This window comes from Sporosarcina sp. G11-34 (genome assembly GCF_026931025.1).
Genome location: NZ_JAHNZW010000006.1, coordinates 173,015 through 230,685 on the forward strand (window position 1 = coordinate 173,015; position 57,671 = coordinate 230,685).

Here is a 57,671-nt window from a genome sequence, read left to right on the forward strand (position 1 = left end):
CAACTGCTCGTTAGCTTGATTATATTAGCTGTTACATTTGTCGGCCTAATGCTCATCGCACCAAAGTATGCAGTCATCATGTCACTTATTATTTGGATTATCGATATAGTCCCGATATTGGGTTCAATTATCATTTTGGCTCCTTGGGCACTGTACCACTTCATAAGTGGCGATATAGCCACTGGAACACAGTTATCGATACTAGCTATTGTACTACTTGTCATACGAAGAACTGTTGAACCAAAAGTGATGGGTTCCCAAATTGGGTTGTCCCCTCTTCCGACACTTATTGCGATGTTCATAGGACTAAAACTAATCGGCTTTCTCGGATTTTTTGTCGGGCCACTCGTTGTCATTCTATTCACAACGGCCCGTGAAGCCGGAATCATAAAATTAAATTTCAAAATATAAAAAGTGCTTCCACAAGTAAAATTGCGGAAGCACTTTTTTAAAATATATAAGTCGAATTAAAGATTCTAACCTGGGAAAGTTCATTGATGACACTTTACCGAGCCGTTGATTTCCGTTCCGAGCGGACGCTTTCCGCGGGCGGTCCGTGAGCCTCCTCGTCGCAAGCTCCTGCGGGGTCTCACCTGGACGCGCTTTTCCCGCTGGAGTCGTCGCTCTCCACTATAATCAACTAAGTGTCACATGCTTTATTTCAGCCTATATATAGGTTGAAATAAAGAATCCACTAAATCTGGTGTATTGAAATAAGGTATGCCTATTTAGACACCTATCCAGCGAAGGCGACTACTGGGGTAGCCGAAGCGATGAGACTAAAGAGGGATGCAGTTCAATTCCTCCCTAGCGCCGAGCGAGAGAGAGAAGGATTCTTTAGTTTAGTTTATATAGAATAAGTTTTCATAAAACAAAATAAAAAAGATGATTAAAATTGAGCCTAAACTCATTCTAATCATCTTTTCTATTTACTTATCCGTGCATCGTTAACTTTTGGCGTTTCAGTAAATCATTTTTTGTAATCTCATCTGCATTTTCTTGTTCGTGTCGGAACCAAGTCATGAAGATTTTGCCGAGTACGACTACGTAAATAATTTCTTGTATTGTTTTCATCAAAATTCCACCAAGTTGCTGATCATAGACAGGTGGCATATTCGTAAACAGCTCTGGACCAGAAATACCTAGCCCGGCAAGACCTGAAAGCGTACTCGCAGGCACACAAAGCGCCATCGCTTTCAGCCATGCTTCCCCGCTTGTGTATGTATCATACACGGGTACGTCCGCAAAAATAATAAGTGTACACGCTGGCGTGATCAAAATCGCACTTAAAATTATATAACCGATTTTTTTCAAACCGTGAAGCTGTGGTTGTCCTTCAAGCGTATTCACAATTGGCCACCAAAGACATAACGCAGCAAGGAATAACGTCACAGTAAACACAAAGTGAAGTACGATACTCAATTTCACCGCATCCAAAATCATAGGGTAGTGATAAAGTGAAAACATGACACTAAAGACAAGTAGACTAATTACGGGTTTTGTAAATAAACCAATAATCATATTTAACGCTTTTATATCAAAAACTTTTTTCCACATCCAATTAGGAATACCCATAATAAGAAAGGGTGCCACCACTAGAAGCAGTATAGCCATTTGCACCATATGAACGGAAAATAAAATGTGACCTAGCAAATCCACAGGCGAGCCTTTTATAATATATAAAAGAATCATTCCGCTTAAAAATAGGATGATTTGATTTTTAGTTACGGGTACCGAGCCTTCGAATCGATCACGCCAAACAACGGTTAAAAGAAAATACAATAAAACGAGACCAAGTACTATCAAGAAAAACCATGGACTCCATAAGGCACGAAATCCGAATATACTTAAAGGCATCATTGCCCTCACTCCTTCAATTATGTCTAATACTATTATAAAACGTACTTTAGTTTAACTCAATGGACGATGTATGACAATTGAAAAGAATAGGAAAAAGCCTGTGGAAAATGAAACATCCACAGGCTTTTCATATTGGTGATTACCACCATACAATAGTTACAAACGTCAGGACAACAAGAAAAGCAAGTAGCACACCAGTGTACATAAACATTGCCGGTGTATCATGTCCTTTTTCTTGCATATGCATGAAGTAGTACAATTGTAATCCAACTTGAACTCCAGCAAACAACAGAAGCGCAGGGATTACAAAAAATTTAGAGAACCCTATTACATCGGCATTATATGCCATAACCATTGTAAAAGAGACTAGCGTTAGGAAAATCATTAAAGAAAACATGACTATCTGACTACGCATCGACTTTTTTGCGCGTCTTCGACCAAGTTCAAACTCAGCAGGTGACTTTTTGTAAACTTCAACGTTCGCCATATTAACCAATCACTCCCATCAAGTAGACTACAGTGAAGATGAATACCCAAACGACATCAATAAAGTGCCAGTATAGTGAGAACGTGTAAAATTTCGGTGCGTTATACAAGTTCAATCCACGCTTTGAATTACGTAAAACTAGAAGTGTAATCCAAACAAGCCCAATTGCAACGTGGAAACCGTGAGCCCCTACAAGTGTAAAGAACGCAGAGCTGAATGCACTGTTATTAAATGTGAATCCAAGCTGAGCATAGTGAGAGAACTCATACACTTCGAGCATAAGAAAACCAAGACCAAGGAATGCAGTAATTACAAGCCAAAGTTGCATTTTCTTAAAGTTATAGTTTTTCATATGATACATCGCGAATACACTCGTTAATGAAGATGTTAAAAGCAGCATCGTCATAGCAAATACAAGCGGAAGTTCATATAGTTCTTGTGTAGAAAAACCAAAACCACTTGGACCTTTGTTTTTCAAAGCAAGATATGTCGCAAAAAGTGTTGCGAATAGAATCGTCTCTCCACCAAGGAAGAGCCAGAAACCAATAAATTTGTTTTTCGCTTCAAGCGTTGCTCTTTCAGGATTATCCGGCCACGTCTCAGGGGTGAATTTTTTATTCAAATCCATTAGTTATTTCCCCCTTTACGTTTCATATCTCTTAAAATTTCTTCTTTTGGTACATAATATCCTAAATCATCTTTCAATGAACGAACAGCCATTGCTACAAATACCCAAAGGATACCGAATATTAGTAATGGAAGACCCCATGCAGTTTCTGTGCGGAACATTGCACCAAAGCCTGCAATGAACATTCCGAAACTCATTAAGATCGGTATGATTGAACCATGTGGCATATGAATAGGTTGCACCGGTTCTGCTGGTGTCAAGCCTGATTTATTACCTTCCATTTTTTCAATCCACACCGTGTCAAGTCCGCGGACAAGTGGTGTTTGTGCAAAGTTGTAATAAACTGGTGGTGATTCAATCGCCCATTCGAGCGTACGTCCGTCACCCCAAGGATCATTAGCTACGCGTACATTTTTAACTGAAGTGATAACAATATTGTAAAGCAATACAATTACACCAATCGCCATTAGAAGCGCTCCCGCACTACTAATTACGTTCCCCAGGTGCCAACCTTGCCCGTCCATGTATGTAAAGACGCGACGTGGCATTCCCCAGAAACCTAACCAGTGTTGGATCAAGAACGTCATATGGAATCCAATTAAGAAGAACCAAAACGTTACTTTACCAAGTGTTTCATTCAACATTGTACCGAACATTTTCGGCCAATATAAATGTGTTCCTGCAAAAATACCTAACACAGTACCACCAACAATTACGTAGTGGAAGTGAGCAACAACAAAGTACGAGTCATGTAATTGGTAGTCAAGGGGTGCAGTACCTAACATAACACCCGTAACTCCACCCATAACAAACGTCGGGATGAAACCTAATGCATAAAGCATCGGTGTCGTTACTTTTATACTTCCGCCCCACATTGTAAGGAGCCAGTTAAATATCTTAACTCCAGTAGGAACGGCAATAGCCATTGTTGCTACTGAGAAGATTGCGTTTGCAGTTGGTCCAAGACCTACAGTAAACATATGGTGAGCCCAAACCATGAATCCTAGGAATCCAATAAGGACCGTAGCGAAAACCATCGCCGAGTACCCATATAAACGTTTACGTGAGAAAATCGAAAAGATTTCCGAGAAAATACCAAACGCTGGTAATATCAAAATATAAACTTCCGGGTGACCAAATATCCAGAAAATATGTTCCCAGATAATCGTGTTTCCACCCATCGTATGGTCGAAGAAGTTACCTCCGAACAACCGATCGAATGTTAAGAAGAATAATCCAACCGTAAGTGGCGGGAATGCGAAAAGAATCATCGCTGACGCAACAAATGTAGTCCACGTAAAGAGTGGCATACGCATATACGTCATTCCTGGTGCACGCATCGTAATTATCGTTACAAGGAAGTTAATCCCCCCGATTAGCGTACCCCCACCGGCAATTTGTAACCCTATTGCATAAAAATCGACACCGTGTCCTTCAGATGCAAGGGAAAGAGAAGCATATGAAGTCCATCCCGCATCAGGAACTTGACCAACTAGCCATGAAACGTTTAGGAATAGTCCCCCGAAGAAGAACATCCAAAAACCTAGTGAGTTTAGAAACGGAAACGCAACGTCACGAGCCCCGATTTGTAGGGGCATGACGACGTTCATAAACCCAATTAATATAGGCATAGCTGCAAGGAATATCATTGTTGTTCCGTGCATTGTAATTAGTTCGTTAAAAGTTCCGGCACTAACAAAATCACTATTCGGCTCTAAAAGCTGTATACGAATAAGAAGTGCCTCTATTCCACCTACGAGGAAGAAGAATCCCCCACCAAGGAGATAAAGGATTCCAATCTTCTTATGATCGACTGTTGTTAGCCAATCCCAGAGTGCCGAGCCAAAACTTCTTTTTTGAGCAACTGAACTCACTTTGTTACCTCCTTTTCAAATTCACGTTAACTTACTTTTCAACTGTTAGTCCCATTAAATAAGCAGCAATTGCATCCAATTCACCATCAGATAATTGCTCAAATGGTGGCATTTTGTTACCTGGTTTGTAATCCTGTGGACTTTTTATCCACTTTTTCAAATCTTCTTCTGTGTGATCCATGAAACCTGCAACTCGGTTACGGTCACCGAAAGCCGCCAAGTTCGGACCTTGTGCACCTGTTTCACCAACACCCGAAACTGCGTGACACCCGATACAACTTTGAGCAAACAATTGCTCACCTTGATCTGTAGATGCTGCATCTGCTATAACACCCTCGGTTGCTTGCATTGCAACAACCCAATCGTCAAACTCTGCACGTGGCATCGTTTTCACTTTGAAGTCCATAAGTGCATGTGACGGGCCACAAAGCTCAGCACATTTACCGTAAAACACGCCGTCCTTCAAGTCTTTTGAATCTTGTTCGAAGACTAAGTAGAACTTATTGACGTTCTCAACGTTATTATCTAGCTTACCTCCAACTGCTGGTATCCAAAATGAGTGCTTTACATCCGCAGCCATAAGGTTGAAGTATACTTTTTCATCCATTGGAACGACTAGTTCTTGTGCCGTAACAATACCAAGTTCTGGATATTCAAATTCCCACCAGTAAAGTTTTGCTGTTACGTCAACAACTAAGTTTTCTTTATTTCCATCTTCATCGACATGCTCCATTGCTGTCACGTCACCAAGTTTATATGTGAAGTAAACCGTTGGTACTGCAAGCAAAAGAACGAGCATAATTGGAATGACTGTCCAAACCAATTCCAATGTCTTACTTCCCTCAACTTGTTCAGGAATATGATCCTCACCCAATTTTGAACGTCGGAAACGAATGATGGCAGTTATGTAAATTATCATAACCGCTATAATTACGAATAACATAATTCCCGTAGTTAACATGAGCAATGTAAATTGGTCCTGACCTACTTGACCCGCCGGGAGAAGTGTAGATAACTCTTGTTGACCACATCCCGCAAGGAATACAGTTAGAACTGCTAGTAGAGAAAAGAGACGCCATTTCTTGAGTCCTTTCATCATCGCTTAATCATACCTCTCTTTCTGTAAATATTATTTTCTAGTCCCTAAGGACTGATGACCCCTCTATGTGAATTCCTATTCAAAGAAAGAATTCCGATTGTTAAACAAAAAGCGAGAAAATAATAATAGAGACAAATAGTATCGTCATATAATTGAGTGAATAGACAAACATAGATGTCGCCCATTTGATATCATCTTTCGCCTTGAAGCCCCTAAGCGCTAAATAAAGCCATCCAACATTTAGAATCGTAGCTAGCACAAGAAACCCTATACCAAGTTCTGTAAGAAGTAAAGGAAGTGGGAATAAAAAAATCACCCATGCCAACATCGACTTCTTTGTCCTTTCAAAACCCTTCACAACGGGCAACATTGGAATATTCGCGGCACGATATTCTTCTGTTCTACGCATTGCTAGTGCATAAAAATGTGGTGGTTGCCAGATGAACATAATAAGAAATAATGCCCATGCGCCTGCTCCAAGCATTGGTTCGAAAGCAGCCCAGCCTATTAAAGGTGGAATGGCTCCAGAAATACTTCCTACAATTGTATTTTCAACATGCCTGCGTTTAGACCACATAGAATAGAGTACTACATAGCTAAATATACCCGCAAGTCCCCATAGTGCTGCAGCAATCGATGCAGAAAGCAACAAGAGCTCACCTATAACGATAAAAGCGAGTGCGAGTGCCAACACAGCCGGTGCTGAAAATCGACCCGTTACTGTCGGTCTAGACTTTGTTCTCGTCATGACAGGATCAATATCACGATCAATTAAATTGTTAAGCGCCGCCGAGCCTGCGATGATTAACCCCGTTCCTCCTAGTACAAAAAATAGAAGATCAAGGTTTTGTAGAAATCCTTCGTTACTTAATTGTATTGCTAAAAATAGACCAGTGAATGCCGTAATCAGATTGGAATTGACAATCCCGATTTTAATAAGTGCTAAAAAATCTTTCAATAGCGACTTTGTTACGACGTTTGATTCAGCAGACGTTGATATTACGCGACCGTTTGACATATTACCCTCCCTTCAAAGTGATAAGTGAAGACCGCTCTACCTCACTATATCGAAATTCGAGCATAATTTCTATACATAAACAAAATTTACTCCGAATCCCCTCGTTTTTCGACACAGTTACAATAGCATCCTCTCTATAGTAAATCATTTAGAGATGTCATTTGTGAAGTATAAGGGTCTTTTTTATGAACAATTTGTGAAATACATGCTTCTTTACGTATTTCAAGCTGTTTGTCATTGTTTTTTCGCCTTTTATTCGTTATCATCAAAAAAGCAGGGACCTTTAATTGGTGGTCATCATTTAAAAAGTAGGTGTCTTTTTTGAAATACAATAAATACTTGAAATGGTTCGCCGTAGCGTCGACAATCGGCATGCTTCTCATTCTCCTTGGTGGAGCACTTGTCACAAAAACAGACAGTGGTATGGGGTGCGGTCGTCACTGGCCAGGTTGTAACGGCAAACTTATCCCAGACGAAATAACTGCTGAAGTACTTATTGAGTTTTCACATAGACTCGTAACGGGTTCAGTCGGTATACTTATTGTCATTTTAGCAGTTTGGTCATGGAAATCAATCGGACATATAAGAGAAACCAAATTCCTTTCCTTTATGGCAGTCTTCTTCCTTATACTACAGGCGTTAATTGGGGCAGCTCAAGTAATGTGGGGACAAGGCGACTTCATACTCGCCCTACATTTTGGTATCTCTCTCTTATCGTTTGCATCCGTCTTCCTTTTGACCTTGCTCATCTTTGAAATAGACAAAAAGTTCGATGCCGAAAAGGTACGCGTTGGCAAACGGTTAAGATGGCATACAATCGGTGTGACGGTTTACTCTTATGTCGTAGTCTATACGGGTGCTCTTGTGCGCCATACGGACTCAGGTCTTGTCTGTGCTGATTGGCCATTATGTCGCAATGGTAAATTCGAATTACCCCAAAACTTATACGAATGGGTTCAAATGGGTCATCGAACAGCGGCAGCAATCATTTTCATTTGGATTATTATCATTGCGGTCCACGCTATAAAACACTATAAAGATCAGCCGATTTTTTATTGGGGCTGGATTACCGCACTCATCCTTGTAACGGGCCAGGTACTTTCAGGTATGACAGTCGTTCTTACAAGCTTGAATCTTTATATCGCTTTGCTTCATTCATTGCTTATTTCATTACTTTTCGGTTTATTGACGTATATGGTCTTACTTGTTTCACGAAGTCAAAATTCAAAGAAATAGTAATTGGGCTGCCTTTATCTAGGCAGCTTTTTTAGTACTATTTTCTACGGTTCCCTTTTTTAAAAGCACCCAAACACGCATATTTAACGTGTTTGGGTGCTTTTTAGGTTTATCACTCTAATTCAATTAGTAAGTCGCCTGTTGAAATGGATTCCCCTTCAGATACGTATATCTCTTTTACGATACCGTCGAAAGGTGCTTGAATTGTTGTCTCCATCTTCATTGCTTCCGTAATAAGAAGGTGTTCGCCCCTTTTAACTTTCTTGCCTTTTGCAACGGCAACTTGTAAAATAGTTCCCGGCATTGTAGCTGGAATATGTGCTGGATTTGATGTATCTGCCTTTAGATTCCGCACTGTGTCCGATTCCACATTGATATCATCGATAACTACTTCCCGTGGCTGACCGTTCATTTCAAAATAAAGCACGCGAGTTGCATCGGATTGGGGTTCACCAATTGAAACAAGCTTTACAATTAGTGTTTTCCCTTTTTCAATTTCAACTTCAATTTCCTCTCCGAGACGCATTCCATATAAGAATTCAGGTGTCTTAATAACAGACACATCACCAAATTCTTTGTTTATGACTGCATATTCTTCAAACACTTTCGGATAAAGTGCATAAGATAGTACTTCCAAATCAGTACTTGGACGCCCCAACTTAGCGCTTAATTCCTTACCTAGTTTATCAAAATCTACATCTTCAAGAAGTTCACCTGGACGTACTGTAATTGCTTCTTTTCCTTTTAAGATTACTTCTTGAAGTTCCTTAGGGAATCCTCCGTAAGGTTGTCCAATATATCCTTCGAAAAATTCAATTACAGACTCTGGGAAATCAATAGACGTTCCACGAGTTAAAACTGATTTTTCATCCAGATCATTTTGAACCATAAACAATGCCATATCTCCTACTATTTTAGATGACGGTGTTACTTTTACTACGTCACCGAATAATAAGTTCACACGAGAGTACATATTTTTTACTTCTTCCCAACGGCCCCCGAGTCCAACGGCTTTCGCTTGTTGCTGTAAGTTTGAATATTGTCCGCCTGGCATTTCATGTACGTATACTTCAGAATGCGGACTGTTCATGCCACTTTCAAAGTTCTGGTAGTATTTCCGTACATCCTCCCAGTAATAGGACAAACTTTCAAGCGCTTCTACATTCGCTTGAACTTCCCTCTTGCCGCCCTTTAGCGCATAGTGGAGCGAGCTTGCTGACGGTTGTGATGTTAACCCCGCCATTGAGCTTAGCGCAGTGTCAACGATGTCCACGCCAGCTTCAATCGCTTTTGCATATGTGTATATGCCATTGCCGCTTGTATCGTGGGAATGAAGGTGAATTGGTAAATCAGTCGTATCTTTCAACTCAGATATTAGACGGTAAGCTGCTTCTGGTTTGAGTAAACCGGCCATATCTTTAATCGCAAGAATATGAGCGCCCGCAGATTCAAGCTCTTTTGCCATTTTTTTATAATACCCAATCGTATACTTATCTCTTGAATCATTCAAAATATCCCCTGTATAACAAATAGCAGCTTCTGCCACTTTTCCTGCCTCACGCGTTGCGTCAATTGCTACTTCCATTCCTTTAATCCAGTTTAAGCTATCGAAAATTCGGAAAACGTCGATTCCTGTATCTGCCGATTTTTTGATAAATTCACGGATAACATTGTCTGGATAGTTTGTATACCCGACCGCATTTGCCCCTCGGAAAAGCATTTGGAATAGAACGTTAGGAATTTGTTCGCGCAGTTTAACGAGTCGGTCCCATGGATCTTCTTTCAAGAACCTATATGACACGTCAAATGTTGCCCCGCCCCACATTTCGAAAGAGAAAAGATCTGGCATAAGCCTTGCAGATTCAGACGCAATTTCAGTAATATCAGCTGTCCGTAAACGCGTGGCAAGAAGCGATTGGTGTGCATCACGGAATGTTGTATCCGTCAGCAATACGTTGTCTTGTTCTTTAATCCACTTTACAAGACCTTCTGGGCCTTGTTCATCAAGAATTTGTTTCGTTCCTAGTGACGGTGGTGTCAACAAGTCAATCGATGGCTTCCTAACCGGATGAAACACAGGTTTTGACTTTGTTTCAATACCCGGAAATCCGTTAACTGTTACATTCCCAATATATTTCAGGATTTTCGTTCCTCTGTCCAAGCGCGCTGGAAATTGGAATAGATCCGGTGTGGAATCGATAAATCCAGTGTTATATTCACCCGTTAAAAAGTTTTCGTGTTTTACAACATTTTCAAGGAAAGGGATGTTCGTTTTAATGCCCCGGATTCTAAATTCTTGCAAGTTCCGGCTCATTTTTGAAGCTGCTTCACGGAATGTCATTCCCCACGTTGATACTTTTACAAGGAGCGAGTCATAGTGCGGGGTAATTACCGCACCCTGGAAACCGTTCCCTGCATCGAGACGGACTCCGAATCCACCACCCGAGCGATAAACCATTAACTTACCTGTATCAGGCATGAAATCATTTAGAGGATCCTCTGTTGTTACTCGTGACTGTATCGCATAACCAAACAATGGAATCTCCTCTTGCACGGGTAAACCAGCGTCTCCATCGTGAAGGTTTTTTCCATCCGCAATATGTATTTGCGAGTGTACAATATCGATACCCGTTATCATTTCAGTAATTGTATGCTCAACTTGAATACGTGGATTTACTTCTATGAAGTAAAATTGTCCGTCCGCAACAAGAAATTCAACCGTTCCCGCATTAATATAATTAATATTTTTCATTAACTTGACGGCTGCATCGCATATTTCTGTACTCAATTCTTTACCTAAAGAAATAGATGGTGCAATTTCTACGACTTTCTGATGTCTACGTTGAATTGAGCAGTCCCTTTCATATAGATGGACTACGTTCCCATGCATATCCCCTAGAATTTGCACCTCGATATGTTTCGGTTGATTGATGTATTTTTCAACATACATTTCATCCGATCCAAACGCAGATTTCGCTTCCGACTTGGCGCGCTCAAATGCTTGGGCGACTTCCTCTTCCGACTCAATAATTCGCATTCCGCGTCCACCGCCACCAAGAGATGCTTTTACAATGATGGGATATCCATTCGACTTGCCGAACATTGCGACTTCTTCGACCGAAGAAACTGGACCATCGCTTCCTGGAATAACTGGTAGTCCGGCTGCAATGGCTTGTTCACGAGCTTTTACTTTGTCACCAAACATATCCAGTTGTGTAGATGTTGGTCCTATAAAAATGATTCCTTCTTCTTCGAGACGGCGTGCAAATTCCGAGTTTTCAGCAAGGAAGCCATAACCTGGATGAATCGCATTTGCTCCTGAATCTTTCGCAATTGCGATAATCCCTTCGATATCCAAGTAGGCATCGATTGGTTTTTTTCCTTCTCCCACAAGATAAGATTCATCCGCTTTATAGCGATGGAATGATCCACTGTCCTCTGTTGAATAAATTCCGACTGTAGCAATATTTAATTCGGTACATGCACGAAAAATGCGGATAGCAATTTCCCCGCGGTTTGCAACAAGTATTTTATTGATTTTCTCCAACAAAAAACACTTCCTTCTCTACTTTTTACTTTCATATTTTACGAACATCGAGACGTTCATTAATATGCCTAAAGCTAACGATAGCAGAATTAGCGAAGTTCCGCCATAGCTAATAAAGGGCAAAGTCACACCTGTAAGAGGGATTAAGCCCGTCAGACCTCCAAGATTCACAAACGTCTGAATACCTATGACACTACCGATTCCCGCGGCTAGCATCCTTGCATGAGGATCTTTTGCTTTCAGGGCAATCGCTAGTGCACGCAAAACAATAAATCCAAGACCACCAATAACAACTAAAGCACCTAATAGTCCCAATTCCTCGGAGATAACGGCCATTATAACATCTGTATGTGGTTCAGGTAGATAACCCATTTTCTGAATTGAGTTCCCAAGTCCGCGACCGGATATCCCGCCAGAACCTATCGCTATATACCCATTGGCTATTTGATAACCCGAACCTGTTATGTAATCGAATGGATTTAAAAACGCTTCAAGTCTTCCTTTTCTACTTGCAGTCATAATTGTATTCCAATTAAAGTAGAAAAAAGTGGCCACTAAGAACAAGCCCAACGATATATAAGCACTCAACTTAAAAAACGTTTCTTTTTTAATGCCACTTGCGGCCAAAACTGAAAATGCGGCCATAATAATAATCAAAGAAGTACCAATATCCGTTTCCATCATGATAGAAAAAACAGCAAGGGTCAGTATTAAGATTGGCGGACCGATTGACTTATTCAAACTATCAATCGTTCCCGCGTTATATTTATTGGCAAAGACACCCGCAAAATAAATAACAATTACAATCTTCGCTATTTCGGATGGTTGTATACTTCCAAAACCGAGATCCATCCAACTCCGTGCACCGACCGCTTCACCGTAGCCAATTATATGAACAAGTCCCAAAAGAACAAGCGTGGAAACAACAGCAAACGCCATTAAACCTTTCCGCTTGTAATGTTTATAAGGAAAAAAGGCAGCGAATAGAAATAGCGGATAAGCAACTTTAAGATTTAAAATTTGTTCTTTATAAAAATAATCGGGTGCCCGCTTATACTCATTGACAGCCCACATCATACTTGCGCTATAAATCATAACAAGGCCAAATAAAGTTAACATTAGATACGCGAAAAAAAGTGGATAGTCAAAGTTTCGTAAAAATCGTTTACAATACGTCTTCATAGGTGAGAACCTCTTCTTCATTAAACAAAAAACTCAAACCATAAAATGAGTTTGAGTTTTCGGCTTATTTTTTCATATATATATCGTGCAAAACAGTCATTTCTTTCTCCAGTGAAGAAAGAATTTCGTTCCCTTTCACACGTTCGATTAAACCAAGCTTTACCGCAAAATCAATTTCACGAGCAAGACCAAACATCTGGGTGTCTAGCACTTCTTCATATAGCGGACACTGCGGCATCGTCAAATGATCCATCTGTACTTTAATCAATTGTGCAATCTTATCCGCATCAATTTGAAGTTGCTTCATCGCTTTTTCTTGATATGTTTCTTGTAGCCCTGTCTCCATGAGGACGCCCCCATCAATCATTTATTTCTTCTCATCGATTATTTATAAATTGTATCTTTTGAACCTAGAAATTGCAAGTCTTTCCCCTTTGAAAACAACTATCTATCTCGAAAGCTTTTCCCCATTGCTACAAAGCGTTATACTATAATCAAACGGTTTATTTATCTGAATTCAGATAAAGCCTCCGGCGGATGTCACAGATTTTGAATTGTGCCTGCACAATTCAAAATCCAGACACAATTACGCCGGGGCGTAATTGATAATTAGGAGGAAATGCAATTGCAAACAGTTATTCCGATTAAAGGTAATGTACGACATAGTATAACAATGGATCCCGGGATTTGGATTTTTGATGATCGCCGAATCGATTTAGAAACATTTTTCACGGGCGGTCACGTTGAAAGAGATGAAATGGAAGAATATAAAAAAAGTATGGGTAAACATTGGTCTCGTGAAATAATGGAAGGTGCAACATTTCCACCTACGTTAGAAACTGAAAAACAATTTGAGGAAAAAAAAGTTATAACCGGGACATACGGAATTTACTTAACTCATTTTCTGAAAAATACAGAACCTAACGAAGATGCTAGCTTCCTTCATTTCGAAACTTCGGTTGGGGAAAAACACTCCGTTCCAATTGCAGACGCGGAAAACATCATTTTAAAATATTGCGAAGATGGTAAACCTCTTTCCGAGGATGGTCCCGTTCATATACTTTACAAAGACGGTTCAAATATCGATGCCCCGATTCGAAATATTGTTACAATACATGTTGAATAGGAGGAAATCCAATGCGAGTTAAATGTGTTATCTGTGACGAAGTTGGACAACTTCCAGACGAGGCTCCTTTAGCGAAAAGATTGAGGAACCGACCGATTCACACATATATGTGTCCATCATGTTCGGAGCGCATTTCTGAGAAGACAGTTGCCCGAATTGCAACAGGTAACTTTAACTTCCGACGTAGTTCCCACTCAATCGAAAAAAACTTTTAAAAAAAAAGACTTCTTCGCAATTAAGCGACGGAGTCTTTTTTATCACCTTTATATTCATTCATTCGGCGGACACGGTAGATAATCAAAATGAGTGCCGCCACGATAAGTCCTTCCACGATGGGAAGAAAAAACGCGAGAAACGTTAAAACTAGGCAACCGATAAATAAAAATGTATAGATAAGCAAACTTTGCAATGGCTTCAAGTTCTTTGCAAATCCAAGCTTATAAACGATTGCTGACATGAGGAAGACAAGAGCAAACAGTACGTATCCGGCAGTCGTATAATCCATCCCACCACTACTTGTCGTCGTTCCAAGAATTTCATAAACAAAGCGTGAAATGCCTGACATACGACCAAATACGAATTCTGTTTCCGCAACACTGGCGCTCATTCAACACATCCCTTTCATAGACTATTAATCAATTATGCCTTGGCGTAATTGCGTTCGGATTTTGAATCGAGCTTGCTCGATTAACTCCTTTCAAAATCCGTGACATCCGCCGGAGGCTTTATCTGGATTCAGCTGGAATTTGAACTCCTGCTGAATTCAGATGAAATCAGTCTTTAGATTTCGCCTTTTTCGTAACCCGCTCACGTTCACTTTTCCCAAGAATCTTCTTCCGTAGACGGATAGATAATGGAGTAACTTCACAGTATTCATCATCGTCAAGGTACTCAAGTGATTCTTCAAGCGTCATAATACGTGCTTTTTTGATAGAAACAGTTTGGTCTTTATTCGCTGTACGAATATTCGACTGTTGTTTCGCTTTTGTTAAGTTTATTGTTAAATCTGTATCGCGGTTATGTTCCCCTACGATCATTCCCTCGTAGACTTCTGTACCTGGCTCAACAAAAATGATACCTCGTTCTTCTACATGCAGAATACCATAAGGAGTAGCAGTTCCGTTCTCCATAGATACAAGAACACCTTCTGCACGTCCACCAACGCGTCCTGAAGACATTGGTTGGTAACTATCGAATGTATGGTTCAAAATACCATACCCTCTAGTCATTGTAAGGAATTCAGTTGAATAACCAATTAGACCGCGTGCCGGTACTATGAATATTAAACGTACTGTCCCAGATCCGCTATTTACCATATCAATCATTTCACCTTTGCGTGATGCAAGGGATTCAATAACTGTACCCGTATGTTCTTCCGGTATTTCAATTTGAACACGTTCGACCGGTTCACATTTCTTACCATCGATTTCACGCACGATAACTTCTGGTTTAGATACTTGAAGTTCAAAACCTTCACGGCGCATATTTTCGATTAAAATCGACAAGTGTAATTCTCCACGACCCGATACGATCCATGAGTCAGCTCCTGTCGATTCAACACGAAGCGATACATCTGTTTGAAGTTGTTGGTTAAGTCGTTCTTCAATTTTTCTTGAAGTGACCCATTTCCCTTCACGGCCCGCAAAAGGACTGTTGTTGACAAGGAAAGCCATTTGTAATGTCGGTTCGTCAATATGAAGCGCAGGAAGAGCTTCAGGATGTTCAGTTGGACAGATCGTGTCACTGACGTCGATTCCTTCAATTCCGGATATAGCAATCAAATCTCCAGAAAATGCTTCTTCAATGTCTACACGTTTCAATCCTAAGAATCCAGACATTTTAGTTATACGATGGTTTTTTACTTTACCATCACGTTTAATTACCGAAACTTGTTGACCCAATTTCACCGTTCCACGGAACACTCGTCCAATTCCAATACGACCGACATAATCGCTGTAGTCAAGAAGGGATACTTGGAATTGAAGCGGTTCGTCCCTGTTATCGATTGGTGCCGGAATATGTTCAAGAATTGCATCATAAAGAACTCTTAATGTCTCTTCTTGGTCAGCTGGATCTGAAGTCAGGCTTGCTGTTCCGTTGAATCCAGAAGCGTAAACGACTGGGAATTCCAATTGCTCATCATTTGCTTCTAGTTCGATGAACAATTCAAGCACTTCATCGACAACTTCATCGGGGCGCGCGAAATCGCGGTCAATTTTATTGACGACAACGATTGGTTTCAAGTTTTCTTCAAGCGCTTTTTTAAGTACAAAGCGTGTTTGTGGCATACATCCTTCATATGCGTCAACAACAAGAATAACCCCGTCAACCATTTTCAAAATCCGTTCCACTTCTCCACCGAAATCGGCGTGACCTGGCGTATCAAGTATGTTAATTTTAGTATCTTTGTATTCAATTGCCGTATTCTTCGCAAGGATTGTAATTCCACGTTCACGTTCAATTTCGTTAGAATCCATCGCGCGGTCATCAACTTGTTCGTTTGACCGGAAGATACCCGATTGTTTTAACAACTGATCTACTAGCGTTGTTTTTCCGTGATCGACGTGTGCAATAATAGCTATGTTTCTTAAATCATTTCTTAATTTTGTCATGTTTTCACTCCATTAGTCTTTTTTCGCATGGTTAACTGTGTTATTATAACACAAGATGTTACTTTACAATAAACTTTTCCACATATTATGGAGGGATTTTTTTTGAAAGATATCAAATGGGTATTTGTATTCTTCTCAATTGCTGCTATATTATCGATGTGTGCAATTGGTATTTCTATCGCCGAGCGCAGTTTCCCGGGTGCTATTTTGGCAATTATTGCTTTCATTCTCGTTATGGGATATGGCTTCAAAACAAAGAAAAAGATGAGAGAGCTAGGCACATTATAAACAATACACCATTACCAAAAGGGCTTTCCACGTATTCTTGGAAAGTCTTTTTTTCATATTTTCAATTCAATGTAATGTTTCAAAATATGTTCATGCAATTCAGGCCGCGCAATGAGAAATGTTTCTTGCTTCAGTAGGCCTAATTCTTCGCCTCTTAGATTTGTTGCTGAAATACCTACCTCTCGTCCAATGACAAGCCCTCCAGCGATATCCCACGGCGACAATCTTGTAGACATATAAGCATCGAGGCGACCCGTCGCAACATACGCAATCTCCAATGCCGCTGATCCATATGATCTCGTTCCCCTGCACTCCAATACAAGCTCGGTAATCTTATGATGATTTAAAGCCCGGTTTGGTACAACCCATTTTGCGTTCACACCAATAATTGCATCGGTAATCAGCTTTGCCTCCAATTGCGGAAGTAATTCGTCATTATAATAAGCGCCTTTCCCTTTTGCCGCATGATACAAATCGTCTTGCATTACATCATAGATATACCCTAACATTCCGACGCCATCCACATATATGCCAAGGGAAATAGCAAAATTACGTTTTTGGTGCACAAAATTCATCGTTCCATCGATTGGGTCTAAAATCCAAGTAACCCCATCAAGCGAAGTGACGACATCGCCGAAACCTTCTTCTCCAAAAACTTGATGCGTCGGAAAATCTTTTTGAATTCGGCTAATGAAAAATTGCTCGATTTCGCGATCAATATTCGTTACGAGGTCATTCGCATTCGATTTCGAATCAATCTGTATATGGCTGAAGAAAGAAACACGTATTTTATGACCTGCTTCTTTGATCAATGATTTGGCATAACGGTCAATCGCATCCAAGTTCATCGGCCTCAATCCCCCTGATTAAGTATACTACAAATTAAGTATAACGAAAAAAGCACCCAATAACACGGTTTCCGTTTAGGAAAGTTGTGTTTGGATGCCCTGTTTGCTAATTTTTTTGCAGTTACTCGAACCCATTCAAAGTCTCCAATTCGCGATGAATCTCTTTTAACCTACGTTTACTCTTCATTTTTTGATTTGCATCATCCCGCACAATTGCGTCATGCAATGTGGCTAACTCATAGTCAATTTCCAAATGAAGAAGCTTCACATATTCCTTCTCAACATCCGCTTTTCTAATGATGTGCACAACCTGTTTCATAATCGACACCCCTCGTTTCACATTATGGATTAATACTCCCCCAGTTATAGATACAATATGCAGCTTCAAACCAATTGTTCTGGTCATAAGCCTTCTTATTCTAGATTATTCCCTTATTTCTGTTATGATAAACGTATCAATTCAAAGGTGGGACTAAATTTGCATAAAAATTTTTGGACGCTTGAAGACTTCGAAGTTTTCTCGATTGACGGTCTGGAAAATCGCATGAACGCACTTCAAGGTTTTATCCAACCAAAATTCCATATGCTCGGAAGACAATTCTCGGATCGTCTTTCCTCCTATGGTACTGATGAGTTTTTCCCACATGTTGCAAAACATGCACGAAGAACAGTAAATCCACCAAAAGATAGTTGGGTTGCTTTCGCACCAGCAAAACGGGGTTATAAAGCACTTCCACATTTCCAAATTGGATTATGGGGTACACATCTTTTCATTATTTTAGCTGTGATTTATGAAAACCCAGATAAAAAAGGAATTGCGGAGCGCCTTGACCAACATAAAAAAGTTCTAACATCTCTTCCAGATACATATATTATTTCCGGTGACCACATGAAACCTGAAGCTACCCAAATTGGCGATGCAGGTGCAGATGGAATTGAAAAACTTCTGGATCGCTTACATACAGTAAAAAAAGCGGAATTCCTCGTCGGACGTCACCTTTTACGTGAAGATGCGGTCAAAATGACTGAGGATGACTTTATAGCTTATGCAGAAGATACATTCGACCGACTCCTACCAGTTTATGATGTCGTAATAGGAAAAATGTAAAAAACACAGGGCAAATTTTGCTCTGTGTTTTTTCATACTTTTCCTTTAATCATCTCTTCATCTTTTAGATCCCTAGCTGCACTCACAATCGAATAACTACTATAGCCACTTACTTTTTCGAACTCCTTAAATAATTTCTTTTCCTCCGATTTAGAAGGCACGATTTCTTTAAATGCACGATATGCCCCCATAAACTTCACCCGGCTAATGCCTGTTTCATAGGCCTTCTCCACCGATTCATAAAATTCCATCACTGTTACAAGCTCTTCAACTGTCCAGTCTTCGACAATAGGATAATTATAATCCACCCGAAATAATCCCCTTTACTCGTTAAAATTCCACCCGTTTCGAATCTGTTCTGCTTCATTTACCATTCTACCGATTAATTCTTCAACAGTCGGATTGTCCTTAATAAGGCCAACGACTTGTCCTGCCCAACCGTAACCACTTTCAACGTCCCCATCGTGAACAAACTTACGGTTTGTTTCTCCACTTATATAACTTTTCAATTGTTCATACTTCGCACCTTTTGCTTCCAAAGCAAGTATTTGCTCCGTCCAAGGCCCTTTAAGAGCCCTTGCAGGTGCACCAAGCGTTCTTTTGATCACTGTAGTTCCCGTCTCACTGCTCGTCATTAGCGCGTCCTTGTATGCATCTGATGCGTGAATGCATTCTTTAGTAGCTATGAACCTTGTGCCCATTTCAATTCCTTCCGCTCCAAGTGCATGGGCCGCCATCCATCCGCGCCCATCACCTATCCCTCCTGAGGCGATAACTGGTATCGACACACTATCGACAACTCGAGGCACAAGCACCATCGTCCCAACATCATCACGACCAAGGTGACCTCCACCTTCCTGACCTACAACCATTACTGCGTCTGCACCTAACTCTTCTGCTTTTTGTGCTTGTCTTTTTGCGGCAACGAGTACGAGCGTCTTTACACCCTTTCCTTTTAGTTGGTCAAAAAACGGCGTCGGATTTCCCCCTGTTACCGACATAACTTTAACGCCTTCTTCTAATGCAACATCTACTAAATGCGAATAAGGACGTCCATGCTGGCCAATTGCAAAGTTTACACCAAACGGTTTGTCTGTCATTTCTTTCACTTTTTTTATTTCTGTACGTAGTGCATCCGGAGAACTTAGGCTCATTGCTGTAATTTGACCAAGCCCTCCCGCTTCAGATACAGCAGCACAAAGATCCGCATATGCAAGGTAAGCAAGCCCGCCTTGAATAATAGGATACTGAATGCCAAGTAGTTCAGTTACTCTTGTTTTCCATTCCATCAAAAACACCCCTTATATATGTATATATTCTCAGTCGTTCCAAAAAACCCTTTTTCTATTTATTGCTCGATCCCTTTTATCGTTGCCGGGTCAATCATTTCATACCCTTTGGCACGCAACCCTTCAACAATGTCTTTTAACGCATCCGCCGTCCACTCGCGGTCATGCATAAGTAAATTCGATCCATTGCGGAGTAATTCCGTGTTCACCATAATACTTGTCAAAGCCGCTGCATCCATATATTGTTTTTCCCAGTCATATCCGTATGACCAGTTCATAAGAAGCATACCGTCCTCTTCGACCAATGCTTTACTAAAATCTGTATTGACACCGAATGGTGCACGGAAAAACTTTGGACGCTCGCCCGTTACTTCTTCAACCGTGTTACTAACAAAAGAAATCTCTTCCTTTTGTTGCTCTTCGTCCAACTGTTTCAAATTCGCATGCGTTTTCGTATGATTGCCTATCGTGAACCCCATATCATAGATTTCTTTTAAAATCGCCTTCTCTTCGTCCGTATCAATAAAATGACCATTGACAAAGAAAATAGCTGGAGCATCCAATTTTTTTAATGTCTTCGCCATATCAAGCGCTCGCTTGTCCGGCGCATCGTCAATCGTTAAGAGAACGGCTTTTGGATTCGCGTCTGAAATCGGTTGTAAATCCCAAATCGCATTTAATTCATAGAGCGGGATTATTAGTTCTTCAATTTCTTCTACGATTGTTTCATCTTCGAAGTTTACTTCTTTACCGCTTTCGGCGTTTGGTGTTTCTTGACTTTCATCTACATTCTTCGGGGATGAAGTATCATTCGAACATGCCGCCAACAGAAGACTCAATAGTATGATTATGTATAATAATTTCAGTTTCACCGTCTACTTCCCCCCTTTCAATGCATTTATAGTAACATGGTATGCCATCCGCTTCAATTACAGGTTCACCGAAAGGTACCAACTACTCCCACTTTAGCCAGTACTTATCTCTAAATTAGTTAACTTTCATTTCAACAATTAGTATTGCTTTTCGAAACACCTTCCGTATAGTTAGTTTATTCCACAAACTAAAGGAGAGGGTTACTTCTATATGAGAGTTGCTAAAATTTCACTTTTAATACTAACTTTAATCTCCTTAGTAATATTTCAAATCGTCAATCGAATGACTGTAAATCCAACTACTTCATCCGGCAACGGGAATCCTGCTCTATTAATTGGTGCGGTACTAGTTCCAATTTTCATTTTTATGGTCCTTTTGTGGGTTCGAGTATTGCGTGTGCATTCAGTTCAAGTTCGAGTTTCTGTAATAAGTTTATTAGTCATTTTAACTCATTTAATAATTTCCTTTATCTACTAGTGTAACGCATTACTTAACTACCGGGAGTTCGTAAAAAATGAATTAATCAAAAAGAATGGCAGTGTAGATATCCATTACGTGGAAAGCATCACTTCAGCTTTTGGTATTCACGTAAATAACCAATATTTTAATTTGAACACATTTTTTATGTTTCTAACCTTTTCTATTTTCATTTCAATAGCGTATTACTTATGGGATCTTTTTGAAGAGAAAAATGAAGGAAAGAACAATCAGACGTAAGCGTAGTTATCAACTCCTTTGGATTAATATGGATGTCCACTCTTTTTGGATTAATCTCCACTCTATTGCACAGAATGTCAGCTCTTTTTCTGGATGTCCACTCTATCGCCCCGATTGTCCACTCTTTTCCGATTAATCTTCACTCTATCGCGCGGAATGTCAGCCCTTTTACTCGATTTTCACTTTTTTACACGGATCGTCAGTTAAAAGTAACGCAATTCCAGCAGCAACAGCCTTAAAATCATATTTGTTTAAACAAAAATCGCCTACGCAGCTATTACTAAAGCTTCGTAGGCGATTATGAATTACTTTTATTTTACGATCATGTGAATTGGTTGACCCATAACAACTTCTGCAGCTTCCATTGAAATTTCTGCCAATGTCGGGTGTGCGTGAATTGTCATCGCAATATCTTCAACAGTCATTCCTGCTTCGATCGCAAGACCTAGTTCAGAAATCATGTCTGAAGCACTTTCACCAACGATTTGTGCACCTAGAAGAAGTCCATCTTCTTTGCGAGCAACAAGCTTCACGAAACCGTCTGATGCATCAAGTGCAAGTGCGCGTCCGTTAGCTCCAAATGGGAATTTCCCTGCTGTTACTTCATAGCCTTCTTCTTTTGCTTGTTGCTCGTTTAAACCAACAGTCGCAAGTTCAGGATCTGTGAAACAAACAGCTGGAATTGCCAAGTAATCGACTTCTGATTTTTGACCAGAAATCGCTTCTGCGGCAATTTTTGCCTCATAAGAAGCTTTGTGTGCTAGTTGCGGTCCCGGTACGATATCACCGATTGCATAGACGTTTGGAATGTTCGTACGACATTGTTTGTCGACTTCGATAATTCCACGGTCTGCAAATTTAAGACCCATTTCTTCAAGACCAATTTCGTCCGTATTTGGACGACGGCCTACAGTAACAAGAACGTAATCAGCTTCGACTTTTTTCTCTTCTCCGCCAACTTCATATGTAACTGTAACACCTGTTTCCGTCTCTTCGACGCCTTTTGCAGATGCTTTTAGAACGATTTCTACACCTTTTTTCTTCAAGCCTTTTTTAACAATTTGTGTCATTTGCTTTTCAAAGCCTGCAAGGATATCGTTCGTTCCTTCAATGATCGTTACTTCTGAACCAAGGTTAGCATAAGCTGAACCAAGCTCTGTACCGATATAACCGCCACCAATAACTACAAGTTTGCCTGGTAGTTCTGTAAGATTCAACGCACCCGTAGAATCAATGACACGGCCCGAATATTTAAATCCTGGAATTTCTACAGGACGTGCACCTGTTGCAAGAATTGCATTTTTGAATTTGTAAGTTTGTGCAGAGTCTTCGTTGATTACACGAACTGTGTTGCTGTCAACGAAATAAGCTTCCCCTTTAACAGTGTCGACTTTATTGCCTTTAAGAAGTCCTGCAACTCCGCCAGTCAACTTGCTTACAACACCATTTTTGAACGCTTGAGCTTTTGAGAAATCAAGTTTTACTTCAGTCGCTGTAATTCCCATTGAATCGGAATCCAGTGTATTTGCATAACGATGTCCAACAGAAATGAGTGCTTTTGAAGGAATACACCCAACGTTCAAGCATACGCCGCCAAGTTCACCTTTTTCTACGATTGTTACTTTTTGTCCAAGTTGCGCCGCACGAATTGCCGCAACATATCCTCCTGGACCTGAACCAACAACGAGTGTATCTACTTCAATCGGGAAATCTCCTACTACCATTTTCTCACGCCTCCATTAATAAAAGTTCCGGATTGCTTAGTAAGTTTTTCAAGTGATTTAGGGCATGTTGTGCTGTTGCGCCATCGACCATCCGGTGATCGAACACTAATGATAATGCTAACATAGGTGCAGCTACAATTTCACCATTTTTTATAACTGGTTTTTCTGAAATACGACCAATCCCTAAAATTGCTACTTCAGGGTGATTAATAATCGGTGTAAACCATTGGCCACCTGCAGATCCAATATTCGTAATCGAGCATGTTGCATTGCTCATTTCAGCCAACGATAATTTATTATCTCTTGCTTTTACTGCCAAGCTACTAATTTCTTGAGAAATCGCAAAGATTGATTTACGGTCTGCATGTTTCACAACCGGTACAACTAGTCCGCGGTCTGTATCCGCTGCAATTCCAATGTTGTAGTAATGCTTTTGAATAACTTCATTTGTTTCATCGTCAAGCGAAGTATTCAGCACTGGGAAGTTACGTAATGTGCTTACAAGCGCCTTCACTACATACGGTAAATAAGTAAGTTTGATATCTCTTTCTGCCGCAATTTCCTTGAACTTTTTACGGTGTGCAACTAGTTCCGTAACATCTACTTCATCAAGCAACGTTACATGCGGAGCCGTATGTTTAGAATTAACCATTGCTTTCGCGATTACTTTACGAATACCCGTCATTTTTTCTCGTGTTTCCGGGAATTCACCTTCATGTGTAATCGGTGCTGCAGAAGCCGTTTTCTTCGAAGTAGTTTCAGTTTGTTCCGTTGAATCAGTTTCCACTGCTACCACTTCTACCTCTGTTTGGCCGCCGTTCATAAATGATTCGACATCTTCTTTCACGATACGACCATTTTTGCCCGTTCCTGAAACTTGGCCAATCGCTACATCGTTGTCACGCGCAAATTTACGAACAGAAGGCATTGCGATAATTCTACGATTCGAATCGACGTCTGTTCCAGCTTTTGCTTGAGGAGCCGCTTCTTTTTCGTCTTGTTTCACAACTTCTACTTCTTTTGGTTCTTCTTTTACAACTTCTTGTTCTGTTTCAATCTTTTCACTTTCATAACCAGGTGCGTCGAAAGTGATTAACACATCTCCAACGACTGCAACTGTACCTTCAGAAACGAGAACTTCTTTAACAGTACCTGTGACCGGTGATGGGATTTCCACTACGGATTTATCGTTTTGGATCTCAATAAGCGTATCGTCTTCATTAATCTTATCGCCTACTTGTACGAACCATTTTACAATTTCACCTTCATGGATTCCTTCTCCGATATCTGGTAAACGGAATTCAAATGCCACGCGATTCATCCTTTCTATTTTGACGGTAAATATTATAAATTAAAACGTCAATACTTTTTTAGCTGTCTCTATAATATCTTTCGCATCTGGAAGCCATGCATTTTCACCTTGCGCATACGGGTAGATCGTATCCGGTGCTGTTACACGAAGTACTGGTGCTTCAAGACTTAAAATTGCACGTTCCGTAATTTCAGCAACAATGTTTGCTGCAATTCCTGCTTGTTTTTGTGCTTCTTGAACAACAATTGCACGGTTTGTTTTTTCAACAGATGCAATAATTGTTTCGATATCCATCGGCTGAATTGTTCTTAAATCGATAACTTCCAGTGAGAACCCTTCTTTTTCGAGTTCTTCTGCCGCTTTCAGACTTTCATGAACCATTGCGCCGTATGTGATAATTGAAAGATCTGTTCCTTCACGTTTCACATCTGCTTTACCAAGTGGAATTGTATAATCTTCTTCCGGAACTTCTTGTCTGAATGAACGATAAAGCTTCATATGCTCAAGGAAAATAACCGGATTTTCATCACGGATTGCAGAGATAAGAAGGCCTTTTGCATCGTACGGCGTTGAAGGAATGACTACCGTCAATCCAGGTTGAGCTGCCACAAGTCCTTCAAGGCTATCTGCGTGCATTTCCGGCGTTGCTACACCGCCGCCAAATGGTGAACGAATCGTAACAGGCGCATTGAAGCGACCCGCACTACGGAAACTCATGCGTGCAAGCTGTCCACTCACTGAGTCCATTACTTCAAAAACGAAACCAAAAAACTGTATTTCCATTACAGAACGGAATCCCGTTAGTGAAAGTCCAACTGCAAGTCCACCGATACCTGACTCTCCAAGAGGTGTATCAAATACACGGTCTTCACCAAATTCTTTTTGTAGACCTTCAGTTGCACGGAAAACTCCACCGTTATTTCCTACGTCTTCACCGAAGACGAGGACGTTTTCATCATTTTTCAACTCTGTACTAAGAGCATCATTTATGGCTTGAATCATCGTCATTTGTGCCATTGATTACTTCGACTCCTTTTCAGTGTAAATATCAAGTTGTTCTTGCAGATTAAACGGCATTTCACCTTTGTACATAATATTCATAAAATCACTTACTTTTTGTTTTGGTGCTGCATCCGCTTCTTTAATCGCTTCTTTTATATCTTCTTTGGCGCGTTCAATAACTTCTTCTTCTTTTTCTTCGTTCCAAAGACCTTTTGCGTCTAAGTATTTACGGAATCGAATAAGCGGATCTCGTTTTTCCCATTTGCTGTCCGTTTCTGATGTACGGTAGCGAGTCGGGTCGTCCCCAGCCATTGTATGCGGTCCGTAACGATAGCAGTATGTCTCAATAAGTGTCGGACCTTCTCCGTTAATAGCCCGTTCACGTGCTTCTTTTGTGACTTTGTACACAGCAAGTGGATCCATTCCATCAACAAGGATGCTCGGAATTCCTGCAGCGATTCCTTTTTGTGCAAGTGTCTTACCAGCAGTTTGTACACTGCGTGGAGTCGAAATTGCATATTGGTTGTTCTGGATGATGAATATTGCTGGTGAACGATAAGCTCCCGCGAAGTTAATACCTTCGTAGAAATCTCCTTGCGATGTTCCGCCGTCACCTGTATATGTCATAGCAACTGCTTTCGTACCACGTTTTTGGAAGCCAAGCGCAATTCCAGCCGCTTGAACATATTGTGCCCCAATAATAATTTGTGGTGGGAATACATTGACACCTTCTGGAATTGCGCCACCTTCGAAGTGACCACGTGACCATAAGAATGCTTTTGTTAGAGGGAAGCCATGCCAAATCATTTGTGGCACATCACGATATCCCGGAAGGATAAAGTCCTCTTTTTCAAGTGCATAATGCGATGCGATTTGTGACGCTTCTTGCCCCGCTGTCGGTGCATAGAAACCTAGACGACCTTGACGGTTCAATGAAATCGAACGTTGATCTAAAATACGTGTATAGACCATTCTCGACATTAACTCAACTAAATCCTCATCGGACATTTTAGGATCCGCATCTTTATTGACGATTTCGCCTTCTTCGTTCAGAATTTGGAACATTTCAAACTTCTCTTCAATCTCGTGAAGCGTTTTCACCGGATCGAACTGCTTAGCGTTTTTTGCAGCCATTTCGGCAACTCTCCTTTATCAACTGTATTATGAATCAAGTACGTATGGATTGATACAACCTATTCACTCATTAGTATATCGGATGAAAACTTAATGGTCAAACATAGTAACCGCTTGAATATTTAACCACGAAAGGTATCTGAATAGGCAGTAATCCGACGTCTGTATTAGTACATATATACAACTGTATTATAATAGAATCATAACTTATCGCACTGCAAATAAAAAAGAACTAGCGAGTTTATACACTCCACTAGTTCTAGGACATCTTACTTATCTTTTTTAAAACTTGTAAACATATCTTCTTTTAAACGATTGACCGTTTCTGTCGATTCATTGAATATGTGAACGGCTGATTGTACGATTTCGTTCTGCGTGTTCACTTCGTCAACTTTACTTGTTAGTTCCGGCATATTTGTTTCTTCATTAGTTAACATTTCGTAAAGGTCGGTTTGAATGCTCGCCAATTTTTTATACTCGGCAATGAAGGTTGCGTGTAGCTCATATCGATTCGCCACTGCATTTTTTAGTGCTTCGACTTCTTTTTTGTGTATATCGTCCACTTTACTAATCGCTTCGTCCAAAGATTTCGTAAGCTCTTTCGCTTTTTTCATCGAGGCTTCTTCTTCTTTAACTTCAGATAACCGCTCATTAAGCATTTCTTCTAACTTCGACACTTTTTCTTTAAGTTCTTTCGTTTCTTCTTGCGTCAATTCCATTGCGCTTATAAATAGTTCCTGTTCGGATTTTTCAAGTTCACTTAATCCCGCTTGTCTGTCCCGATATACTTCTTCCGCGTTGTACATTTTCGATAGCGTATCCGAAAGTTGTTTTTCAACGGATTTTCCGAAACTACATCCAGACAAGACCAATGCGCATATAATAACGAATCCCATAATATAATTTTTCAAAAAATCAACCTCCGATTCCTAAATAAACTATATCCGTTTCAAGTTATTAATTCAACCTTGCACTTAATCCCTTTCAAGGTTTTCTCCATTCGATTATACTGTTAGATATGATGTTTATAATTCATACTGAAAGGAAGATTTCCAATGATTTTAATGAAAGATATAGTGCGTGAAGGACACCCATCCCTTCGGAAAAAAGCTAAAGAAGTGAAGTTCCCATTATCGACAGATGACCGAAAAATTGCTGAAGATTTACTGCAGTATTTAAAAAATAGTCATGACCCCGATTTCGTCGAAAAATATAAACTACGGGCCGGTATCGGTATCGCAGCCCCCCAAATAAATAGTTCAAAAAGGATTTTTGCACTTCACATTACTGAATCGGAAGGAAATCCGATAAGTTTTATAGCTATCAATCCAAAAATAGTTAGCCACTCTGTTGAACGAACCTATCTTACCGCTGGGGAAGGATGTCTTTCAGTTGATAGAAACGTCCAAGGTTACGTCCCCCGCTACACACGAATAACGATTAAAGCGTTCGACCTTGAAGGCAATGAATTCAAAAAAAGACTTAAAGGCGTTGCTTCTATTGCTTTTCAACACGAACTAGACCACCTAAATGGCGTTATGTTTTATGATCATATAGATATGAATGATCCGTTTAAAGAGATACCGAACTCAACTCCACTTGAACGCGAGTAGTCTACTCTTGACAGAAGTTTCTGCCAATGGTATAATGACCTCAAGGAGTGATTTGCCATGTATAAACGCCTAAAACGCAAACTGCTGAAACGGCTCAATGGCATACTCGGAAAAAAAACAATTGCCTAACAAATTAGCTCACCTTTACCTATTGGTGGGCTTTTCTTTATTTTCATGATGTGTCATGCTAATATAAAGACTAATGACTTTAATTGAACGTTAAAAAAGGAGAGCAAACGATGATTTACAAAATCTATTACCAAAAAAACATGACTCAAGTACCCGTCCGCGAAAATACAATTAGCATGTACATCGAGGCCGACTCAGAAAAGTCTGTGCGCGAGCTGCTAAAAGGCAAGGAATTTAATATCGAATATATTCAACCTCTTGAAGGTAAACATCTTGAATATGAGCAGGCTTCACCGTCTTTTCAGCTTGAGCAGGTGTAAGTTATGAACTCTATTAAAAATAATGAAACAGCTGTTTTCGCTCTAGGCGGACTAGGTGAAATCGGCAAAAACACATATGCCGTTCAATTCCAAGACGAAATTATTGTTATTGACGCCGGCATTAAATTTCCAGATGATGCATTACTCGGTATTGACTACGTCATTCCCGATTATACGTTTCTCGAACGAAATGTAGATAAAATCAAAGGAATTTTCATCACCCATGGTCATGAAGATCATATCGGTGGGATTCCTTATTTGCTACGCAAAATTAATGTACCTGTTTATGGTGGGAAACTTGCACTTGGTCTACTTCGCAACAAACTTGAAGAACATGGTTTATTGCGGACGACAACAATGATTGCAATCGACGAAGACGACATTATCAAATTCAGGAAAACATCGGTTTCGTTTTTCAGAACTACACATAGTATTCCAGATGCCTTTGGTGTTGTTGTAAAAACACCTTCCGGAAATATCGTCCATACTGGAGACTTCAAGTTTGACTTCACGCCTGTTGGTGAACCGGCTAACTTAACTAAGATGGCCAAAATCGGCGGCGACGGTGTCCTTTGTCTACTATCGGATAGTACAAATGCTGAAATTCCAAATTTCACAATGTCCGAACGTAAAGTCGGAGAAAGTTTGAATGAGATTTATCGTAAAGTCGATGGTCGCATTATTTTTGCAACTTTCGCATCAAATATTCACAGGCTTCAACAAGTCATTGAAGCTGCGCAAGAATACGGTCGTAAAATTGCTGTTTTTGGACGAAGCATGGACAACGCAATTACAATTGGACGTGAACTTGGCTATATTAATGCGCCTAAAGAATTATTTGTCGATACTCAATCATTAAATAAGTTGCCCGCAAACGAAGTCATGATTCTTTGTACGGGGAGCCAAGGTGAACCGATGGCCGCTTTGTCGCGCATCGCAAATGGTACACATCGACAAGTCCAAATACAACCCGGCGACACAGTAATCTTCTCATCTTCTCCAATTCCAGGAAATACGCTCGGTATAAACAAAACAATCAACTCCTTGTTTCGAGCGGGAGCAGAAGTATTACACGGATCACTTAATAATATCCATACATCTGGACACGGTTCTCAGGAAGAACAAAAATTAATGATTCGACTCATGAAACCAAAATACTTTATGCCGATACACGGCGAATATCGCATGATGAAAATGCATACAGAACTTGCGGTCGACTGTGATGTTCTGCAAGAAAATACATTTATCATGGGCAATGGTGATGTACTTGCTTTAACCGCAGACAGTGCGCGTCGTGCTGGACGAGTCCCTTCAGGAGATGTCTATATCGATGGAAGTGGCATTGGCGATATTGGTAACGTAGTCTTACGCGATCGTAGAATTTTGTCAGAAGATGGTCTAGTTATTGTTGTAGCAACGGTTGATATGAAGAAAAACCGTATCGTATCCGGTCCCGATATCATTTCTCGTGGATTTGTTTATATGCGCGAATCCGGCGTCATGATTCATGATGCACAGCGCATGTTATCAAGACAATTACAAACCAAACTGGCGAACACCCCATCAAATATTCCGGCACTAAAATCCGAAATTATTGATGTACTTGGCCCTTATTTATATGACAAAACGAAAAGAAAACCTATGGTCCTTCCAGTTATTATGGAAGTTTAACGAAAAAGATCCCGCAATGCATATGCATTGCGGGATCTTTTTCATAATCGGGCTCCAGCACATAGGAAGAGCAACACTTCTGTGGGAGACAATAACAGTACCAAGATGAAAAGCGTAAGTTCACTCTTTTTCTTAGTGCAACTCTTTCTTTTCAAATCTCTGAATATCGGCGTCAGATCCGATAACAATTAATATATCTTCAAATTCAATTTTTTCAATTGCTTGTGGAGATACAAGAATATGTTTATCACGTTTTATAGCAACAATATTAATACCATATCTTGCTCGTACATCTAACTCGACGAGCGTAAAACCAACAAGTTTTTCATTCGCTATTATTTCCGCTATTGAATACTCTTCAGATAGTTCCAAGTAATCCAGTATGTTATTGGAAACCATATTATTCGCTATTCGAATCCCCATATCACGTTCGGGGTGGACAACTTGGTCAGCACCAATTTTGCGTAGAACTTTTTCGTGATAATCATTTTGTGCTTTTACCGTAATTTTTTTAACTCCAATTTCTTTTAACATAAGCGTCGTTAAAATACTTGCTTGGATATTCTCTCCAATAGCAACGATGACATGCTCAAAGTTGCGAATGCCAAGGGATCTTAAAACAGACTCATCTGTCGTATCTGCGGTAACGGCTTGAGTTGCAATCCCTGCATAATCATCCACTTTCTCAGACGACTTATCAATAGCCATCACATCCGCATTCAGTTCAATCAGTTCTTTTACGATGCTTCCCCCGAATCGGCCAAGTCCAATTACAACAAATTCTTTTTTCATATATACATCGCCCCTGTCCCCATCATAAATGCGACTAGTCTATCATATCCAGAAGTGCATCACAATAGACTGCTAAAAACCCCAATTAAAAAAGTCTAAACACGCTAATAATGCGTGTCTAGACAACAAATCAATCTTTTTTCATTTCACCAAGAACACGATTTACTCGTTTTTCAAGCATTTTCATTCCACTGCCCCCCGCTTGGAAATGGCGAAGTTGACCGTCTTTATCAAAAACGTAGTATGCGGGTACATGTTGGTTATCAAATGCATCAGTTAACTTCATTTCACTGTCGACAAAAATCGGCTGTGCAATATCGTGCTCTTTCGCAATCGACTCAATCAAATCCATATCCAAATCATCTTCCGAACGTGGCATATGAACCGCAATAACATTCAAATCTTCTTTATATTGATCGCGGAATGCATTCACATCAGGCATCGATTCTTTACATAAGTGACAACTAACAGACCAAAAATGGATTAGTGTCGGCTTTTCGCCTACAAGTTCCTCTTTTGTTTTTTGTCCATTTAACCATGCTGTCGCCCCATCTAATTCAGGCATTTGTTCACGTAATTTCATAATATTACCCTCCCAATTTTTAAAAAATCCCCAGTGCCAGTTTATGCATGGGGATTCGTATTATCTATTAGTAATCACACAATGAAGTTGAATTATAGTGTTTTCTGACCTGGTCTCCAGTTTGCTGGGCAAAGGCCACCAGTTTGAAGAGCTTGTAGAACACGTAGTGTTTCGTCAACATCGCGTCCGATGTTATTGTGGAATATTGTTTGGTATTGAAGTTCACCTTCAGGGTTGATGATGAATAGACCGCGCAATGCAATCCCTTCTTCTTCAATCAATACGCCGTAATCGCGTGAAATTGAATGGTTTGTATCTGCTGCTAATGGATATTTTAACTGCTCAAGACCATTATCTTTACGATCTGTATTGATCCAAGCAAGGTGCGTGTGGATCGTATCAGTTGAAACACCGATAATATTCGTATCTAGATCTTCGAACTCATCATAACGGTCAGACATTGCTGTAATTTCCGTTGGACATACAAATGTGAAGTCCATTGGATAGAAGAACAATACTGTCCACATGTCATTTTTCATGTTTTCTTCAAGGCTTACTTTACCGAAAGATTTATCTGCCATAACAGCATCCATTGTAAAGTCTGGTGCCTGTTTACCTACCATACGATTATTCATTTAAAAATCCCTCCAAAGCTTCTTTTGTGCCAGGTATTTTCCTATCCCGCACAATCCTTATTCAGAATATCAAAAAAACCGGTCCAATTCAAATAGAGCGCCTTGTCCATCTAACGCCCAATTCTAATATGTGGCAACTTCATGTCATGTTAATTGCAATTAGAAGGTTTGGCAGGACGACCAAGACAGTCTTCGCAATTGGGATCTTGACAAAGGTCTTGACGCCATTCATCGCATGCAGGGCAAAAAAGACTATCGTGTTCGTCGTTATAACCTAACGGATCTAGACATTCTTCACAGTGAGTACTCAGTTCATGTAACTTAAGAATTTTCCCGTTTTTCATAAGGAAAGTTCCTTCAATTTCTTTTCTTTTTAGTAACGGTTCGTCAGGTAGACCCCAATCGAAACCAAAATCTTTCATCGTCCATTTACGCTCGTTTGGATCCATATAAAAATACTTCTTTTTCCCCACGTTTAGTCCCCCCTTTATTCGCTATATTGTACCATAAACCGCAACAAATTCCCTTGCCAAAAGATCATTTTTATTTTTGAAGACACATAAAATTAATTTATTTTTATTTTTTAAAATACCTCTTGATTTTTTAAATTACAATTTCGTATAATATAAAAGGGTTTTCAGTAAACTTCAAGTATAGTATCAATAAACCTAAGCTAATATTGCGAGGAGAAGCATTATGGAAATTGGAAGTAAAATTAAAAGCCTTCGTTTAAAAAAAGGTCTTACACAAGAAGAGCTCGGAGAACGAACTGATTTGACAAAAGGACATATCTCACAGTTGGAACGTAATTTGAATTCCCCATCGATTGAAACATTGTTCGCTTTATTGGAAGTGCTTGGAACGACGCCAAAAGAATTTTTCGACGAACCGAAAAAAAATATGAAAGTTGTCTACACCGACGACGACCAGACACTTCATACAGATACAAATTTGAAATACAGTATCCGGTGGCTTGTCCCCCAGTCAAACGAAAATGAAATGGAACCTGTTCATATCACTTTCAACGAAAAAGGTGAGTTCAAAAAATTTGAACCTTCCCTTGCTGAAACGTTCATATATGTTCTACAGGGAAAAGTAGCACTTGAAATCGGCAGTACACTTCACATCGCCAAAAAAGGTGATGCCGTCTATTATGCCGCATCTGAACATCACTCGATAGCGAACGCAAATAATGGAACAAGTGAAATACTGCTTGTCGCAACAGAGTCCTATTTATAATCAAAAACGCAAGTGCATAGAAAAGGAGTTGCTAATATGACAACTATACCGATTATCCGTTTTGAAAATGTAAAAAAAACATATGCCAATAATACAACCGTACTGAAGGATGTTTCTTTCGAAATGGAACGTGGAAAGTTTTACACATTACTTGGACCATCTGGTTGCGGCAAAACAACCATCCTGCGCTTAATCGCCGGTTTTATGGAACCGACGGGGGGAGAAATTTTCTTCAACGGGAAAAAGATTAATAATATTCCAGCGAACGAGCGACAAATAAACACCGTTTTTCAAGATTATGCACTATTTCCCCATTTAAACGTTTTTGAAAATGTAGCATTCGGCTTACGCATAAAAAAAGTTAAACAAAACGAAGTCAAACGCCGAGTTGCCGAAGCCTTAAAATTCGTCAATCTAGAAGGTTATGAATCACGTGAAATTGAAGAAATGTCTGGCGGTCAGAGGCAACGCGTTGCCATTGCACGGGCTATTGTCAATGATCCGGAAGTTATTTTACTCGATGAACCTCTTTCTGCTCTCGATTTGAAATTGCGGACCGAAATGCAATACGAGCTGCGGGAATTACAACAACGCCTTGGAAAAACATTCGTCTTCGTCACCCATGACCAAGAAGAAGCACTTGCCATGTCCGATGAAATATTCGTTATGAGTACAGGTGAAATCATACAATCAGGTACTCCGAATGACATTTATGATGAACCCATTAACCGCTTCGTTGCGGATTTTATTGGCGAATCCAATATTATTCCAGGCACTATGGTTGAAGATAATCTCGTTCAATTTACGGGGAAACGATTTGAGTGTGTGGACTCAGGATTAAATCCAAATGAAAAAGTAGATATTGTCATTCGTCCAGAAGATCTGGAACTCACAACAATCAACAATGGAAAACTAAATGTGAAAGTAGATACACAATTATTCCGTGGCGTACATTATGAGCTGTCCACTTATGATGCGGACGGAAACGAATGGCTTGTTCATTCTACAAAAAAAGCGGAGGTCGGTGTAACTGTCGGTCTAAATTTCACCCCAGAGGATATTCACGTCATGCGTTTGAATGAGACAGAGGAAGACTTCGATGCCAGACTTGAGGCCTATGAGGTAGCCGACAATGAACAATAAACCACTCCGTCCACTGTATACTGTTCCTTATATTGCTTGGATTTTTCTTTTTGTCATTGCACCAATCGCACTTATCTTTTACTATTCTTTTTTTGACTTGGCGGGCAACTTCACCTTTGATAACTATAAAAACTTTTTTTCATCCGTCTATTTAAAACTGACGATTAGTTCATTTTGGTATGCATTTTTAATTACGCTATTCGCTTTGCTTTTTGCATATCCTACCGCTTACTTTTTGACAAAGACCAAACATAAGCAACTGTGGCTGTTGCTTATTATCATTCCATCTTGGATCAATCTGCTTTTAAAAACATATGCCTTTATCGGGCTGTTTGGCCTTTATGGTCCAGTGAACGCATTTTTAGAGACGATGGGAATTGGCAAACAACAAATTCTTTTTACTGATTTTAGTTTTGTGTTCGTCTCTGTTTATATTTTCATACCATTTATGATATTACCTATTTTTAACGCGCTTGATAAATTGAATCCTACCTTAATCGATGCATCACGCGATCTTGGCGCGAACTCATGGATAACTTTTAGACGTGTCGTTTGGCCTTTAACTTTAAATGGGGTGAAATCTGGAATTCAAGTTGTTTTCATCCCTGCCCTTTCACTGTTTATGATTACTAGGCTAATTGCTGGAAACAAAGTAATTACACTCGGGACCGCTATTGAACAACAATTTTTAGTCACACAAAACTGGGGAATGGGTTCGACAATTGCTGTATTCCTTATTTTATTCATGTTTATCATTATGGTATTTACGACGAATAACGATAGGGGGACGATGATCAATGGAAAAACTAAATAAATTACCTAAACTCTATTTGACCGTCGTTTTCATTATTTTGTATTTACCAATCTTCTATTTGATTTTTTATTCGTTTAATTCAGGTGGTGGCATGTCGAATTTCGAATCATTCACGTTTGAACATTACGCGGCAGTTTTTGAAGATACGCGACTGATTGTTATTTTAATTAACACAATTGTTATTGCTTTGTTGTCAGCGCTCGTTTCAACAGCGATTGGCGTACTCGGCGCATTGGCAATTGTTTTCATGCGCAACAAAGCGATGCGAAGTGCCATATTGTCGCTCAATAATATTTTAATAGTGAGTCCAGATGTCATTATTGGAGCGTCCTTCCTTATCCTTTTCACATTAATTGGTGTCAAACTCGGGTTTGCTTCAGTACTTATTTCGCATATTGCATTTAGTATACCGATTGTCGTTATTATGATATTGCCTAAACTGCAAGAAATGAGCCCGACATTAATCGATGCGGCGCTCGACCTTGGGGCTTCCAAACGAGACGTTTTGACACGAGTCATCATCCCTTTTATTAAACCAGGGATTTTAGCAGGTTTCTTTCTTGCCTTGACGTATTCTTTAGATGACTTTGCCGTTACATTTTTCGTCACTGGAAATGGGTTCTCTACATTATCTGTTGAGATTTACTCCATGGCACGTGCTGGTATTACGTTGACGATCAATGCGTTATCCGGGCTTATTTTCTTCATAACAATTGCACTCGTTCTTGGTTATTATGCGATTAGTCGCAAAACAAAAACGCCGCTTTCGGGGGTGAAAAAGTGAAAGGTATTTTACGTGGTGCTTTAGTAATTCTCGTTGTCTCCGCCATCCTATTGTTCGTCAACGCCAAGTTAAATGAAGGTAGTGGACGTGGCAGTAAAGATTCAATTACTGTGTACAACTGGGGGGAATACATTGACCCCGACCTACTTAAGCGGTTTGAAAAAGAAACAGGTATCAAAGTCACGTACGAAACATTCGATTCAAACGAAGGCATGATGGGGAAAATTGAACAAGGTGGCACATCTTATGATATTTCAATGCCTTCGGAATATATGATTGAAATGATGAAGGAGGCAAATCTGTTGCTTCCTTTGGATTATACTCAAATCCCGAACGTTCAACATATCGACCCTTATTTCCTTGACTTGCCTTTTGATCGCGATAATAAATATTCACTCCCTTACTTTTGGGGGACGCTTGGTATTGCATTCAATCCTACGTTATTGAATGGACAGACATTTGAAAGTTGGGATCATCTATGGGACCCGACACTTGCCCAACAAATTGTGCTTGTCGACAGTGCACGTGAAACAATCGGCATGAGCTTGAATTCGTTAGGATATTCATTGAACTCCACAGATCTTAGCGAGTTGCGTGAAGCGACAGATAAGTTAAAAACACTTAGTCCAAATGTAAAAGCGGTCATTGGAGATGAAGTAACACAATTAATGATAAACGGGGAAGCAGCTATTTCCCTTACTTGGTCGGGCCAAGCCGCGGATATGATGTACGAAAACGAAGACATCGATTATATTGTGCCTGAAGAAGGATCCAATCTTTGGTTCGATAATATGGTTATTCCGCGTACGGCGACAAATATAGAAGGTGCGCATGCGTTCATTAACTTCATGCTTAAACCCGATGTCGCGGCACAAAACGCGGATTATGTAGGCTATTCCACACCTAATTTAGCCGCCCTCGACCTTATGGATTCTGAAGTAACCGAGGACGAGCGCTTCTATCCCGACGAAGAAACACGTAGTCATCTTGAAGTATATAGAAACCTGGGCCTAGAAATGCTAGGTCATTACAATGAATTATTCCTTGAATTCAAAATGAATATGAAATAACTTATATAAAAGACACTTCGTTCATAATCGAATGAAGTGTCTTTTTTTGATTTTCTATACACTTCCACGTGTTCAGAGTAAGTGTATTCCAAGAGCACATATGATAATATAACTTAGTAACTCGAAGTAATTTGGAAAGTTGGAATGCGGATGTCAAACAGATCAAATAAGTTCGCTTTATATGTACTTATGTTCAATATGTTTATCGCCATGTCGGGAATTGGCCTTATTATACCCATTATGCCTGAGTACTTGGATACGTTCGGCGTAGCCGGTCAAACACTTGGATTTCTTATCGCAATGTTTTCGTTGTCTCAATTTATTTTCTCTCCACTTGCCGGTGATTTATCCGATAAACATGGACGAAAAAAACTAATCATTATTGGATTAATTATTTCGGGACTTTCACAACTTGCATTTGGACTTGCAACTGAATTATGGATGTTATATGTTGCAAGATTTTTCTCCGGCCTAGGCTCTGCATTTATTGTGCCGCCAATGATGGCTTTTGTGGCAGACATTACGACATTTAAGGAACGCGGCAAAGGAATGGGCCTACTAGGCGCATCGATGTCACTTGGCTTTATGATTGGGCCGGCAATCGGCGGATTCTTTTCGAAAATAAGCCTTGAATTCCCCTTTTATATTGCTACCGCGGCTGCACTATCGGCCGCTGCTATATCCTTTTACGCATTACCAAATCCCGCCCCGCGTGCCGAATCTGAACCGGGAACCAAGAAAAAGCGTGAAAATATTTTACGTCAATTAAAACGATCAACCGCGACAACTTATTTCATTATGCTTATCGTTATGTTCGTCTTTTCATTCGGACTTGCTAATTTTCAATCGACGATTTCCATTTATGTAGATAAGAAATATTTCTATACACCTTCCCAAATCGCAGTCATTATTACTGTCGGAGGATTTGTTGGCGTTATTGCACAAACGTTCATCATTAATAAACTGTTTAAACGATATGGAGAAATGCGCGTCATTCTTGTCAACCTTGTCATTGCCGCAATTGCAATGATCGGTATTTTATTCGTTAATACATTTTGGACCATTTTGTTCGTTGCATCTATCTTCTTTACCGCAACAGCACTCCTTCGCCCCGCCGTTAACACGCTTGTTTCAAAACTAGCTGGTAATGAGCAAGGGTTTGCAGCCGGTATGATGACCGCATACATGAGCCTTGGAAATATGATTGGTCCTGCATTAGCCGGTATTCTCTTCGATATTGATATGTCTTATCCATACATCATAGGAACGGTCATTCTCTCCATCTGTTTCGTCATCGCATTATTATGGTCAAATAGAAGTAGGGATTTGCTCACTAACTTAGGCTCATAAAAAATCCCCATATCGACGGTGAAGTTCACCGTCGATATGGGGATTTATTTGTATTTTTTCATCTTATATAGGTTGAATTAAAGATTCTAACCTAGAAAAGTCCAATGATGATCGCTTTACCGGGCCAGTGATTTCCGTTCCGAGCGGACGCTTTCCGCGGGCGGTCCTTGAGCCTCCTCGTCGCAAGCTCCTGCGGGGTCTCACCTGGACAAAGAGAGAGTGAACTTTCTCTCTCCGTCTTTGCCTTGCTTTTCCCGCCGGAGTCGCCGCTCTTCACTACAATCAACTAGGTGTCCCATTCTCTAGTTCAACCTATATAGCAACTTCTTTTCCCTAAAGTAAATTCTCATGACATTCACTTCAAGAATTGTTCCGCAATCTTTCCGCATGTTTCTGCACAATCTGTGCGAACGCCTCCACTTGCTTCAACTCAAAAGACGATTCATAGCCAATTAACCACGTATCCCGTGTCAATTCAAATTCCTCTTCATTATTTAAAAGTGGGATTTTATTCACCGCTTCGTCCCCCGTTAAAGTGATTGACGGTAAAATTGCATAACCGATTCCATTTAACGCAAGTTGTTTACACGTTTCGATCTGGTCGACCGTAATTTGATGTCCCGGATTTTGAACAAAATGAAGCGACCACCAATTTTGAATTTCCATATGATAATTTGAATCACTTTTGAATTGAATAAAGGGACGATTTGTTTCCTTTAATTCTTCAATGGATGTAATTTCACGGTCTACTAAGTAAAGCTGATCCCGAAACAGATGCGTTTTCCGACTTTTCCAGTCAATTTGTCCACGTACAATGCCTACATGCGCTTCTTTTTCATATAACGCTTTCACAATTTCCGAACTCCACCCGGTCATTAGCGATATTTGTGCATCGGGATAAACTTCTACATACTCTTTTAACACTTGTGGCAACCAATTTTGACCAACAATCGAAGCACATGCGATTTTCAACGTCCCATGTACCCTATCAACCATCGATGTAATCGTTTCAAACACTTCTTCTCGCTTCATAATCGCTTCCCGGGCATAAGCAATAACTTGTTCCCCAGCAGGTGTCGGTACAAGCCCTTTTTGCGAGCGGATGAACAGCTGTGTTTCCCATTCTTTTTCAATCGATTGTAGCCTTTGAGAGAGCGCGGGTTGAGATAGAAATAATCGTTCTGCAGCTTTTCTCATATTTCCTTCTTCGGCTAACATCTTAATAATATTCAGTTCAGTCATCGACACTGTATAACTTCCTTCCCCGTGGGATACGTAAAATCAGAAGCAAGCTGAGCACCGCAAAAAGGAATGCCCCCACATATACCCACTGTAATGAAATATCGAGCGTGTTCTGCAATACACGTATATGTTCTTCCGGCATTGAATTCCTACTTTCTTCTGTAAGAAGTAAATTGATATCTTCTAATGTAAATTCTAAGTTTTTCTTATTGAAATGAGCCATAAGCGAACCGTTTAAAATAGCTCCAAAAATGGCGGCTCCCACAGTATTTCCAAAATTCCTCATAAACATATTCGCAGCGGTTGCAGTTCCTCTTTTTTCCCTCGGTACAGCTCCTTGGATCGTTACGATAAATGAGGTACTTGTCAATCCCATGCCAACCCCTACGAAAAAACTAGACATTGCCGCCCACCACGGACCTGAACCAGCATCCATCACTACAAATAACATCGTCCCAAGCATTAAAAATAACCCGCCAACAAAAGAGACAGTAAATGTTCCATGACGAATTAGCAAATGACCCGCCATAGACGACGCAAGTGGCCAACCTATTGACATTGCAGTAAGTGTAAAACCAGCAATGATAGCGGGCTGTTCCATAACACCCGTAACAAAAGTGGGCAAGTATGTAGAAATTCCAATCATAATAACACCGGTTGCAAAGGATACCAAATTCGCGTAAAGAATAACCGGATTTCTCCATATAGAAAAAGGCATCATCGGATCTTTTGCAGATCGCTCAACAAATATGAATAAAACAAATAAACCGATACCCATTAAGAAAAGCAGTATACTAGTAGCCGATAATCGACTAAATGATTGCCCGCCTTCTACAAGCCAAAATAAGATACTCGATAGCGATACTGTAAGAAGTAAAGCGCCTTTATAGTCAATAGAAACTTTCTTCTCCATCTCAGGTTCGTGAAGATATTTTCCAATTCCAATCATCGCAATAATTCCAAGTGGAACATTGACCCAAAATACATATTTCCAGCTAATATAATAGACAATTATTCCACCAATGACAGGACCCAAAACAGCTGAAATCCCCCATACGCTTGATAAATACCCTTGAATTTTCGCACGTTCTTCCGTTGAATAAATATCTCCAATAATTGTTGTCGCAATCGGCATAACCGCACCCGCGCCTAAACCTTGGACTAAACGGAATACAATCAACATCTCCATCGATGTCGCAAAACCACAAAGTATAGAACCTATAAGAAAAATTGTTAGTCCAATAAAAAAAATCGGTTTTCTTCCAAACAAATCGGCTAACTTTCCGTAAATAAGAACAGTTACCGTACTCATAAGAAGATAAGCAGAAAAAATCCAACTATATCTTGAAAATCCACCAAGTTCAGATGCGATAACGGGCATAGCCGTCGTTACAATCGTCGCTTCCACTGCGCTGACAAACATCGCCAACATAACCGAAGCAAGAACTAACGGACGATTCGTCACTTTATTTTTAGTTGTCATTACGAGCTCCTTTCAAAAAAGGAAAAGGCCCCAATTACGGAGCCTTTCCACTTTGTTTCGTCCGTTATTCCACGGAATATATATATTTTTTAAACTGTTTCAAAATCACTCTTCTTGTTAAAATGCCCGCAAATGTGCCATCCTCTTCTGTCACACAAAGAAACGTATGATCAATCAAAAGATCAAGACCTTTTTGAAATCGGTCCGTCGTTCGTATTATCGGTATATCCGTGTTCATAATGTCATCCACTTTTAAATCAGGCAAGCGCTCGTATTCAATGTGAGCAAGACCCAAAATCGATTCTGTTATCATTTGCATAGTAAGCAATCCTTGAAGTTGATCTTTTGAATCGAGGACTGGTATCGAGGAATAACCCGTTTTCGTAAGAACTAGAAGTGCGTGTTCTGCATTATTACCAATCTGTACGTGAGCAACTTTTTCAGCTGAAATGATGTAGTCGGAGATTGGCGTAAAAAGAAAATCCCTATTTTTTACATAAATCATATAAATCGGCTCCTTCTATCGCTATACATTCTATGTCTTAACTTCCCCCCTATCATATCATAAAATGGTAAATCAAACCTATAGGGGAACAAAGAAAAAACCTCTTTCAAATAAAAGAGGTTTCAAGTGTGAATATTTCAAAACGGATATTTGTTAAGCCACTGTCCGCCATCCAACGTGACAATTTCACCGTTCATATAAGCAGCTTTGTCAGACATTATGAATGCCGCAAGTTCCGCAACTTCTTCGGGTTGCCCAAGTCTACCTAATGGAATCGATGCAAGGGTTCTCTTTGCTGCTTCCTCAGACTCCCACAACCGTTCAGCTCCGCCTGTACGATCAATCGGACCCGGAGCAATGCCATTCACTCGAATACCATATTGTGTCCCCCATTCGACTGCAAGCGTCCTTGTAAGTGACATTACGCCCGCTTTCGCAGCCGCGGAATGAATCACTCCCGCACCCGCATTCCACGCATACGTTGCCAACATATTTAATATGGAGCCTTTCGCACCTTTCCCAATCCAGTACTTACCGACTGCACTTGAGCAATAATATGTTCCGTTCAATACTATATCGATAACAGATTTCCAACCGTTCGCCGATAAATCTTCTGCGCGAACGATAAAGTTTCCCGCTGCATTGTTCACAAGCCCGTCAATCCGACCAAACTTTTCATCTGCAAACGCAACCATCGCATCTACGGAATCGACATTTCGTACATCCATTTGGAATGTATGTACGTTTGCCCCAAGCTCCTCTTTTGCCGCATTTAATTTTTCTTCATTTCTTCCCGTAATGACAACATTTGCACCTTCAGCGGCAAACTTTTTAGCCATATATTTACCCATTCCATTCGATCCGCCTGTAACAATAATCACTTTTCCTTCAAACATTTAAATCCCCCTTTCAATGAATGAATATTCACTCACAATTCTAACAGAAAATTTACATATTAGCGACAGGTAAAGACTAACAGACTGACTTTATAAATAATTGATTGTACAAACCTTATTATTGTTGGTAATATAAAGTTATTCAAGACGTCTATAATTATTAGATAGGAGGATCTTTTTGAGTACTAATCATGCAGTCCGTCAATTAGCAATTGCGATTTATACTGTGAATCGACATGCGAAAACAGCCCCAGACAATCGACATCTTTATATGTTGAAAAAAATGTCCCTCGATAAATTAATCCGGACCGGAAATGCTGAAAAAATCGGATTACATTTCGTTGAAAATCCAAAGTTTAGTAAACAACATTCAACAACGCTAATTCGTTGCGATGAATTTCTTTTTCATACGATTCCCGAAAAAGACGACTTCACGACACTTCCACACCTCGGCCACCAAGACCAAACCTCACGTAACCCACAGGAGCGAATGAGTTTAAAAATTGCCAGAGATCTTCTTTCCAAGTATTTGGATTATCCCAAAGACGCTAGTAAAGAGAAGCCTAAAGTTATCCCAAGAAAAAGGATTCATCAAAAAAAGAATGCCCAAAGTTTTCGCTCGTCGTATCTTGACGGTTAGATGAATAAAGTTAAACATGCCAGCTATACGTCAATGATTGACGTATAGCTGGCATGTTTTTATTTTTCATTTATTGATAGCTTTTATATAAAGCCTGTGTCCCTTTGTCACCATATCCTTTTTCAACTAGTTGTGCATACATTTCACGTGCAAGCTCCAATCCAGGAAGCTTCAAATCCATATTCGACGCTTCTTCAAGTGCGATATTCATATCTTTTAAAAAGTGTTTGACATAAAAACCAGGTTCAAAGTCTTCCTTTAATATGCGCGGAGCAAGATTTGATAATGACCAAGAGCCAGCCGCACCCGACGAAATTGATTTTAATACGGTTTCTGGTTCTAGACCGGCCTTCACTGCATATGCTAACGCCTCGCACACCCCAATCATATTCGTTGCGATTGCAATTTGGTTACACATTTTCGTATGTTGCCCAGCGCCAGCTACTCCTTGGTAGACGATGTCTTTACCAAAAATGGCTAATATAGGGGAGACTTTTTCAAATATCTCTTTTTCTCCTCCGCACATTATAGACAATGTTCCATTTTTTGCACCGACGTCGCCCCCAGATACAGGTGCATCAATAGAATTCATTTTACGAGCCGATGCTTCTTTTGCGATTTTTATCGCCAAGGCCGGGCTTGACGTTGTCATGTCAATAACAATTTGCCCTTCTCGACTTCCTGAAAAAATACCTAATTCATCGAAATAAATACTTTCAACATCGGCGGGATAACCCGCCATTGTAAAAATCACATCCGAAGAGCCAGCTGCTTCACGTGCTGTCTCCGCCCATAAAGCTCCTTTTTCGATTAGCTGTTTCGCTTTTTCTTTCGTTCGCGTATAGACAGTTACCTCATAATTAGCATTTAACAAATGCGATATAATACTACTTCCCATCACTCCGGTGCCAATAAACGCTAACTTAGTCTTTTCCATTCACTTCTCCCCCTATTTCTCTCTACTTCTCTCCATAATAACAAAACCTTTCTATTTTTCCATTAGTTTTAGGCGATTTCATAAAAAAGCATCAAAAAAGGAGAGCGGGCCCAATTACGGGCTCGCTCTCAAAAGGGGGAAATGAGAATGTTGCTGTGTTCTATCTTAATGTCCCCCTTTTTACAAATTATTAAACATTTTTCCACGTTTTCTTGCGTAATAATAATATACATAAAAATCAGGCAAGAAGATTCTTTACGGAATTCACTTTTTAAGGCAAACTATATACGATGGCAAAGTAGCCACAATCAAAAGTATTGAAACATTAGACAAACTAAACCGTCTATATATTCTAAGGGAGGAACTTATATGAAAAACAAACTGAATTTGCTATACGTAATGCTCGCAACAATCCTGCTTCTCGCAGCATGTGGAACGTCAAACAGTGGTAACGGACAAACTGAGGACAAAAAGGATGACCCGATAAACGACGTTGAACAAGATGAAAATGACGCTCTCGACGAAAGGGATACTGAAGAAGAAATCGAAAAAGAAATTGAAGTAGAAATTGAAAAAGATACTGCCGAAGATAATAAAGAGGTAACTAATAATACAGAAAATGAAACAACTGTTGAAAATCCATCGACTGAGAATGAAGAAGTTCCCGATCCAACCATTAAAGAAGAAGTCGAGGATGTCAAACAACCCGAAACAATTGTATTAAGTTATAACGATGGAGAAAACAATAAATCTAAAGAAGCTGAACTAACGGATAGCGACGAACAGGACTACTCAGTTTACGTACTTCCACTTTATAAACTAACAAGTGAAGAGCCTGGTCGCGATAGTTTATATTTCAACGATGATACGGGATCAATTTTCATGCGCATTGAAACAATGGTCACTGAAGATGGTACTTATGACTATGCGTTGGAAAATACACTCGTTCTTTTGGAAGCTTCAAGCGATAGCGAAGCCCCGAAAGAAATTACAGATACAGCCTCCCTTCCTTCGGGAGAAAATATTAAAAATGCTAAAGGATACATTGTAAACACTGAAACTGGACCTGTTACAGGTTTTGTGTTTGAAAAGCAAGGGATTGTTGTAAAACTTACTATTTTCGATTCTCCAGAAAGTAAGCATTTTGAAGCTTTCCTACGCATGGCTGAAACGATCCAAGGGAAATAATTACTTATACTAAAAAGTCCCGGACCTATCGTCTACTTCTCGATAGGGCCGGGGCTTTTTTATGATAAATTTTTAATCGATAGGCCAAGTTTTTTCACTAATTCAATGACTGTATCCTGCTCTTCCGCAGTCAACTCAGACATAATGGATTGAATATCCCTTGCATGCTCAGGAAATATTTCAGTGATAAGCTCTGTTCCGGCCGTTGTAATCGACATATATGTAACCCGTTTGTCCTTCACACAAGAAACCCGTTCAAGTAGTCCCCTTTTTTCAAGCTTATCAACAACATAAGTCATAGATCCACTTCTCAACAAAATTTTCTGTCCAATTTTCTGAATTGGCTGTTGTCCTTTATGATGTAAAAGTTCAAGAACTGCGAATTCTGTTGGATTTAGTGCATATTTTTCAATCGTTTTATGTGACGCTTCTAAAATTACTTTGCTCGCTCGTGTTAAGACGATAAATAATCGTAATGCACGTTCCGAATCATTATTCATAGCATTTTCCACCCTTTACTTTCCTAATCGGAAGCCGACTATATTATAACGGGAAGATTGATGCTATGTCAAAAAAATCGAGGTGTCGTCATTAATCTATCCAAGCGCTAGCTTAATTTTTGGATAGATTAATCCGAATTTGTTAATACTTCTTCGTTGGCAATAGTGTCAGTTACTTTTGCAATTGCAGATGGCAATAGTATGATGAATTCCGTTCCCTTATTAACTTCACTGTCAACAGAAATAGTTCCTCCGTGTTCTTCAATCGTTTTTAAAACAAATGGTAATCCAAGTCCCGTACCTTCAGGTTTCATTGTGAAATAAGGTGTGAAAATTCGATTCAATTGACTCGAATCTATTCCTTTACCCGTATCGGCAATTGACAGTATCAAATCACCTTCACACGATTTTCCGACGCCAATTGTCAATACTCCACCATAAGGCATCGCCTCAAGTGCATTTTTTATTAAATTAAAAAGGACTTGCTTAATTTTTCCGGAATCTACAAATACCGAATCTTCTTGTAACGTATTTTTCTTTTCAATAATCATAACGCCGTCTAAATTCGCCTTTGGCTGGACTACACGAATTATTGAATCCATTAATGATTGCAAAGAAACCGTTTCCTTTTTTTTCATGCATGGCCTTGACATAATAAGCATCTCATCCAAGATAGACTCCAACCTAACTATCTCATCGTCAATGACACCAAGATATTTCTTTGACTCCCCGGTTGCAGATGCTTTAAGAAGTTGTGTGAATCCCTTTAATGAAGTCATCGGATTTCGAATCTCATGGGCGATGCTTGCGGCAAGTTTATCAACTTTAATAAGTGCACTATCGCGCGCCAATTTTTCTTGTTCATTAACTTCCTTCGTTCTATCCAATATCTCCATTAAGTACATCTGTGTTTTTTCATCAAAAAAGGTAGCAACTTTATAATGTCTTGTTTTTGTATTATCTAAAACACGACTTTTTAAATATTCATCATGCCCATTAGTAAAGGCTCTTTTCAGATGTTCTTTAAAATCTACAAATGTCCCATTATGCAAACGAAAAATTTCTTCGAGTTTTTTTCTTATGAAAAAACTTCGTGGAGCATTGAAAATTTTTAAACACGTTTCATTGACATCTAACACGACTTCATTTTGATCTAATAAAAGCTTAAGACTTCCCGATTTTTGGAATGTATTTGCGTACGGATTAATTTCTTCTACATCCACATCCAATGGAACATTAAATAGCGCAATTATTTGGTTGTAAAACCCGAAATACAAAAATTCAACCTCGATTATTTTCCCATTATTAATGCTTTGTTGAAGTGCTATAGAAAACTTTGCGCGACCGGTATTTTTTGCAGTTTCAAGAAACTCATTCCATACCTTCATTGCAATTTCATCAAGTAACTCCGCAATATTATTTAATTGCGCAGATTGGATTACTTCCCGAAACTGATCATTCACTTGAACTAATCCACCATCCAAATTTAAAAGGGCCGCGGGTTTAATGGCGTCAGCCGCAAACAAACGAATCAATTCGCCGATATTTGACTTTTCGTGATCCACGTTTTCACCCCCTATATCTATATATTCAAGACAGTATGAAAGTTAGTAAGAAATTATACAGCAATCACACCTCAGCGCGATTATATCTAGATTTTGAACTCCACCGAGTTGTAGAATTTATTCGTGTTTTTCCTACAATTCATAAAGTAAGGGATGAATGCTAAATGAAATTAAATCAAATTTATACGAATTACCCCCAATTCAGATTATTTCATATTAAATGAAAAATGGGTATAGGTGATTCTGACTATATCGTTTTCAAACATGCACTTAATGATAAAACCATATAGGTAATTAGGCTGTTACGCCATATATAATCAACGTTTTTGTTTTCTATCACTTCAAAAAGGATCCCTCGAGTTTTTAAATTAATTTCACTTTTCAGTTCCAATAACTTTTTTTTTAAAACGGACACGGGATTCAACTAATCAGATTTCTACTAACTTTGTCAATGTGATAAAAAAGCCTTCTTCAAATATCAGTACTTTTTTACCCAATAATAACCCGCTCTTTCGGGAAATGATAATGCATTTTTTTTGTTTTGCCGCCAAGAGTGAAGAGGAATGAAATCAGCCCAACCCGACCGATAAACATAAGAATCATTATAATCACTTTCCCAGCTACAGACAAATCGGCAGTAATACCTAGTGACATACCACATGTCCCAAACGCCGATGTAATTTCAAATAAAAGAGCAATCACAGACATTTCGGGCTCTGTTATAAGTAGAAGGATCATCGCTATGAAAACCATTAGTACCGCAAGTAGGATAACCGCATAAGCTCGAAAAATATCGATTAGCTTAATTTGCCGCTTAAAAATATGAATGACCTCATTACCACGTGCAAAGTTAATAAGAAAAAGAATTGCGATCGCAAATGTTGTCGTCCGGATCCCCCCACCAACTGAACTAGGGGAGGCTCCTATAAACATAAGTGAACTTATAACAAGATCCGTCGCATCGCTAAACTTTGTCACATCAAATGTCGTTAATCCGGCCGATCTAGAAGAGACCGAATGGAACAATGCAGTAAATACTTTTTCATGCAATGCCATCCCTTTAAATGAGTTCATCGATTCAAGAATAAATATTAAAAAGGCTCCCCAAATAAGAAGTATGCCAAAAGTCGCAGTCGTTATTTTAGTGAATAAAGAAAAACGAAAGTTAGGGACTTTTTTCGAGAAAAAACTTTTTACTTCTATAAGAACAGGAAATCCAATGGCCCCAAGAATAATGAGTAACATCGTAATTGTTTGTATAAAATAATCATCAAAATAAAGCATGAGCGATTCACCTGTAATGTCAAATCCAGTGTTCGTTGTTGCCGACACCGACATAAAGATTCCGTTAAGAAAGGCCTCTCCAAACGTATCATAGGAACTACGAATATAAAACGTAAAAATAAGACCACCTATAATTTCAATGGCAACAATAATTTTTACGATTTGGCGGATTAAATAGACGACACCCGCAAGACTGTATTGGTTATGATCCACCATGATCAATTGCCGTTCGCGCATTCCGATTCGCTTTTTAATAAGTAACCAGAAGAACGTACCGATCGACATAATCCCGATTCCACCAACTTGCAAAACGAGCATAATCATTGAAAGTCCAAAAACCGAATACGTTTCACCTATGTTTATTGTAGTAAGTCCCGTAACACTAACCGCGCTAACCGCGGTAAATAAGCTATCTATAAAAGACACATGGACACCTGGCAAGTAAACCCCAGGAAGATTTAAAACGATAAACGAAAAAGTAATTGCTAAGAAATAATAAAATACGATAATCTGCGCAGGGGTAAATCTGCGCAAGTTTTCACGCGTGAATTTCAACTACATTCCCATTCCTTTCCGTTATAAAATGTATTGTTGTTTAGTTTAGAGAATTCTGCACTGAATTGAAAGGATAAACCTATAAATAAATAAAAAAACCGCGTAACGTTCACGCGATTTCAGCTTATTCATATATTCTTTTTCCTATTGTTCCGCACACCCGATAAATAACCAAATACGGCGATTCCGATGAGTACAGTCCAGAACGTTATTTGCCAAGCGTTCGAATGCGGGAATTCCGGATTAAGAATTTGTAATGCTGGATGAGCTAACGTTAGTACAAGCAACTTAATACCTACCCAACCGACAATAAGAAATGCTGCTGTTTCAAGTGATGGAAATTTCTCTAGTAAAACAACGAATTGACGTGCTGCAAAACGCATAATTACAAGACCAATTAGACCACCTAAAAGCATGACGCTGAACTGCGCACCGTTAATGCCACCGATATGAAAATCACCAATTTCGGGAAGCGTAACTGCAAGCGCAACTGCCGCCAACATCGAATCGAGAGCAAACGCGATATCTGCCAATTCAACTTTAACAACCGTCATCCAAAAACCAGATTTTTTCTTCGAACTTTTTTCATGTGAATGATTTTCTGGTTTCCGCTGATCAGAAATACTTTTAATGGAGATAAATAAAAGATACGCTGCACCAATTGCTTGTATTTGCCAATAACTTACAAGGATTGTAATCATAAATAATGCTGCAAAACGGAAAACAAACGCTCCTAGTAAACCGTAAAACAATGCTCTCTTTTGTTGAACCGGTGGTAAATGCTTCACCATGACTGCCATAACAACTGCGTTGTCTGCTGCTAAAAGACCTTCAAGTACGATGAGCACAATGAGTACCCATGCATATTCTAACAATATTGCTTCCAAAATAATTCCTCCTAATAATAAAAATCATACAAAAAAAGACCCTCACCTAATAAATAGGCAAAGGTCTCGCTAAGTCAGAATTTGCATTCAATAATCTGGCTATCATAACCGATGGCAAAAGCCATGTATTGACGACTATGAAGTAGGGCTACTAAAAATCCCTATAGCTACTCCCCTTTGACAACAGTCAAAAGTGTTATTAAGTTAAAGTGCTTTGAATTTAGTATACCACCCATAGCCCATAAGTAAACATGTAATTATCCAATTTTTATATGAAAGTTTTTGTTCAGTTTGTTTTCTTTATAAAATGTTGCCATCGAGGGAATTGACTCGATAAAGTCAGCACAGCAAATCCCACTTTCTCGCAATAATCGTTCGGCATTTGTTGTATCAAAAATCGCATTCCACGTTAAATAATCTAACGTCTCTGCTTCTACCCCAAGCTTGCGTTGAAGACGCTTTGATGCAAGCCCTGTTCTAACCAACGCCTGTGGCAAACGTCCTTTAGGCTTCTTTCCCGTCAACTCTAGGACCATTGCCCGATATACTTCCTTAACCGGATATGGGGAAGGGTCTGTTAAGTGGACAGTATACCCCGCCGCTTCTTTAAAACTGGCAAGATAAATGGATGCGGCAATTATATAATCAATTGGAACAACGTTAATATGGGCATCCGACTTCCCAACGTAAGGAATAATAGGCATCCATTTTAAACGATCAATCATATTCATGAAAAAATAAGGACCGTCAAATTTAACGGTCTCCCCCGTTTTGGAATGTCCACGTACAATTCCAGGACGAATAATCGTAACTGGCACTTTTTCTTTTAGTTCCTCAACTAAAAGTTCAGCTTCAAATTTGGTTTCTTCATAATGATTTTTAAATGCCTTTGGGCGAATAAGTTCGGTTTCAAGCAGTGTTCCTTCTCTTTTTCCCGCAACATATGCCGTACTAAAATAAAGCAATCGTTCAATTGAAGGATGGTTTCGAGCAAATTCACATACCCTTTTTGTACCTACTACGTTTACTTGCCAAGCAATTTCTTCTTTTACAGCTAAATCATATATCGCGGCAAGATGCCACATTGTTAACGTTTCAGTTCGAATTTTTTCAAATTCAGGTTCTTTTATGCCAAGGTTCGGCAATGTAATATCGCCCACAATAATTTCAAATGGGATCCTAACATCCATTTCTTCCATAATCGTATTTGCTTTCTCCGTTGCTCGTTCGAATTGGCTTTCAAGGACGACCGCATAGAACTTCTTGAGTTTCTTTTCACCTATCAATCCTTTAATTAACTGCGTCGCAATAAAACCAGGAAATCCCGTAAATAAATGTATCCCCATCTACTCCCCCCTTTATATCAGTATAGCATTTGAATGCTTTAACTGGAAGAATATTCAGTTAGTATAGATAGTAATAAAACAAGGAAGCCATTCTCATGACTTCCTTGTTTTATTACTATTTTACCTTCTTACGTTTTCTCGTTTGACTGTCAAACAAACTATAAATAATCGGGATAATATAAAGAGTGAGTAGCGTCGAACTTAGCAACCCACCTATGACAACAATACCCATTGGTTGGTTTAGTTCGGCTCCTTCACCAAATCCGAGCGCAAGTGGCAACAACCCAAGAATTGTTGTCAAAGCCGTCATTAAAATCGGTCGAACACGATCTTTAACCGAGACAACAATGGCATCATACGAGCCCATTCCAGCTTCTTTTCGTTGGTTAATGTAGTCAACTAGTACAATTCCATTATTTACTACAATACCTACAAGAACAAGAATTCCGATAATGGCCGTCACACTAATAGGTGTGCCCGTTACAACTAAGCCGATTGCTACACCAATAACCATAAGTGGCACGGAGAATATAATAACAAACGGGTATTCGAACGATTCAAACTGCGCCGCCATCACGATATATACAAGCACTATTGCTAATGCGAGCGCCATCAGCATATCGTCAATTGTGCTATCAAATAATTCTCGATCCCCACCAAACGAAACTTCGATATCGTCTGCCAACTTTAATTGATTGATGATATGATTCACTCTTTTCGTCATATTACCAAGCGTCTCGGACGACTCATATTGCACATTGAATGTAACCGAATGCGCTTGATCAACGCGTTGAATCGATACGGGACCTTCTGCAATATCAATTTTGGCGATTTTGGAGAGGGCTATAAATTCTCCCGTTTGTGTACGAAGCTTAATTTTCCTTAACTGGTCGATACTATTACGGAATTTTTCATCGTACCGCACATAGACCCCATACACTTCGTCATCGTCACCAATAATTTGAGTAGCCAAGGAACCACGTGTCACGTTATTCACTGTATTTGCGATTTGATAAGGTAGTAAACCTTGTTCTGAAGCAAGTTCCCGATCGACTTCTATTCGAATTTCTTCAACTGTATTTTGAAGATTATTTCTTACTTCTAATACAGTTTCCAGTGCAGTCAGTTCATCGGTTAACTTTGTTACTGCTTCATCCAATCGTTTTTCATCGATATCATTCAATGAAAACGTCAACGTATTCGGTGATGATCCAGCCGCTGTTTGCAAGTTAAAACCGATGCGGGCATCTTCACCAATTTCCTTCACCACTTTAGGTTGAACGTCATCGACAAATTCAAATACAGAACGCTTGCGATCCGTAAGCGGCACGAGTTTCACATATATTTCGGCAAGATTTGCTTTCGAAGAACCTTGCGCTAAGTTTTCTTGTGTTCCACCTACGAGACTAACATATACTTCAACATCAACTTGTTCTTTTATTTCAGCTTCTATCCGTTTCACAACTTCGTCCGTTGCAGTGCGAGAGGAACCATTCGGTAAATTGACCGATATACTGACGAAACCTTCGTCCGTTGCCGGAAGAAATTCCGTTCCGACTTTAAATATGCCAAAAATACTAAATCCAAGCATAACAACCGTGAATAATAAGACGGTTAGACGATGTTTTAACGACCATTCCACTGATCTTGCGAAATTATTTAGTGATCTCGAACGACGTCGACTCGCTTCCATACTTCTTCGCGGTGTTTTCAACATTCGACTCGCCATCATCGGTACAACCGTCAAAGCAACAACGAGCGAAGCAAATAAACTAAAGGAAATTGTTAATGCAAACTCTGTGAAAATCTGGCCAATCAAGCCGCTAATGAATATTACCGGAACAAAAACAGCAAGTGTCGTTAATGTCGACGCAATAATTGCGCCGCCTACTTCTCTTGCCCCTTCCGAAGCGGCTTTCTTCGGATCTTTACCCATAGCGAGATGTCTTTCAATATTTTCAATGACAACAATCGAATTATCCACAAGCATACCAATACCAAGCGCAAGCGCACCAAGCGTCATAATATTAAGTGAGAAATCCGCAAAGAACATAAGCACAAACGTTACGATAACCGAATAAGGTATCGCGACTCCAATAATAATCGGACTTTTTATTCCCCGAAGGAAAAAGAACAAAACAAGCATCGCAAAAAATCCACCCAATATGAGCGACTGACCAATATTGCCAATGGCAAGTTTTACGTAATCCCCTTGGTCAAATAAAATATCCGATTCAACACCCTTGAATTCCTCCTTCTCGAGAAGTGCGCCAAGCGCTTCTTTAAACGACGTTGACACATCAGCGGTGTTTGCACCTGATTCTTGAAGTACAGACATAAGAACGGCTTGCTCATCGTTTGCACGGGTTTCTGTAGCAGACACCGCCTCCGCCAGTTGGACTTTCGCAATATCACGAATCTTCACTATTTTTCCTTCAAGCGGATCCATTGTGACAATCAATTCTTTTATTTCATCGACCGTATTAAGTGTACTAACAATTCTTGTAGTCAATTGTTTACCGTCTTTTGTTTCAATAAGTTCTCCTGGCATGGAAACATTGTTCGCTTGTACTAATTGGACAACGTCTTCTTGCGCCAAACCATTCGCTGCAAGTTTTTTCGGGTCAAGTATAATTTGTACTTCCTCTAGAAGTTTCCCCGAAACGGTAACGCTTGCTACACCTTTCGTTCGACGCAATTCATTTTCCATTCGTTCGGCCAACACACGAATATCCGTATTTTCAGAAGTTCCCCTAAGGGAAAGCTGAATTACCGGAAACTGTGCGGGATCGAACTTTAAAAGGTTCGGTTTATTTGCACCGTCAGGCATAGGTATTTGGTCAATCCGCTGCAATATATCCATTTGAACATCATCAATTTTCGTTGACCAGTCAAATAGTAGAAGTACAAAGTTTGCTCCTTCTTGTGATGATGATTGCATTGTTTTCAATCCTGGAACAGTCGATAAACTGTTTTCAAGCGGCTTTGTTATTTTTTCACTTACTTCTGCCGGTGAAGCACCGGGATAACTGGATACGACAACCGCAACTGGCGGATTTAACTCTGGAATGAGTGTTACGGGAATTCGAAAAAACGACACGGCTCCTAAAATAATAACGAGAAACATTGTCACAATTATAAACACGGGTCTTTTTATAGAAAAGTTACTGATTTTCATGCAAGCATCCTTTCTGTCCAAAAGCGTTACATCAATCATAGTGAATAATACAGCCGACTTCAATCAAGAATCGCATTTTTCTGTAAACGTAACGACAAAAAAACTCGGCAAGACGATAATTTCGTCCTACCGAGAACATTTTACAAGAGGTTGTACAATTTAATGTCTGAATGTTTATCATTGAACCAACGCATTGCAAAATCGTTTTCAAACAAAAATACGAGTTTCTCGTACCTGTCTTTTACGAGCATTGCACGTTGACCAGCCATTGATTCTTTTACATCGGCTTCGTTTTCAATCCAACGAGCGACTTTCGAACCAAGGTGTTCCATTCGAACTTCTACGTTGTATTCGTTTTTCATCCGATGTTCGAACACTTCAAATTGAAGTTGACCGACTGCACCAAGCAATACTTCTTCCGTATGAAGCGTTCGGTAATATTGAATCGCACCTTCTTGCACAAGTTGCAAAATCCCTTTATGAAAATGTTTCGATTTCATAACGTTCTTCGCTGTCACCCGAACAAATAATTCGGGGGTAAACACAGGCAACGCATCGAATTCAAAGTTTGATTTTCCGCCAATAACAGTGTCACCAATTTGGTAATTCCCCGTATCATGCAATCCAATAATATCGCCAGCAACTGCTTCGTCTACAGTTTCCCGAGAATCTGCAAGGAATTGTGTCGTTTGCGTCAGCTTAAACGTTCGCGCAATTCGCGGTACAGTAACCGTCATTCCACGTTCAAAAGCCCCAGAAACAATTCGAACAAAAGCAATCCGGTCACGGTGTGCTGGATTCATATTCGCCTGTATTTTGAAAATGAACCCAGAAAACTCTTTCGAATACGGATCGATTTCTTCTTTCGCTTTTGTCATACGTGATTGTGGTGACGGTGCAAATTGCAAAAATGTTTCTAAAAATGTTTGCACACCAAAGTTTGTCAACGCACTACCAAAAAACACAGGAGTTAAATCGCCTTTTGCAATTCGATTGACATCGAAATCATTGCCTGCTTCGTTTAACAGGAGAACATCTTCAAGCGCTTGTTTATAATATGAAGTTTCTTCCATTGGATGAGGTTCGGCTAAACTTCCGTCTTCGTCGAGCGCAAGAAAACGATTTTCGTCTTCAACCCGGACTTGTTCAATACGATTGTTGAAGCGGTCGTAAATACCAAGAAATTCTTTTCCCATACCTATAGGCCAATTCATTGCATATGATTCGATACCAAGTACTTCTTCAAGCTCTTCCATTAAATCTAATGGTTCTTTTCCTTGTCGATCCATTTTGTTAATGAACGTAAATATAGGAATTCCACGCATTTTACATACTTTGAATAACTTAATGGTCTGCGGTTCAATTCCTCTACCTACGTCTACCATCATGACAGCTGCATCTACAGCCATTAACGTGCGGTACGTATCCTCACTGAAGTCTTCATGTCCAGGCGTATCAAGAATATTTACTTGTTTTCCATCATATTCGAATTGCATAACGGATGATGTAACTGAGATTCCGCGCTGTTTCTCGATTTCCATCCAGTCCGACGTCGCAAATTTTCCCGACTTTCTTCCTTTAACTGTTCCTGCATCTCGAATTGCACCACCGAAATATAGAAGCTTTTCCGTAATCGTTGTTTTCCCCGCATCGGGGTGAGAAATAATCGCAAATGTGCGCCGTGCCGCAATTTCTTCATTTATAGGGTTGTCCATAGTAATTAATCTCCTTCTGTCCTGCTTTTCTTATCATAGTTACAACCCACTCAGATTTCAAGAAATTTCTTATTGAAATAGAAAAACCATCTCCATGAATTCAGAGATGGTCTATTCACTTATGCGTTTCCAGCAACTCTTTTTTTCAAAGGTTGAAGTAATTTATCTTGATCGAGCTCGGGTCTTAACACTTGTAATTGTTCGAGCGCCACTTTCGCGCCGTAATCCATGCCTTGACAACCAGCAAGAAGCACAATATCATCCTGCTCGGCTTGTTTCAATCCATCGAGAATCGCATCAGGTAACTCGTCATACAATTCCACTTGGATACCCGCTTCTTCCATAACTTTTAGAAATACTGCTACTTCTTTATCATGGACGAAGTCTTTCTCCGTTACATGGGAAATACTTCGAGTTGCAATGACCTCATGGAATCCTAATTTGGAAGCCCATTTTGCAATCGTTTCCGCGTTTTCTTTATTCACCGTAACGCCTCGGTCACCGCGAATTGCGTATATTAACTTCAATTTACGATAATCCATTTTTTCCAACGTTCCAAGTGTTACGTCGATGTTTCCACTATTTGCGAAGTGATCATCTATAATTTTAAAATCCTCTTCAAAAATAATTTCAAAACGACGTT

The 57,671-nt window shown here is 39.7% G+C and carries 55 protein-coding genes (2 of these 55 running past the window's edge); 17 read left to right on the top strand and 38 right to left on the bottom strand.

From position 1 onward, the window contains the following. Positions 1-411 carry the end of a sporulation integral membrane protein YtvI gene (gene ytvI, locus KSU66_RS10435; RefSeq protein ID WP_269051387.1) on the top strand. 648 nt of this gene lie to the left of the window's left edge, so 411 of the gene's 1,059 nt are visible here — the last part of the coding sequence; its start codon lies off the left edge, out of view; the stop codon is at positions 409-411. Positions 412-933: 522 nt separating this feature from the next. Here the strand turns inward: ytvI and ctaG are convergent. The 6 genes from ctaG to cyoE all read right to left on the bottom strand — a co-directional run bounded on the left by ctaG (position 934) and on the right by cyoE (position 6,966). Beyond that, positions 934-1,857 carry a cytochrome c oxidase assembly factor CtaG gene (ctaG, locus tag KSU66_RS10440; protein WP_269051510.1) on the bottom strand — a complete coding sequence of 308 codons (924 nt, stop codon included), beginning with the start codon at positions 1,855-1,857 and terminating at the stop codon, positions 934-936. Positions 1,858-1,999: 142 nt separating this feature from the next. Then, positions 2,000-2,347, bottom strand: coding sequence for a cytochrome c oxidase subunit IVB (gene ctaF / locus KSU66_RS10445; protein ID WP_269051388.1), 348 nt, complete (start codon positions 2,345-2,347; stop codon positions 2,000-2,002). Position 2,348: 1 nt separating this feature from the next. Further along, a complete protein-coding gene (locus tag KSU66_RS10450) occupies positions 2,349-2,975 on the bottom strand; it encodes a cytochrome (ubi)quinol oxidase subunit III (protein WP_269051389.1) in 627 nt (208 codons plus the stop codon). Continuing rightward, complete coding sequence (locus tag KSU66_RS10455) at positions 2,975-4,849, bottom strand: cytochrome c oxidase subunit I (RefSeq protein WP_269051390.1); 1,875 nt, start codon at positions 4,847-4,849, stop codon at positions 2,975-2,977. The genes KSU66_RS10450 and KSU66_RS10455 overlap by 1 nt, the downstream gene beginning before the upstream one ends. 31 nt (positions 4,850-4,880) lie before the next feature. After that, on the bottom strand, positions 4,881-5,948 hold the full coding sequence (gene coxB / locus KSU66_RS10460; protein ID WP_269051391.1) for a cytochrome c oxidase subunit II: 1,068 nt from the start codon (positions 5,946-5,948) through the stop codon (positions 4,881-4,883). Between the two features lie 100 nt (positions 5,949-6,048). Further along, positions 6,049-6,966: a heme o synthase gene (cyoE, locus tag KSU66_RS10465; protein ID WP_269051392.1), complete on the bottom strand. Its 918-nt coding sequence runs from the start codon at positions 6,964-6,966 to the stop codon at positions 6,049-6,051. A 321-nt stretch (positions 6,967-7,287) separates the two neighbouring features. Here cyoE and KSU66_RS10470 point away from each other — a divergent pair, with 321 nt between their 5' ends. Continuing rightward, the gene (locus tag KSU66_RS10470) at positions 7,288-8,202 is read left to right on the top strand and encodes a COX15/CtaA family protein (RefSeq protein ID WP_269051393.1); all 915 of its coding nucleotides are present in this window, start codon (positions 7,288-7,290) and stop codon (positions 8,200-8,202) included. Between the two features lie 112 nt (positions 8,203-8,314). Here the strand turns inward: KSU66_RS10470 and pyc are convergent, their stop codons facing one another. The 3 genes from pyc to KSU66_RS10485 form a co-directional block, all read right to left on the bottom strand. After that, on the bottom strand, positions 8,315-11,749 hold the full coding sequence (pyc, locus tag KSU66_RS10475) for a pyruvate carboxylase (protein ID WP_269051394.1): 3,435 nt from the start codon (positions 11,747-11,749) through the stop codon (positions 8,315-8,317). 18 nt (positions 11,750-11,767) lie between these two features. Then, the gene (locus tag KSU66_RS10480) at positions 11,768-12,931 is read right to left on the bottom strand and encodes an FtsW/RodA/SpoVE family cell cycle protein (protein ID WP_269051395.1); all 1,164 of its coding nucleotides are present in this window, start codon (positions 12,929-12,931) and stop codon (positions 11,768-11,770) included. 64 nt (positions 12,932-12,995) lie between these two features. Further along, entirely contained in the window at positions 12,996-13,277 is a 282-nt protein-coding gene (locus tag KSU66_RS10485) for a YlaN family protein (protein ID WP_269051396.1), read from the bottom strand. A gap of 279 nt (positions 13,278-13,556) precedes the next feature. On the opposite strand from KSU66_RS10485, the gene KSU66_RS10490 reads away from it, so the two are divergent. Together KSU66_RS10490 and KSU66_RS10495 are read left to right on the top strand one after the other, a co-directional pair. After that, positions 13,557-14,057 carry a peptidyl-prolyl cis-trans isomerase gene (locus tag KSU66_RS10490; protein WP_269051397.1) on the top strand — a complete coding sequence of 167 codons (501 nt, stop codon included), beginning with the start codon at positions 13,557-13,559 and terminating at the stop codon, positions 14,055-14,057. Between the two features lie 11 nt (positions 14,058-14,068). After that, a complete protein-coding gene (locus tag KSU66_RS10495) occupies positions 14,069-14,272 on the top strand; it encodes a YlaI family protein (RefSeq protein ID WP_269051398.1) in 204 nt (67 codons plus the stop codon). Between the two features lie 20 nt (positions 14,273-14,292). Here the strand turns inward: KSU66_RS10495 and KSU66_RS10500 are convergent, their stop codons facing one another. Next, positions 14,293-14,664: a YlaH-like family protein gene (locus tag KSU66_RS10500; protein WP_269051399.1), complete on the bottom strand. Its 372-nt coding sequence runs from the start codon at positions 14,662-14,664 to the stop codon at positions 14,293-14,295. Between the two features lie 166 nt (positions 14,665-14,830). Next, entirely contained in the window at positions 14,831-16,669 is a 1,839-nt protein-coding gene (typA, locus tag KSU66_RS10505) for a translational GTPase TypA (protein ID WP_269051400.1), read from the bottom strand. 102 nt (positions 16,670-16,771) lie between these two features. Here typA and KSU66_RS10510 point away from each other — a divergent pair, with 102 nt between their 5' ends. Further along, positions 16,772-16,957, top strand: coding sequence for a YlaF family protein (locus tag KSU66_RS10510; RefSeq protein ID WP_269051401.1), 186 nt, complete (start codon positions 16,772-16,774; stop codon positions 16,955-16,957). A gap of 53 nt (positions 16,958-17,010) precedes the next feature. Here the strand turns inward: KSU66_RS10510 and KSU66_RS10515 are convergent, their stop codons facing one another. Then, entirely contained in the window at positions 17,011-17,805 is a 795-nt protein-coding gene (locus KSU66_RS10515) for an inositol monophosphatase family protein (protein WP_269051402.1), read from the bottom strand. 121 nt (positions 17,806-17,926) lie between these two features. After that, the gene (locus KSU66_RS10520; protein WP_269051403.1) at positions 17,927-18,124 is read right to left on the bottom strand and encodes a hypothetical protein; all 198 of its coding nucleotides are present in this window, start codon (positions 18,122-18,124) and stop codon (positions 17,927-17,929) included. Positions 18,125-18,283: 159 nt separating this feature from the next. Here KSU66_RS10520 and KSU66_RS10525 point away from each other — a divergent pair, with 159 nt between their 5' ends. Beyond that, positions 18,284-18,913, top strand: coding sequence for a YktB family protein (locus tag KSU66_RS10525; protein ID WP_269051404.1), 630 nt, complete (start codon positions 18,284-18,286; stop codon positions 18,911-18,913). Positions 18,914-18,945: 32 nt separating this feature from the next. Here KSU66_RS10525 and KSU66_RS10530 read toward each other — a convergent pair whose 3' ends face one another. The 8 genes from KSU66_RS10530 to KSU66_RS10565 all read right to left on the bottom strand — a co-directional run bounded on the left by KSU66_RS10530 (position 18,946) and on the right by KSU66_RS10565 (position 27,875). Next, positions 18,946-19,221, bottom strand: coding sequence for a UPF0223 family protein (locus KSU66_RS10530; RefSeq protein ID WP_269051405.1), 276 nt, complete (start codon positions 19,219-19,221; stop codon positions 18,946-18,948). A gap of 15 nt (positions 19,222-19,236) precedes the next feature. Then, positions 19,237-20,202: an NAD(P)H-dependent flavin oxidoreductase gene (locus tag KSU66_RS10535; protein WP_269051406.1), complete on the bottom strand. Its 966-nt coding sequence runs from the start codon at positions 20,200-20,202 to the stop codon at positions 19,237-19,239. 59 nt (positions 20,203-20,261) lie between these two features. Continuing rightward, entirely contained in the window at positions 20,262-21,074 is an 813-nt protein-coding gene (locus KSU66_RS10540) for a polysaccharide deacetylase family protein (protein WP_269051407.1), read from the bottom strand. 1,029 nt (positions 21,075-22,103) lie between these two features. Further along, entirely contained in the window at positions 22,104-23,516 is a 1,413-nt protein-coding gene (gene lpdA / locus KSU66_RS10545) for a dihydrolipoyl dehydrogenase (RefSeq protein WP_269051408.1), read from the bottom strand. A gap of 4 nt (positions 23,517-23,520) precedes the next feature. Next, entirely contained in the window at positions 23,521-24,828 is a 1,308-nt protein-coding gene (locus tag KSU66_RS10550; protein ID WP_269051409.1) for a dihydrolipoamide acetyltransferase family protein, read from the bottom strand. Between the two features lie 39 nt (positions 24,829-24,867). Next, positions 24,868-25,845, bottom strand: coding sequence for an alpha-ketoacid dehydrogenase subunit beta (locus KSU66_RS10555; RefSeq protein ID WP_269051410.1), 978 nt, complete (start codon positions 25,843-25,845; stop codon positions 24,868-24,870). Between the two features lie 3 nt (positions 25,846-25,848). Beyond that, positions 25,849-26,964, bottom strand: coding sequence for a pyruvate dehydrogenase (acetyl-transferring) E1 component subunit alpha (gene pdhA, locus KSU66_RS10560; RefSeq protein ID WP_269051411.1), 1,116 nt, complete (start codon positions 26,962-26,964; stop codon positions 25,849-25,851). Between the two features lie 269 nt (positions 26,965-27,233). After that, complete coding sequence (locus KSU66_RS10565) at positions 27,234-27,875, bottom strand: YkyA family protein (protein ID WP_269051412.1); 642 nt, start codon at positions 27,873-27,875, stop codon at positions 27,234-27,236. A 144-nt stretch (positions 27,876-28,019) separates the two neighbouring features. Between KSU66_RS10565 and def the strand changes: the two genes are divergently transcribed. The 3 genes from def to rnjA all read left to right on the top strand — a co-directional run bounded on the left by def (position 28,020) and on the right by rnjA (position 30,697). Continuing rightward, positions 28,020-28,577 carry a peptide deformylase gene (def, locus tag KSU66_RS10570; protein WP_269051413.1) on the top strand — a complete coding sequence of 186 codons (558 nt, stop codon included), beginning with the start codon at positions 28,020-28,022 and terminating at the stop codon, positions 28,575-28,577. Positions 28,578-28,816: 239 nt separating this feature from the next. Beyond that, positions 28,817-29,026, top strand: a complete 210-nt coding sequence (locus KSU66_RS10575; RefSeq protein ID WP_269051414.1) for a DNA-dependent RNA polymerase subunit epsilon — start codon at positions 28,817-28,819, stop codon at positions 29,024-29,026. A 3-nt stretch (positions 29,027-29,029) separates the two neighbouring features. Beyond that, positions 29,030-30,697, top strand: coding sequence for a ribonuclease J1 (gene rnjA, locus KSU66_RS10580; protein ID WP_269051415.1), 1,668 nt, complete (start codon positions 29,030-29,032; stop codon positions 30,695-30,697). Between the two features lie 132 nt (positions 30,698-30,829). Here the strand turns inward: rnjA and KSU66_RS10585 are convergent, their stop codons facing one another. The 4 genes from KSU66_RS10585 to KSU66_RS10600 all read right to left on the bottom strand — a co-directional run bounded on the left by KSU66_RS10585 (position 30,830) and on the right by KSU66_RS10600 (position 33,180). Then, the gene (locus tag KSU66_RS10585; protein ID WP_269051416.1) at positions 30,830-31,489 is read right to left on the bottom strand and encodes a potassium channel family protein; all 660 of its coding nucleotides are present in this window, start codon (positions 31,487-31,489) and stop codon (positions 30,830-30,832) included. A gap of 130 nt (positions 31,490-31,619) precedes the next feature. Beyond that, complete coding sequence (locus tag KSU66_RS10590) at positions 31,620-32,072, bottom strand: TlpA family protein disulfide reductase (RefSeq protein ID WP_269051417.1); 453 nt, start codon at positions 32,070-32,072, stop codon at positions 31,620-31,622. A 92-nt stretch (positions 32,073-32,164) separates the two neighbouring features. Next, positions 32,165-32,707 carry a peroxiredoxin gene (locus KSU66_RS10595; protein WP_269051418.1) on the bottom strand — a complete coding sequence of 181 codons (543 nt, stop codon included), beginning with the start codon at positions 32,705-32,707 and terminating at the stop codon, positions 32,165-32,167. A 149-nt stretch (positions 32,708-32,856) separates the two neighbouring features. Continuing rightward, a complete protein-coding gene (locus KSU66_RS10600) occupies positions 32,857-33,180 on the bottom strand; it encodes a hypothetical protein (protein WP_269051419.1) in 324 nt (107 codons plus the stop codon). 223 nt (positions 33,181-33,403) lie between these two features. Between KSU66_RS10600 and KSU66_RS10605 the strand changes: the two genes are divergently transcribed. The 6 genes from KSU66_RS10605 to KSU66_RS10630 all read left to right on the top strand — a co-directional run bounded on the left by KSU66_RS10605 (position 33,404) and on the right by KSU66_RS10630 (position 39,107). Further along, complete coding sequence (locus KSU66_RS10605; RefSeq protein WP_269051420.1) at positions 33,404-33,946, top strand: helix-turn-helix domain-containing protein; 543 nt, start codon at positions 33,404-33,406, stop codon at positions 33,944-33,946. A 36-nt stretch (positions 33,947-33,982) separates the two neighbouring features. Continuing rightward, positions 33,983-35,089 (top strand): ABC transporter ATP-binding protein, encoded by a 1,107-nt coding sequence (locus tag KSU66_RS10610; RefSeq protein WP_269051421.1) that lies wholly within the window; start codon positions 33,983-33,985, stop codon positions 35,087-35,089. Next, entirely contained in the window at positions 35,079-35,903 is an 825-nt protein-coding gene (locus tag KSU66_RS10615; protein ID WP_269051422.1) for an ABC transporter permease, read from the top strand. The genes KSU66_RS10610 and KSU66_RS10615 overlap by 11 nt, the downstream gene beginning before the upstream one ends. Further along, on the top strand, positions 35,887-36,687 hold the full coding sequence (locus KSU66_RS10620) for an ABC transporter permease (protein ID WP_269051423.1): 801 nt from the start codon (positions 35,887-35,889) through the stop codon (positions 36,685-36,687). Before KSU66_RS10615 ends, KSU66_RS10620 begins: the two co-directional genes overlap by 17 nt. Beyond that, positions 36,684-37,757 carry an ABC transporter substrate-binding protein gene (locus KSU66_RS10625; RefSeq protein WP_269051424.1) on the top strand — a complete coding sequence of 358 codons (1,074 nt, stop codon included), beginning with the start codon at positions 36,684-36,686 and terminating at the stop codon, positions 37,755-37,757. Before KSU66_RS10620 ends, KSU66_RS10625 begins: the two co-directional genes overlap by 4 nt. 150 nt (positions 37,758-37,907) lie before the next feature. Then, on the top strand, positions 37,908-39,107 hold the full coding sequence (locus KSU66_RS10630) for an MFS transporter (RefSeq protein ID WP_269051425.1): 1,200 nt from the start codon (positions 37,908-37,910) through the stop codon (positions 39,105-39,107). A gap of 360 nt (positions 39,108-39,467) precedes the next feature. On the opposite strand, the gene KSU66_RS10635 is transcribed toward KSU66_RS10630, so the two are convergent. From KSU66_RS10635 to fadH, 4 genes are all read right to left on the bottom strand, one after another. Further along, positions 39,468-40,349 (bottom strand): LysR family transcriptional regulator, encoded by an 882-nt coding sequence (locus KSU66_RS10635; protein WP_329958805.1) that lies wholly within the window; start codon positions 40,347-40,349, stop codon positions 39,468-39,470. Beyond that, positions 40,342-41,832 (bottom strand): MDR family MFS transporter, encoded by a 1,491-nt coding sequence (locus KSU66_RS10640; protein ID WP_269051427.1) that lies wholly within the window; start codon positions 41,830-41,832, stop codon positions 40,342-40,344. Before KSU66_RS10640 ends, KSU66_RS10635 begins: the two co-directional genes overlap by 8 nt. 64 nt (positions 41,833-41,896) lie before the next feature. Next, on the bottom strand, positions 41,897-42,337 hold the full coding sequence (gene cbpB, locus KSU66_RS10645; RefSeq protein ID WP_269051428.1) for a cyclic-di-AMP-binding protein CbpB: 441 nt from the start codon (positions 42,335-42,337) through the stop codon (positions 41,897-41,899). A gap of 137 nt (positions 42,338-42,474) precedes the next feature. Beyond that, a complete protein-coding gene (gene fadH, locus KSU66_RS10650) occupies positions 42,475-43,233 on the bottom strand; it encodes a 2,4-dienoyl-CoA reductase (protein WP_269051429.1) in 759 nt (252 codons plus the stop codon). A gap of 178 nt (positions 43,234-43,411) precedes the next feature. Between fadH and KSU66_RS10655 the strand changes: the two genes are divergently transcribed. Then, on the top strand, positions 43,412-43,873 hold the full coding sequence (locus tag KSU66_RS10655; RefSeq protein ID WP_269051430.1) for a YkyB family protein: 462 nt from the start codon (positions 43,412-43,414) through the stop codon (positions 43,871-43,873). A gap of 70 nt (positions 43,874-43,943) precedes the next feature. Here the strand turns inward: KSU66_RS10655 and KSU66_RS10660 are convergent, their stop codons facing one another. Continuing rightward, positions 43,944-44,810 carry an NAD(P)-dependent oxidoreductase gene (locus tag KSU66_RS10660; RefSeq protein ID WP_269051431.1) on the bottom strand — a complete coding sequence of 289 codons (867 nt, stop codon included), beginning with the start codon at positions 44,808-44,810 and terminating at the stop codon, positions 43,944-43,946. Between the two features lie 369 nt (positions 44,811-45,179). Here KSU66_RS10660 and KSU66_RS10665 point away from each other — a divergent pair, with 369 nt between their 5' ends. Further along, the gene (locus KSU66_RS10665) at positions 45,180-45,998 is read left to right on the top strand and encodes a hypothetical protein (protein WP_269051432.1); all 819 of its coding nucleotides are present in this window, start codon (positions 45,180-45,182) and stop codon (positions 45,996-45,998) included. A 59-nt stretch (positions 45,999-46,057) separates the two neighbouring features. Here the strand turns inward: KSU66_RS10665 and KSU66_RS10670 are convergent, their stop codons facing one another. The 8 genes from KSU66_RS10670 to KSU66_RS10705 form a co-directional block, all read right to left on the bottom strand. Then, complete coding sequence (locus KSU66_RS10670; protein WP_269051433.1) at positions 46,058-46,498, bottom strand: MarR family winged helix-turn-helix transcriptional regulator; 441 nt, start codon at positions 46,496-46,498, stop codon at positions 46,058-46,060. 128 nt (positions 46,499-46,626) lie between these two features. Next, positions 46,627-48,063, bottom strand: a complete 1,437-nt coding sequence (locus tag KSU66_RS10675) for an ATP-binding protein (RefSeq protein ID WP_269051434.1) — start codon at positions 48,061-48,063, stop codon at positions 46,627-46,629. A 489-nt stretch (positions 48,064-48,552) separates the two neighbouring features. Further along, positions 48,553-49,902 carry a TrkH family potassium uptake protein gene (locus KSU66_RS10680; RefSeq protein ID WP_269051435.1) on the bottom strand — a complete coding sequence of 450 codons (1,350 nt, stop codon included), beginning with the start codon at positions 49,900-49,902 and terminating at the stop codon, positions 48,553-48,555. A gap of 128 nt (positions 49,903-50,030) precedes the next feature. After that, positions 50,031-50,789: a TerC family protein gene (locus KSU66_RS10685; protein WP_269051436.1), complete on the bottom strand. Its 759-nt coding sequence runs from the start codon at positions 50,787-50,789 to the stop codon at positions 50,031-50,033. 257 nt (positions 50,790-51,046) lie between these two features. After that, complete coding sequence (locus tag KSU66_RS10690; RefSeq protein WP_269051437.1) at positions 51,047-52,135, bottom strand: SDR family oxidoreductase; 1,089 nt, start codon at positions 52,133-52,135, stop codon at positions 51,047-51,049. 115 nt (positions 52,136-52,250) lie between these two features. After that, positions 52,251-55,313: an efflux RND transporter permease subunit gene (locus tag KSU66_RS10695; protein WP_269051438.1), complete on the bottom strand. Its 3,063-nt coding sequence runs from the start codon at positions 55,311-55,313 to the stop codon at positions 52,251-52,253. A gap of 140 nt (positions 55,314-55,453) precedes the next feature. Next, positions 55,454-57,028 (bottom strand): peptide chain release factor 3, encoded by a 1,575-nt coding sequence (locus KSU66_RS10700; protein ID WP_269051439.1) that lies wholly within the window; start codon positions 57,026-57,028, stop codon positions 55,454-55,456. A 119-nt stretch (positions 57,029-57,147) separates the two neighbouring features. Next, positions 57,148-57,671 carry the 3' portion of a Mur ligase family protein gene (locus tag KSU66_RS10705; protein ID WP_269051440.1) on the bottom strand. Its footprint extends 1,018 nt past the window's final position, so the window shows 524 of its 1,542 coding nt (coding positions 1,019-1,542); its start codon lies off the right edge, out of view; it ends in the stop codon at positions 57,148-57,150.

Excerpts from the sequence above, each read along its gene's own strand:
- ctaG (WP_269051510.1), bottom strand. The coding sequence starts at position 1,857 with ATGCCTTTAAGTATATTCGGATTTCGTGCCTTATGGAGTCCATGGTTT.
- ctaF (WP_269051388.1), bottom strand. The coding sequence starts at position 2,347 with ATGGCGAACGTTGAAGTTTACAAAAAGTCACCTGCTGAGTTTGAACTT.
- KSU66_RS10450 (WP_269051389.1), bottom strand. The coding sequence starts at position 2,975 with ATGGATTTGAATAAAAAATTCACCCCTGAGACGTGGCCGGATAATCCT.
- coxB (WP_269051391.1), bottom strand. The coding sequence starts at position 5,948 with ATGATGAAAGGACTCAAGAAATGGCGTCTCTTTTCTCTACTAGCAGTT.
- cyoE (WP_269051392.1), bottom strand. The coding sequence starts at position 6,966 with ATGTCAAACGGTCGCGTAATATCAACGTCTGCTGAATCAAACGTCGTA.
- KSU66_RS10480 (WP_269051395.1), bottom strand. The coding sequence starts at position 12,931 with ATGAAGACGTATTGTAAACGATTTTTACGAAACTTTGACTATCCACTT.
- KSU66_RS10485 (WP_269051396.1), bottom strand. The coding sequence starts at position 13,277 with ATGGAGACAGGGCTACAAGAAACATATCAAGAAAAAGCGATGAAGCAA.
- KSU66_RS10495 (WP_269051398.1), top strand. The coding sequence starts at position 14,069 with ATGCGAGTTAAATGTGTTATCTGTGACGAAGTTGGACAACTTCCAGAC.
- KSU66_RS10500 (WP_269051399.1), bottom strand. The coding sequence starts at position 14,664 with ATGAGCGCCAGTGTTGCGGAAACAGAATTCGTATTTGGTCGTATGTCA.
- typA (WP_269051400.1), bottom strand. The coding sequence starts at position 16,669 with ATGACAAAATTAAGAAATGATTTAAGAAACATAGCTATTATTGCACAC.
- KSU66_RS10515 (WP_269051402.1), bottom strand. The coding sequence starts at position 17,805 with ATGAACTTGGATGCGATTGACCGTTATGCCAAATCATTGATCAAAGAA.
- KSU66_RS10520 (WP_269051403.1), bottom strand. The coding sequence starts at position 18,124 with ATGAAACAGGTTGTGCACATCATTAGAAAAGCGGATGTTGAGAAGGAA.
- KSU66_RS10535 (WP_269051406.1), bottom strand. The coding sequence starts at position 20,202 with ATGGAATGGAAAACAAGAGTAACTGAACTACTTGGCATTCAGTATCCT.
- lpdA (WP_269051408.1), bottom strand. The coding sequence starts at position 23,516 with ATGGTAGTAGGAGATTTCCCGATTGAAGTAGATACACTCGTTGTTGGT.
- KSU66_RS10555 (WP_269051410.1), bottom strand. The coding sequence starts at position 25,845 with ATGGCACAAATGACGATGATTCAAGCCATAAATGATGCTCTTAGTACA.
- pdhA (WP_269051411.1), bottom strand. The coding sequence starts at position 26,964 with ATGGCTGCAAAAAACGCTAAGCAGTTCGATCCGGTGAAAACGCTTCAC.
- def (WP_269051413.1), top strand. The coding sequence starts at position 28,020 with ATGATTTTAATGAAAGATATAGTGCGTGAAGGACACCCATCCCTTCGG.
- KSU66_RS10575 (WP_269051414.1), top strand. The coding sequence starts at position 28,817 with ATGATTTACAAAATCTATTACCAAAAAAACATGACTCAAGTACCCGTC.
- rnjA (WP_269051415.1), top strand. The coding sequence starts at position 29,030 with ATGAACTCTATTAAAAATAATGAAACAGCTGTTTTCGCTCTAGGCGGA.
- KSU66_RS10585 (WP_269051416.1), bottom strand. The coding sequence starts at position 31,489 with ATGAAAAAAGAATTTGTTGTAATTGGACTTGGCCGATTCGGGGGAAGC.
- KSU66_RS10590 (WP_269051417.1), bottom strand. The coding sequence starts at position 32,072 with ATGAAATTACGTGAACAAATGCCTGAATTAGATGGGGCGACAGCATGG.
- KSU66_RS10595 (WP_269051418.1), bottom strand. The coding sequence starts at position 32,707 with ATGAATAATCGTATGGTAGGTAAACAGGCACCAGACTTTACAATGGAT.
- KSU66_RS10605 (WP_269051420.1), top strand. The coding sequence starts at position 33,404 with ATGGAAATTGGAAGTAAAATTAAAAGCCTTCGTTTAAAAAAAGGTCTT.
- KSU66_RS10610 (WP_269051421.1), top strand. The coding sequence starts at position 33,983 with ATGACAACTATACCGATTATCCGTTTTGAAAATGTAAAAAAAACATAT.
- KSU66_RS10615 (WP_269051422.1), top strand. The coding sequence starts at position 35,079 with ATGAACAATAAACCACTCCGTCCACTGTATACTGTTCCTTATATTGCT.
- KSU66_RS10620 (WP_269051423.1), top strand. The coding sequence starts at position 35,887 with ATGGAAAAACTAAATAAATTACCTAAACTCTATTTGACCGTCGTTTTC.
- KSU66_RS10630 (WP_269051425.1), top strand. The coding sequence starts at position 37,908 with ATGTCAAACAGATCAAATAAGTTCGCTTTATATGTACTTATGTTCAAT.
- KSU66_RS10635 (WP_329958805.1), bottom strand. The coding sequence starts at position 40,349 with ATGACTGAACTGAATATTATTAAGATGTTAGCCGAAGAAGGAAATATG.
- KSU66_RS10640 (WP_269051427.1), bottom strand. The coding sequence starts at position 41,832 with ATGACAACTAAAAATAAAGTGACGAATCGTCCGTTAGTTCTTGCTTCG.
- cbpB (WP_269051428.1), bottom strand. The coding sequence starts at position 42,337 with ATGATTTATGTAAAAAATAGGGATTTTCTTTTTACGCCAATCTCCGAC.
- fadH (WP_269051429.1), bottom strand. The coding sequence starts at position 43,233 with ATGTTTGAAGGAAAAGTGATTATTGTTACAGGCGGATCGAATGGAATG.
- KSU66_RS10660 (WP_269051431.1), bottom strand. The coding sequence starts at position 44,810 with ATGGAAAAGACTAAGTTAGCGTTTATTGGCACCGGAGTGATGGGAAGT.
- KSU66_RS10665 (WP_269051432.1), top strand. The coding sequence starts at position 45,180 with ATGAAAAACAAACTGAATTTGCTATACGTAATGCTCGCAACAATCCTG.
- KSU66_RS10670 (WP_269051433.1), bottom strand. The coding sequence starts at position 46,498 with ATGAATAATGATTCGGAACGTGCATTACGATTATTTATCGTCTTAACA.
- KSU66_RS10690 (WP_269051437.1), bottom strand. The coding sequence starts at position 52,135 with ATGGGGATACATTTATTTACGGGATTTCCTGGTTTTATTGCGACGCAG.
- KSU66_RS10695 (WP_269051438.1), bottom strand. The coding sequence starts at position 55,313 with ATGAAAATCAGTAACTTTTCTATAAAAAGACCCGTGTTTATAATTGTG.
- KSU66_RS10700 (WP_269051439.1), bottom strand. The coding sequence starts at position 57,028 with ATGGACAACCCTATAAATGAAGAAATTGCGGCACGGCGCACATTTGCG.